Origin of the sequence: uncultured Fretibacterium sp., assembly GCF_963544685.1 — a bacterium.
Taxonomy (GTDB): domain Bacteria; phylum Synergistota; class Synergistia; order Synergistales; family Aminobacteriaceae; genus CAJPSE01.
The window spans coordinates 1-46514 of the sequence record NZ_CAUUGJ010000004.1 but is presented as its reverse complement, the minus strand read 5'-3'; the positions used below and the strand labels follow the sequence as shown (position 1 = coordinate 46514).

The 46514-nt window shown below is 62.0% G+C and carries 41 protein-coding genes, 2 pseudogenes and 1 riboswitch; of the genes and pseudogenes, 12 read left to right on the top strand and 31 right to left on the bottom strand.

Annotation, left to right across the window (positions count from 1 at the left end; translation table 11 throughout):
• From ABLA28_RS01060 to ABLA28_RS00935, 26 genes and pseudogenes are all read right to left on the bottom strand, one after another.
• Window positions 1-207: pseudogene (locus ABLA28_RS01060) on the bottom strand (hypothetical protein); the annotation flags it as partial.
• Window positions 204-1001: an ABC transporter permease gene (locus tag ABLA28_RS01055; protein ID WP_347712158.1), complete on the bottom strand. Its 798-nt coding sequence runs from the start codon at window positions 999-1001 to the stop codon at window positions 204-206. The pseudogene ABLA28_RS01060 and the gene ABLA28_RS01055, both read right to left, overlap by 4 nt.
• A complete protein-coding gene (locus tag ABLA28_RS01050; RefSeq protein WP_347712157.1) occupies window positions 998-1750 on the bottom strand; it encodes an ABC transporter ATP-binding protein in 753 nt (250 codons plus the stop codon). The genes ABLA28_RS01055 and ABLA28_RS01050 overlap by 4 nt, the downstream gene beginning before the upstream one ends.
• A 181-nt stretch (window positions 1751-1931) precedes the next feature.
• Window positions 1932-3407, bottom strand: a complete 1476-nt coding sequence (locus ABLA28_RS01045; RefSeq protein ID WP_347712156.1) for a chlorohydrolase family protein — start codon at window positions 3405-3407, stop codon at window positions 1932-1934.
• Between the two features lie 27 nt (window positions 3408-3434).
• Complete coding sequence (locus tag ABLA28_RS01040; RefSeq protein ID WP_347712155.1) at window positions 3435-4952, bottom strand: amidohydrolase family protein; 1518 nt, start codon at window positions 4950-4952, stop codon at window positions 3435-3437.
• A 106-nt stretch (window positions 4953-5058) separates the two neighbouring features.
• Window positions 5059-6426 carry an allantoinase AllB gene (gene allB, locus ABLA28_RS01035; RefSeq protein ID WP_347712154.1) on the bottom strand — a complete coding sequence of 456 codons (1368 nt, stop codon included), beginning with the start codon at window positions 6424-6426 and terminating at the stop codon, window positions 5059-5061.
• A gap of 60 nt (window positions 6427-6486) precedes the next feature.
• Window positions 6487-7788: a TRAP transporter large permease gene (locus ABLA28_RS01030; RefSeq protein ID WP_314716159.1), complete on the bottom strand. Its 1302-nt coding sequence runs from the start codon at window positions 7786-7788 to the stop codon at window positions 6487-6489.
• Window positions 7785-8381 (bottom strand): TRAP transporter small permease, encoded by a 597-nt coding sequence (locus ABLA28_RS01025; protein ID WP_347712153.1) that lies wholly within the window; start codon window positions 8379-8381, stop codon window positions 7785-7787. Before ABLA28_RS01025 ends, ABLA28_RS01030 begins: the two co-directional genes overlap by 4 nt.
• A complete protein-coding gene (locus ABLA28_RS01020) occupies window positions 8378-9439 on the bottom strand; it encodes a TRAP transporter substrate-binding protein (protein ID WP_347712152.1) in 1062 nt (353 codons plus the stop codon). Before ABLA28_RS01020 ends, ABLA28_RS01025 begins: the two co-directional genes overlap by 4 nt.
• A gap of 80 nt (window positions 9440-9519) precedes the next feature.
• A complete protein-coding gene (locus ABLA28_RS01015) occupies window positions 9520-10800 on the bottom strand; it encodes a TRAP transporter large permease (protein ID WP_347712151.1) in 1281 nt (426 codons plus the stop codon).
• Window positions 10797-11339, bottom strand: coding sequence for a TRAP transporter small permease (locus tag ABLA28_RS01010; RefSeq protein ID WP_347712150.1), 543 nt, complete (start codon window positions 11337-11339; stop codon window positions 10797-10799). The genes ABLA28_RS01015 and ABLA28_RS01010 overlap by 4 nt, the downstream gene beginning before the upstream one ends.
• Window positions 11336-12319, bottom strand: a complete 984-nt coding sequence (locus ABLA28_RS01005) for a TRAP transporter substrate-binding protein (protein WP_299299724.1) — start codon at window positions 12317-12319, stop codon at window positions 11336-11338. The genes ABLA28_RS01010 and ABLA28_RS01005 overlap by 4 nt, the downstream gene beginning before the upstream one ends.
• A gap of 308 nt (window positions 12320-12627) precedes the next feature.
• Entirely contained in the window at window positions 12628-13164 is a 537-nt protein-coding gene (gene uraD / locus ABLA28_RS01000) for a 2-oxo-4-hydroxy-4-carboxy-5-ureidoimidazoline decarboxylase (protein WP_347712149.1), read from the bottom strand.
• 205 nt (window positions 13165-13369) lie between these two features.
• On the bottom strand, window positions 13370-14098 hold the full coding sequence (locus tag ABLA28_RS00995; RefSeq protein WP_347712148.1) for an ABC transporter ATP-binding protein: 729 nt from the start codon (window positions 14096-14098) through the stop codon (window positions 13370-13372).
• Window positions 14098-14880, bottom strand: a complete 783-nt coding sequence (locus ABLA28_RS00990; RefSeq protein WP_347712147.1) for an ABC transporter ATP-binding protein — start codon at window positions 14878-14880, stop codon at window positions 14098-14100. Before ABLA28_RS00990 ends, ABLA28_RS00995 begins: the two co-directional genes overlap by 1 nt.
• Entirely contained in the window at window positions 14877-15887 is a 1011-nt protein-coding gene (locus ABLA28_RS00985; protein WP_347712146.1) for a branched-chain amino acid ABC transporter permease, read from the bottom strand. The genes ABLA28_RS00990 and ABLA28_RS00985 overlap by 4 nt, the downstream gene beginning before the upstream one ends.
• A 13-nt stretch (window positions 15888-15900) precedes the next feature.
• Window positions 15901-16761, bottom strand: coding sequence for a branched-chain amino acid ABC transporter permease (locus ABLA28_RS00980; RefSeq protein WP_299299732.1), 861 nt, complete (start codon window positions 16759-16761; stop codon window positions 15901-15903).
• Between the two features lie 253 nt (window positions 16762-17014).
• The gene (locus ABLA28_RS00975) at window positions 17015-18220 is read right to left on the bottom strand and encodes an ABC transporter substrate-binding protein (protein ID WP_347712145.1); all 1206 of its coding nucleotides are present in this window, start codon (window positions 18218-18220) and stop codon (window positions 17015-17017) included.
• Window positions 18221-18342: 122 nt separating this feature from the next.
• A complete protein-coding gene (gene allB / locus ABLA28_RS00970) occupies window positions 18343-19710 on the bottom strand; it encodes an allantoinase AllB (protein ID WP_347712144.1) in 1368 nt (455 codons plus the stop codon).
• A gap of 63 nt (window positions 19711-19773) precedes the next feature.
• On the bottom strand, window positions 19774-20502 hold the full coding sequence (locus tag ABLA28_RS00965; RefSeq protein ID WP_347712143.1) for an aspartate/glutamate racemase family protein: 729 nt from the start codon (window positions 20500-20502) through the stop codon (window positions 19774-19776).
• 88 nt (window positions 20503-20590) lie between these two features.
• On the bottom strand, window positions 20591-21319 hold the full coding sequence (locus tag ABLA28_RS00960; RefSeq protein ID WP_314718210.1) for an aspartate/glutamate racemase family protein: 729 nt from the start codon (window positions 21317-21319) through the stop codon (window positions 20591-20593).
• Window positions 21320-21354: 35 nt separating this feature from the next.
• Window positions 21355-22614, bottom strand: coding sequence for a dicarboxylate/amino acid:cation symporter (locus ABLA28_RS00955; protein WP_347712142.1), 1260 nt, complete (start codon window positions 22612-22614; stop codon window positions 21355-21357).
• Between the two features lie 62 nt (window positions 22615-22676).
• Window positions 22677-24113, bottom strand: a complete 1437-nt coding sequence (locus tag ABLA28_RS00950) for an AbgT family transporter (protein ID WP_347712141.1) — start codon at window positions 24111-24113, stop codon at window positions 22677-22679.
• Window positions 24114-24515: 402 nt separating this feature from the next.
• Window positions 24516-25532, bottom strand: a complete 1017-nt coding sequence (locus ABLA28_RS00945; protein WP_314718215.1) for an aspartate carbamoyltransferase — start codon at window positions 25530-25532, stop codon at window positions 24516-24518.
• A 67-nt stretch (window positions 25533-25599) separates the two neighbouring features.
• Complete coding sequence (allE, locus tag ABLA28_RS00940) at window positions 25600-26370, bottom strand: (S)-ureidoglycine aminohydrolase (RefSeq protein WP_347712140.1); 771 nt, start codon at window positions 26368-26370, stop codon at window positions 25600-25602.
• 232 nt (window positions 26371-26602) lie between these two features.
• On the bottom strand, window positions 26603-27085 hold the full coding sequence (locus ABLA28_RS00935; protein WP_347712139.1) for a YhcH/YjgK/YiaL family protein: 483 nt from the start codon (window positions 27083-27085) through the stop codon (window positions 26603-26605).
• A 409-nt stretch (window positions 27086-27494) separates the two neighbouring features.
• Here ABLA28_RS00935 and ABLA28_RS00930 point away from each other — a divergent pair, with 409 nt between their 5' ends.
• From ABLA28_RS00930 to ABLA28_RS00915, 4 genes are all read left to right on the top strand, one after another.
• The gene (locus tag ABLA28_RS00930) at window positions 27495-29018 is read left to right on the top strand and encodes a glutamate synthase-related protein (protein ID WP_347712138.1); all 1524 of its coding nucleotides are present in this window, start codon (window positions 27495-27497) and stop codon (window positions 29016-29018) included.
• Window positions 29019-29161: 143 nt separating this feature from the next.
• Window positions 29162-29941, top strand: a complete 780-nt coding sequence (locus ABLA28_RS00925) for an IclR family transcriptional regulator (RefSeq protein WP_347712137.1) — start codon at window positions 29162-29164, stop codon at window positions 29939-29941.
• 126 nt (window positions 29942-30067) lie between these two features.
• Window positions 30068-31225, top strand: a complete 1158-nt coding sequence (locus ABLA28_RS00920) for an alanine--glyoxylate aminotransferase family protein (protein WP_347712136.1) — start codon at window positions 30068-30070, stop codon at window positions 31223-31225.
• Between the two features lie 116 nt (window positions 31226-31341).
• Window positions 31342-32949, top strand: coding sequence for a PucR family transcriptional regulator ligand-binding domain-containing protein (locus tag ABLA28_RS00915; protein WP_347712135.1), 1608 nt, complete (start codon window positions 31342-31344; stop codon window positions 32947-32949).
• Between the two features lie 44 nt (window positions 32950-32993).
• Here ABLA28_RS00915 and ABLA28_RS00910 read toward each other — a convergent pair whose 3' ends face one another.
• Complete coding sequence (locus ABLA28_RS00910; RefSeq protein ID WP_347712134.1) at window positions 32994-33668, bottom strand: Crp/Fnr family transcriptional regulator; 675 nt, start codon at window positions 33666-33668, stop codon at window positions 32994-32996.
• Between the two features lie 142 nt (window positions 33669-33810).
• Here ABLA28_RS00910 and ABLA28_RS00905 point away from each other — a divergent pair, with 142 nt between their 5' ends.
• From ABLA28_RS00905 to ABLA28_RS00890, 4 genes are all read left to right on the top strand, one after another.
• Window positions 33811-34440, top strand: coding sequence for a cupin domain-containing protein (locus ABLA28_RS00905; RefSeq protein ID WP_347712133.1), 630 nt, complete (start codon window positions 33811-33813; stop codon window positions 34438-34440).
• A 217-nt stretch (window positions 34441-34657) separates the two neighbouring features.
• Window positions 34658-35845 carry a flavodoxin domain-containing protein gene (locus tag ABLA28_RS00900; protein ID WP_347712132.1) on the top strand — a complete coding sequence of 396 codons (1188 nt, stop codon included), beginning with the start codon at window positions 34658-34660 and terminating at the stop codon, window positions 35843-35845.
• Window positions 35846-35906: 61 nt separating this feature from the next.
• The gene (locus tag ABLA28_RS00895) at window positions 35907-36644 is read left to right on the top strand and encodes an ATP-binding cassette domain-containing protein (protein ID WP_347712131.1); all 738 of its coding nucleotides are present in this window, start codon (window positions 35907-35909) and stop codon (window positions 36642-36644) included.
• Window positions 36644-37570, top strand: a complete 927-nt coding sequence (locus tag ABLA28_RS00890; protein WP_347712130.1) for a SufD family Fe-S cluster assembly protein — start codon at window positions 36644-36646, stop codon at window positions 37568-37570. The genes ABLA28_RS00895 and ABLA28_RS00890 overlap by 1 nt, the downstream gene beginning before the upstream one ends.
• 212 nt (window positions 37571-37782) lie before the next feature.
• Here ABLA28_RS00890 and ABLA28_RS00885 read toward each other — a convergent pair whose 3' ends face one another.
• The 4 genes from ABLA28_RS00885 to ABLA28_RS00870 all read right to left on the bottom strand — a co-directional run bounded on the left by ABLA28_RS00885 (window position 37783) and on the right by ABLA28_RS00870 (window position 43772).
• Window positions 37783-39543, bottom strand: a complete 1761-nt coding sequence (locus ABLA28_RS00885) for a hypothetical protein (protein WP_347712129.1) — start codon at window positions 39541-39543, stop codon at window positions 37783-37785.
• Window positions 39544-39784: 241 nt separating this feature from the next.
• Entirely contained in the window at window positions 39785-40966 is a 1182-nt protein-coding gene (locus ABLA28_RS00880; protein ID WP_347712128.1) for a hypothetical protein, read from the bottom strand.
• 283 nt (window positions 40967-41249) lie between these two features.
• Complete coding sequence (locus ABLA28_RS00875) at window positions 41250-42113, bottom strand: carbon-nitrogen hydrolase family protein (protein WP_347712127.1); 864 nt, start codon at window positions 42111-42113, stop codon at window positions 41250-41252.
• Window positions 42114-42350: 237 nt separating this feature from the next.
• Window positions 42351-43772 (bottom strand): hypothetical protein, encoded by a 1422-nt coding sequence (locus tag ABLA28_RS00870; RefSeq protein ID WP_347712126.1) that lies wholly within the window; start codon window positions 43770-43772, stop codon window positions 42351-42353.
• 253 nt (window positions 43773-44025) lie between these two features.
• A riboswitch (glycine riboswitch) is annotated at window positions 44026-44133 on the top strand.
• Between the two features lie 81 nt (window positions 44134-44214).
• On the opposite strand from ABLA28_RS00870, the gene ABLA28_RS00865 reads away from it, so the two are divergent.
• From ABLA28_RS00865 to ABLA28_RS00850, 4 genes and pseudogenes are all read left to right on the top strand, one after another.
• Window positions 44215-44664 (top strand): GrdX family protein, encoded by a 450-nt coding sequence (locus ABLA28_RS00865; protein WP_347712125.1) that lies wholly within the window; start codon window positions 44215-44217, stop codon window positions 44662-44664.
• A gap of 16 nt (window positions 44665-44680) precedes the next feature.
• Window positions 44681-45004 (top strand): thioredoxin domain-containing protein, encoded by a 324-nt coding sequence (locus ABLA28_RS00860; protein ID WP_314717946.1) that lies wholly within the window; start codon window positions 44681-44683, stop codon window positions 45002-45004.
• A 34-nt stretch (window positions 45005-45038) separates the two neighbouring features.
• Complete coding sequence (locus ABLA28_RS00855; protein ID WP_314717948.1) at window positions 45039-46331, top strand: glycine/sarcosine/betaine reductase component B subunit; 1293 nt, start codon at window positions 45039-45041, stop codon at window positions 46329-46331.
• A gap of 52 nt (window positions 46332-46383) precedes the next feature.
• Window positions 46384-46514 (top strand): annotated as a pseudogene (locus tag ABLA28_RS00850) (glycine/sarcosine/betaine reductase complex selenoprotein A); the annotation flags it as partial.

Genomic DNA, 46514 nt, shown 5'->3' with positions numbered 1-46514 from the left:
GATGTAGCTCCGTCTCGTGGGCTCGGAGATGTGTATAAGAGACAGGTCCGAGACGATGCGGAAATCCCGCAGCCCCTCCCCTATCCGCCCCACCCTGGCGGGGTCCCCCGGCAGCAGGACGATCGGCGCCACCTCGGAGGGCAGACAGCGCAGGTGAGGGAGGCGTCCGTCGTAGCGGGGATCGGACGCGCTGGTGTAGCGGCTCACGGCGCGGCCTCCCTCAGGACGGCATGGGCGTCGCGCTGCGACTCGTGCCAGCCGAGAAGCCGTCCCTCCACGACGTCCAGCACCTCGTAGAGGAGGACTCCCAGGGAGGAGGTCACGATGATGGCGGCGACGAGGAGCGGCGTGTCGCTCAGCGCCGAGGCATAGGTCAGCAGGTAGCCCAGCCCCGATTTGCTCGAGATCCACTCGGCCACGATCGCCCCGATCACGGCCTGGACGATCCCCACCTTCAGCCCCGCGAAGATCGGCGGCAGGGACGAGGGCAGCTCCACCTCCCAGAACGTCTGCAGCCGCGAGGCCCGGAGGACGCGCATCAAGTCGCGCATCCCGCGGTCCACGGACTGCATCCCCAGGATCACGGACGCCATGACCGGGAAGAAGACCATGGACACGATCAGGATCAGCTTGGAGGCCCAGCCCAGCCCGAACCACAACACGAAGAGCGGTATGAGCGCTATTTTGGGTGCCGTCTGGGCGAAGAGGACGTAGGGCATCAGGGCCTTGCGGAGCAGCGCGCTCCTGGCCAGGGGATAGCCGAACAGGAAGCCCAGAACGCTCCCGAGAAGGAACCCCGAGACGATTTCCCCCGTTGTGACGGCCAGGTGAAAGTATATCTCCCCCTTGAAGAGCCGGACGAGGCAGAGAAACGTCTCCTCCGGGGAGGGCAGGATGAAGGCCGGGACGTCGTATGCCGCAACATACCCCTTCCAGATCCCCAGGAACAGGGCGAACGACAGCCCGTACTCGGCCGCGCGCCTCCAGCGGGTCGGGGTCATCCTATGGCCTCCCGCAGGGCGCGGCAGTACTCGTTGAAGATGGGAAGCAGGCGCATCTCCTGGGTCCGGGGACGCGGGAGGTCCACGGTCAGGACCTTCCGGACCGTGCCGGGGCGCGGGGAAAGGACAAGAACCCGATCGGACAGGAACACGGCCTCGTCGATGCCGTGCGTGACGAAAAGGACCGTCTTTTGGGTGTCGCTCCAGATGCGGAGCAGCTCCATGTTCATGGTGTCCCGCGTGATGGCGTCCAGAGCCCCGAAGGGCTCGTCCATCAACAGGAGGGGCGGGCTGCAGGAGAGCGCGCGGGCGATGGAGACCCGCTGCTTCATCCCCCCGGAGAGCTCGTGAGGCAGGGCGTTTCTGAAGTCCGAGAGCCCGACCAGTTCGATCAGGGCATCGAGGTGCTCCCGATTCTCCTCCAGGGGGATTTTTTTGATCTTGAGGGGAAAGGCGATGTTCTCGAAGACGGTCTTCCAGGGAAGGAGCACCGCATTCTGGAAGACGAAGCCGATGTCCCCGCGTCCGTACCCCGGGCCGAACCGCACCTCCCCCGACGTCGGCCGCTCCAGGCCGGAGATCAGGCGAAGCAGCGTGGACTTGCCGCATCCGGACGGGCCGATGATGGAGACGAACTCCCCCCTGGGGACCTCGATGTCGATGTCCCGGAGCGCCTCCGTCTCCTTCCTGAGAAAGTTTCTGTAAACCTTCGACAACCCCGCAACCCCGAGAGACAGCTCCCGTGTCATCGTGTTTCCCCTTTCCGAGGTGAAGCTGAGGTGAACCCGAAAGCTCATTCTAGCACAGCGTTCCGTCCGCGGGGAGCGGCACGCCGCCGGTACGCGAGGCCGAATCCCCCGAAAAGGAGGAGGACGGCGCGGACCCCGTGCCGTCCTCCACAGCTTTCGCCTCTCGAAGATGCGGTGCGCCTCAGAGGTCCCGGCCGGCCTCCGGGAACGACCCCGGGAACAGCTCCGCCGGGGACAGGGAGCCGTCGCTCCGCTCCCAGTAGCCCATGCGCATCTTCTCGTAGTAGGCCTGCGCCTGGTCGCGGAGGGCCGCCTCGTCGATCCCCGGGATGACGCGGTCGCGCATCACGAATCGGCCGTCGATGATCGAATGGCGCACCTCCCGAGACGTCCCGGAGTTGACGATGGTCCGCAGCGGATCGTCGATCGTGCCCACGTCCAGTCCATCGAGGTCGAGGACGATCATATCCGCGCGGGCCCCTGCCGCGATGCGCCCCAGGTCCTCGCGGCCCAGCGCACGCGCGCCTCCCAGCGTCGCCGCCTCGAAGAAGTCCGCGTAGGTATTGCCCTCCAGGGATCGGTCCACCCGCCGGGCCATGAAGCTTCCGATGCGGATGTTCGCCAGCATGTCCGGGGGAAAGGTGTCCGTGCCCATCGCCATGTTGACCCCGGCCTTCCGGTAGCGCCCGAACGACTCGAGCGCGACGCCGGAACGAGCGTAGACCAGCGGGCAGTGGATGACGGTCGTGCCCGTACGGGCCAGAAGCTCGACGTCGTTGCCCGTGGGCGCATCGTGAATAGCGCTGTACCCCGGCACGTACATAGCGTGGGGGATCAGGGTCGTCTGCCCCAGGAAGCCGATTTTATCCAGGTACTGAAGCGGCGTGATCCCCTGGTGCTTTCGGACCCACGTGTACTCGAACGAGCCCTGAGCCGCATGCAGGCGCACGCGGCACCCGAGCTTATCGGCGGCCGTCTTCGTCGCCAGCAGGTTCTCCTCCGTCTGGGTCTCGATGCGCTCCGGCACCAGGACGCCGCGGACCAGCCCGCCGTAGGCTCCATCGAACTCTTTGATGAAACGGATGGCCCGCTCCAGCCCCAGGCGCCCCTCGTCCTCCTTGAAGAGCACCTCTCCGGAGCCGTCGGGGTTGACGACCCTCGCGCCGGACTGGTAACTGGGCCCGAGGTAGACCCTCAACCCCAGGCGCCCCGCGTGATGGGCCGCGGCCTCGATCTCCTCCAGAGTCTCCGCCCAGCGCTTGTAGTACACCGAGGTGATGGGCATGGACGTCGTGATCCCGTGCCGGATCAGCTGGACGTAAGCGTAAAGGGACTTGAACGCCTCCTCCTCCGCAGACATGATCTCGCGGCTGCCCCTCTCGTAATACGCACGGCTCCAGAGCAGGTGGCTCTGGATCGCGGCCGGAGCCTCGCAGTGGATCAGGCCGTGGTCGATGTCGCCCAGGGAGTCCAGGTCCACGAAGCCGGGGCTGAGGATAGCGTTGCCGCAATCCAGCTCCTCGTCGCAGCGCCCCGGGTATTCACGGCCGACGAAGACGATCGTGTTTCCCTCGAACACCACCTGCCCGTCCCGCAGCAGGACGTGCCGCGATCCGTCGAACGCCACGACATACTTTGCGCTCAGTTTCGTCCTCAATTTCGAAAACCGCGCTTTTCCGTTCTTCTAGGGACGGCACGGCAGCGAATCGTAATCCACCCGCCGCTCGTCCAGCCATCCCTGCGTGTATCCCCAGAAGGTGCCCGGCAGCGCCATGTGCCGCTCCAGCCCGGCGCGCTCGATCAGGCGGCGGGCCTCCGCCTCGCCCTCCCTCAGCACCTCGTCCTCGTCCACGGACAGGACGCGGCGCCCCTCCATCAGTACGCGCCCGGCGACGACGACGGTCTCGAAATCGTGCCCCACCGCCTCGCAGATTACGCGGTGCACCGGCATGATATTAGGGACCAGGTGCGGCTGCCAGAGGTTCATCACGGCGATATCCGCCTGCTTGCCCGGCTCGAGGGAACCGATCTCGTCCTCCCAGCCCAGTGCCTTCGCGGCGTCGATCGTGATCATCTCGAGCGTCTTGCCGTTCGGCAGCAGGAAGGGATCGTGGCAGAGCATGCGCTGGATCAGCTGGGTCTGCCGTGCGGACCGAAGGAGGTCGAACGGCGTGGAAGGAGAGTTCCCGTCCGTCGTGATCGCGACGTTGGCGCCCAGACCGAGCAGTTCGGGGATCGGGCAGCGCCCGTTGACCTGACCGTAACCGGGCGCGCTGGCCACGTGCGTCCCCGTCTCCGCCAGGATCATGGCCTCCTCAAAGGAGATGCCCGTGCAGTGCTGGATATGCACGTCCGGCCCCAGGAGCGCATACTCGCACCGATGGGCGAGCCGGATCATCCCGCCGAACGCCTCCGTGTGGATGCGCACCTTGTGCTTGGCCGCGACCTCCCGGACCCGGCGCATCATCAGCCGGTCATGGTCCGACAACGCCACGGCGACATCCGGCGCCGAAGGGCCGGAACCGAAGATCGACGTCAGCAGGACGAAGGGCGCGATAAACACCCGGATGCGCCCGTCGGCCCCTCCGTTCCACGTCTCGATGACGGCCTCGGCCCCCTCCATCATGCCCTCGAAGGACACCTCCACCTCGTGGCGGACGCCGTTCTTCCAGCGGCTGAACTTGCGCGGAAACGGCGGATTGCAGGGCCCGACGGCCACGACCCCTCGGATCCCCACGTCGGCATAGCCCCGCGCGTTGTTGTTCCCGAATACCGGGTCGTCGCTGCGCTGGGCCGAGCTGATGACGCTGAGCCCGCAGGTCACCCCCATCTTCAGGCGCTCCAAAGCCGCCAGACGCGCCTCGACGTACCAGAACTCATCCGTCGTGTAATGGTGGTACGTGGGTGTGGCGATGTGCATCCAGTGACTACGCGTATCCGAACCGATCGTCTTGAGCAGGGCGTGCCCCGCGTGTCCGTGCGCATCGATCAGGCCCGGCAGGATCGCCTTGTGGAGGCAGTCGATCTCCCGATCGGCGCTGTAGGCCGCCTCGATATCCTCCGCTGGGGCCACTGCCGCAATCCGCGTCCCCTCCACGGCCACGGAGGCGTTCTCCAGAATGCGCCGCTCCGGGTCCATCGTGATCACGGTGCCCCTCTTCAGGATGAGATCCGCGTGTTTCCTGTTTCCATCCAAAGTCATCAGCTCCCAATCTCACAGCCTGCCGCCGCACCGCCCCAAAGGCTCCTCAATTCAATATTGGGACCTTCCAGTTCGAAGATTCCCGACTCGGAGACATTCGCCCGGTTCAGAAACTGCCTCTCAGAAGCCTTCCGCTTCCGGGATCCGCCGTTATCCTTCGGCCATCGAAGACGACCGCGCCGCGCACCAGCGTCGCGGTCACGCGCCCCTCGAACTTCATCCCCATATAGGGGCTGTGCTTGTTTTTATGAAGCAGCATCTCGGGAGCGAGCGTCCAGCGCGCGGAGGGGTCCAGGATCGTCAGGTCGGCATCGCTCCCGATCCTGATGACCCCCTTGCGGGGGTAGAGCCCCATTAGGCGGGCCGGGTTCTCGGAGACCAGCCGCACCAGCATCTCCACGCTCAGGCCCCGCCGCCGCACCCCATGGGTGAAGAGCGCGGGCAACATGGTCTGTACGCCCTGGGCCCCGCCCCACATGTCCCAGAAGCTCCCGCTTGCCGGATTCTTCTGTGCGACGGTCGAGGGCGAGTGGTCCGAGGAGATCACGTCCACCGCGCCATTCAGGACGCGATCCCAAAGGGCCTCGACGGTCTCCCGCGTCCGCACGGGGGGCGTGCACTTCAGGACGCCCCCCAGCCGCTCCAGGTCGTCCTCGGAGAAGATCAGGTAGTGCGGGCAGGTCTCCACCGTCACCCGCGCCTCCCTCCGGGCCCGCGATACCCGATCGATCACCTCGGGCAGCGTGGCGTGGCAGATATGAACGCGCGCCCCCGTGGAACGGGCCATCTCCAACACCATGTCGACGGCCAGGAGCTCCGTGACGGGGGCGTGGGCCCCCAGGAAATCCCGCACCCCCGTGCGCCCGGCGGACCGGGCCGCCCGCTCGAGGGACGACGTCAGCGCCTCGTCCTCGCAGTGAACCCCCACCAGGAGGTCGTGTTTCTCCGCCTCGGCCAGCCCGCGGAAGAGCACGTCCGGGCGGGCATAGGGGAAGTCGCTGCCCGCAAAGCAGGTGAACGCCTTGAAGGCAATGGCGCCCCTTTCGCGCATCGCTTGCAGCTCCGCGACATTGTCGTCCACGAGGCCGCCCCACAGGGCATAGTCCACCACCGCGCGCTCCGCGGCGGCGCGTTTCTTGAGCTCCAGGCTCTCCACCGAGGTCACGGCCGGGGCCCCGGAGAGCGGCATGTCCACGACCGTACCGACCCCGCCGGCCGCGGCCGCGGCGGTGCCATGGGCAAAGTCCTCGCGGTCGGGGAACCCCGGGTCGTTGAAGTGAACGTGCATATCGACGACGGCGGGCAGGACCAGCATCCCGGCCGCGTCGATGACGCGCTCTCCCGCGCCGAGCGTCCCTCCGGCGGCCAGGGCCGCGATTTTGCCGTCCGCGATGCCGATGTCGGCCTCGACGAGCCCCGACGGGGCCGCGACGAGGCCATTGACGACCGTACAGGAAAATTGTCTCGTACTCATGCTTCTCTACCTGCCTTGGGCATAATGGATGAAGCCTTCCCGAATCTCAGCGGAGAGGGCTCAGAACGCGACCTCGGGGAGCCACGTTACCAGGAGAGGAAATGCGAAGACCAGGACGATAAAGAGCAGCATCACCACAAGGAAGGGCAGGGTCCCGACGATAACGGTGGAGATGGACCCCTCCTTTCGCACTCCCTGTACGACATACAGATTCATGCCCATGGGGGGCGTGATCAGGGCCAGTTCGGCCATCAATACGAGAAAGATGCCGAACCAGATGGGGTCTATCCCGACAGCCATCGTCATGGGATAGACGATGGGTATGGTCCCGACGATCATCGCCAGGGCATCGAAGAAGCATCCCAGGATGAGATAAAAAATGGTCAACGCCAAAATCAGCGAGGAGGGCGAAGCGTTCAGGCGCGTGACAAAATCCGCCATGATCTCGGGGACCCCCATCAGCCCCAGGACAAACGTCAGGTAGAACGCGGCCGAGGTGATGAGAAGGATCATGGCCGTTATCAGGATCGTTCTCTCGAAACACTCGTGCAGCATCTTGAAACTCAATCTCCCGGCCAGAGCGGTCAAGGCGAAGGCCCCGACGACCGCCAAAGCGGCCGACTCTGTGGGAGTGGCCCAACCGAGATAAATGCTGCCCATGACCAGCGTAAAGATCACCACAGGCGGAAGGAGGTCCTTCAGGCGCCGGAGTCGAACCCCCAGCGGGTCGACCGTCTCGGCCTCACTGCCCATACCGGGGCTGCGCAGTCCCCAGACCACGATGACCCCCATAAAGAGCAGGGCGAGCAGGATTCCCGGGATGATTCCCGCCAGATAGAGCTTGCCCACCGAGTTGCCCGTCATGGCCCCGTACAGGATCAGGTTGATCGATGGGGGAATGAGGATGCCCAGGGTCGCCCCGGCCGCGATGCTGCCTAGGACCATCCTCTGGTCGTATTTTCGATGTTCCAGGGCGGGAATGGCGATGGTGCCGATGGTTGCGGCGGTGGCGACGGAGGAGCCGGAGACGGCGGCCAGCATTCCGGAGGCGACGATGTTCGTGTGCAGCAACCCGCCGGGAAGCCAGTAGAGCCAGTCGGCCAGGGAGCGGTACATCTTGTCGGTGAAGCCCCCCCGAACCAGGATCTCTCCCAACAGGACAAAAAGCGGGATGGCCGTGAGGACAAAGTTGTTTCCCGCCCCCCAAAGCTGCGTCCCATACTCCAACGCAGCCGGTACCCCCAGATAGCCCACGGCTCCCGCGATGCTGATGGCGAACATGGCGACGGCCACATGGAACCCCAGAGCCATCATCAGGATGAGCAGGCAGAACCCCGCCGCCGCGATCGAGACGTCTATCACAGTTCCATCCCCTCCTCCCTGCGCTCCTCGAGGGCCTGAAGCTCCTCCTCGAGGTCCTTGTTGACGGATACGGGGCCGTAGAAATCATTCAGTGCGTTGGACCCCGAAAAGAACAGTTTGACCGCGTGGACGGCATAGGCGCAGGAGACCGCGGAGAAAAAGCCCAGGCCCAAAAGCCATATCGCCTGGGGAATCCACAGGGGAGTCTGGAGGGGGTTGACCGCACGGCTGCCGAACTCGACCGATTCCTCCAGGACGCGCGCCCCTCGCCAGGTCGAAAAGCAGGCGAAGCCCGCCATGGCGATCATCGCGAGCATGTTCAGGAAACGCTGCAGCCCTTTGGGAAGTCGGACGAGAAAGATATCGATACGGACATGGGTCTTGGCAATGACACCGCAGCCGGCCCCCGCGACGGCGATGATGGCGAGGACGTATCCGCCGATATCATCGATGCCCTGGAAGGAGAAGGCGAACAGCTTGCGCCCCACGATCTCGACCGACATGGCAAAGGCCAATCCCAGGAGAACGTAGCCGGAAACGACGGCGATCAGACGTCCCAGAGGCTCGAGCGCCTTTGAAATCGGATTGTTCATTGGATACGAAACCCTCGCACCTTACCGACCGTCTCGTTCCAGATCTCCACGCCCTCGGGATAGACCTTGCGGCAGGACTCCGCCCACAGGGGGAGCACCGTCTCCGTCACCGCGGCGTTCAGCAGCTCCTTATCCCTGTCGGAGACCGGAACCAGGGTCATATTGAACTTCGTGTTGTCCTGGCACGGCTCCTGACCGACATTGCAGTTGACCGCAAAACTGTTGGCCCTCTCGGTGAACTCCCACATCAGGGTCTCCAGGCGCTGGAACTCCTTCATCAATTTCTCCTGAGACTCCGGAGAAAACTTGTTCCAGTAGTCGAGGTTGATGAAATGCCCCTGTACCGAGCCGGAGACGGCCAGAGGGAACAGGTGCGTGGTCACCTCGGGCCACTTGCCCGTATTGCCCGAGGCCGCCGAGGTCACGCCGCAATCCACGACCCCTCTTTGAAGCGCGGGGTACACCTCGGAGAAGGAGAGCGTCACCGGGATGGCCCCGAAGTACTCGATGAGCTTCGCCATCGACGGCGTGAAGCTCCGAATCTTCAGCCCCTTGAAGTCCTCCACGCCCTTGATGGGCTTGTTGCTGAAAAAGACCTGAGGGCCAAAGGGCCAGAGCGTGAGGATCTTGACGTTGAAGCGCTTCTGAAGCCGAGCATCGAGGGCCTCCCGATAGGCGTCGACAGCCGTACGGAGGTCCTTCAGGTTGGTCGATACCCCGACGAGGTCGATTCCCTCGAGGAAGGGGTCGTCTCTGGCCGCCATCCCTATCTGGACACTCATGACGTCGAAAGTCCCGGACCGCAGCAGACGCAGGGCATCCTCGGCCTTGACGTTCACGGCATCCATCGTGTTGTAGCTCGTCCGGAACTCGAGTCCGGCGGACTGAGGCAGGTCCACGAAGAAAGGTTTCTCCAGCTCCACATGCTTGTAGTTCGTGGAGAAGTTGCCCACCACGCGCATCGCCTTCGGATCGGCCGCCTCCGCACTGCCGGCAGCCGCCGGCAGAAAGACCGAACACAGGACCGCAGCCGCAAAGACCGTCACAAAACGTTTCATTTTCATTTCCCTCCTTATTCGATTTACCGTCACTCGGACGTTAAAAACGTTTCAGCCTTTTTTGTAAGAGTTTTCTCTTTTCAATACCCAAGGGCTCTGGGCAGCCAAAGACACAGCGAGGGGAAAAATATACAAAGGACAAGCATCCCGTATTGCAGAAAAATATAAGGCCACGAGTTGCGTATCATGTCACCGATGGAAACACGCGTGATGCCGCACATGGCAAAAAGCAGCACCCCAACCGGCGGAGTCATCATACCGATAACGAGATTCAGTACGAAGAGGAACCCGAACCACAAGGGGTCTATGCCGTATGCGGCCGCTATGGGGGCAAAAATGGGAACCAGCATGATGTAGGCAGCGATCGACTCGATGAACATACCTGCTACAACCAGGATAAGCATCATCAGGAACAAAAATACCGAGGGGCTGTTTGTAAGACCCTGCAGAAAGTTTGCCAAACGAACGGGGACGAGATCTATCGTAAAAACGAACGTCGTCGTTGCAGCAAAGGCCATAAGGGCTCCCACGACCGACGAGCCCACCGCGGCACGGAACATCACCGCAGGGATGGCGGAGAGCTTGAGCTTCCTGGTGACAAAAAATCCGACGAGTGCCGCATATGCGACCGCAATCCCCGCCCCTTCGGTCGGGGTGAACATACCGCCAACAATACCTCCGACAACCAAAATGGGCATCATAAAGATAAGAAAAGCCTTGCGGGTTTGAATCAAGACATTTCTCAGCTTAAAAGGCTGCCCCGTCAAAGGCACTCCCCGTCTGTACGAAATATAGCTTGCCGTTCCCATAAGTCCCAGGACCAGGAGGAGTCCCGGAACGACCCCGGCCATGAACATCCCGCCGACGGAAACTCTTCCCCCCGACATCAGGGCATACATGATCATAGCTCCACTGGGAGGAATAATGGGCCCCAAATTCGCGGCTGCAGCGATAACGGCGCTGGAATAGCCGTCATCATAATATTTTCTCAAAGAGGGGACCATGGAGCTTCCTATCGCACTGGCGCTGGCAACCGCCGAGCCGCTGACCGAGGCGAGAAGAGCGCCCGTGAGAACCGCAACGTGCGCAAGTCCTCCATGCACCCGTCCCACCACACTATTGGCGAAGTCGACAAGCCGGTCCATGATCCCGCCCTCAACCATCAGTTCCCCAGCCACCATAAAAAGCGGTATGGAAATCAGGGGAAAAGAGTCGATTGCGTGCATCATACGCTGCGGCATCACGACGAAATCGATAGACCCCATAAAGAGCCCTGCCAAAGAGGCAAAGCCCAATGTGAAAGCCAAAGGCATGCCCAAACAAGCCAATACTGCAAAGACAAGGACGATCACGATACTCATGGGCTTCTGCCCTCCCAGATTTTTGTTCCGAAAATCACCTGAAGGATAAGGTGAAAAAAACTGTGTATCATGGAAATCAGGATGGGTATGTAGTAGACGGCCGCCGTAAAATTGAGAATGGGCATGAGCTCCTGCATTTTTTCGCGGGTCGCCCCAATACCATAGTAGAAAACGACCAGACAGAGCAAGGCGCAAAACATCATCATGCCTCTGGAGACTCCCTCGAACCAGGTCGTGGGAAGTTTTCTGACCAGAATATCGATCCCCACATGCACCCCGGTCTTGAGACCATGAGGGATAGCCAAGAACATGGCCCACACAAAGGTAAGCCGGGATACCTCATCGGCCCAGGCAATGGAATAGGAAAAAAGATAACGGGTCAGAACCTGAAAAACGACCAACAGGGTCATCAGGAGCATATTGACGATAAGTACCCATCGGGAAATTTTGTCAATAAACTCGAGCAATTTGAGACAAATAAGGAGGACCGCGGATTCGGCCTTAGTCGAATCCGCGGGCTGATGGCATTCCCCCTTCATTTCGCAATCTCTGCCAAAACGGCATTGACAAGCTCGTCGCCGACCTTTGCTTTTACCTGATCGATTACGGCTTTCGTCTTTTCACGCAGAACAGCGCGAACTTCGGGAGAAATGGGGTCGAACTGCATTCCCGAATCCACAAGGAACTTGAGGCTCTCGGCATCCTCTGTAACCGCCGTCTGGCGCTGCCAGGCCACTGCCTCGGCCATCGCTTTTTCTATTGCCGTTCTTTCCTCTTCACTGAAGCTATCGTACTGTTTCTTGCTGGCGGCCACGATCACAAAATCGAAGAAATGAGCGGTATCGGAAAGGTATTTCTGTACCTCGTTGTACCGACTGGCCCGGATCAGGGCAAAAGGATTCTCCTGTCCATCGATGACTCCCTGCTGCAGTGCCTGATAGACCTCCTTCACATCCATCGCGATAGGACTCGCTCCTAAAGCCTCGAAGGTCGCGATATGCGTCTGATTGGGCTGGAGACGTATCTTCAGTCCCTTGAAATCCTCGACGGACTTCAGAGGACGGATATTGTTGGTGACATTCCGAGCGCCGACTTCCATATATCCCAGTGCCTGGAATCCTTTTTCTCCAAGCCGTTCGTTCAGAAGATCGCCTACCTTGCCGTCCATGACTCGAAATGCCGCGTCCCTGTCCGGGAAGATGAAAGGTATGCTCACAGCTTCCAATTCGGGAACGGTACGAGAGAGATAACCGATCGTCAACCATGTTGCAAAAATGGTTCCGTTCCGGACCTGATCGACATTCTCCGCCGCTCCGCCCAGCTGCAGCCCGGGAAAGACCTCTGCCGTGAGCTCGCCCTTCGAATATTCCGCCAGTTTCGTCTTGAAAATCTCCATTGCACGGCTGCTTGAATGCTCGGGCTGTATGTTGCCCGCCAATCGCAGAACCTTGGCAGCCGAGGCCGGAGAAACAAGGAGGGAAAACACCAGTGCGCCCAAAAACAATGCCTTGACCTTCATCAAAAGACCTCCTTCAAAATAGATCCTTCATGAAATATATCCCGATACTCCTCTCACTTAACCGATAACATTCCATTTTTTCATACCGGAAATTCTCCCTATCGGCTCCACATCCTTTAGATTTTGGAAAGATCGCTCATCAAGTACGTCGTCTGTCGCTTTGAGGGTTGAACGCCTCCTTTTTCCGAGGGAAGAAAGGCTGAACTCAAAACAGCTATAAAACAAAACGTTTCGTTTTAGCCTGCCCCTTTCTCGATTTAGAACGATCAAAAAGAAATCAGTTACGTTCCCTTTGCTCTGCTCTGCTCCTACTCATCCCGCACCAATGCTTCAAGACGTATGCGGGATATGGCTGCTATCTGTTCCAACGCGGTACGCCGCTCCTCCGCCGTCGACCTGTCCAGACGGCGCGACAGCTCATAAAAAATACCCTCCTTGGTGTAGTGTCTGACACAGGCGATGAAGGGGAAACCATGCCTTGCCCTGTATTCGGCGTTCAGCGAATTCAGGCACCGAAACTCCTCGGGCGCGAGAGCGTCGAGGCCGGCACGGGCCTGCTCCAGCGAGGAGTTCTCCGTCAGCTTCCCCTCCTGCATCTCCCTGCCCGCCAACTCGGGGTGAGCGCACAGAAATTGAAGGACCGTATCGTCGGAACTGGACAGGACAGCCCCCATCATGGCCTCGTGAAGCTCGGCCAGGTTTTCGAAAGGACGCCGTGCGAAAGCCGCGGAGGCCACCCATGGGGAGTGCTCGAACACCGCACCAAGCAGGCGGACAAAACGCTCTTCCTCCATTCCGTTCAGCTCGTTCAAGGCAATTCGCGAATCGGACATTGTCGTCTTCATCCCTTTTTCCTCCGTTCCAAGCCCCTCCGGCCATGTCCCCATCCGGAAATTTCGAGGGGGAGCGCCGCCAACGAAACCGGAGCGACGAAACACGCCCACCTCGGGTTCGGCAGCAAGCCCACCAGCCCGCCCACGACGACATGGACGAAAAAGTTTCTCCCCCTATCGCTCGATCGCCAAGCGCAGTCGAGGGGATATATAAAAACTACTTATGGCCTTCCCCGACCTCTCCGCCCAGGTAGGCCCTCTGCACCCGCTCGTCATCGCGAAGCTCCGCCGAACTCCCCTCCAGGGCGACCCTGCCCGTCACCATCACGTAGGCGCGATGGGAGATCTTCAGGGCCATCCGGGAGTTCTGCTCCACCAGGATGATGCCGACCTCGTCCTCCCGGTTGATCTGGACGATGGCCCGGGCTATCTCCTGTACGAAGATCGGCGCCACGCCGAGCGACGGCTCGTCCAGCAGCAGGAGCTTGGGACGTGCCATCAAGCCGCGGCCTATGACGAGCATCTGTTGTTCGCCCCCGCTCATCGTCCCGGCGGTCTGCCCGATACGTTCCTTCAAGCGGGGGAACCGGGTGAACACCCGTTCCAGCGACTCCTCGACCTCCGCACGCCGACGGTTCAGAAACGCCCCCATCAGCAGGTTGTCCTTCACCGTCATGAGCGGGAACACGTGCCGCCCCTCCGGGACCATCGTGATTCCCCGCTTGACGATCTCCTCCACCGCAAGGTGATCGATCCGCTCTCCCTCGAAGACGATCTCCCCGGCATCCGGGCGGCGGAGCCCTGTGATCGCACGGAGCACCGAGGTTTTACCCGCGCCGTTGGCCCCGATCAACGTCACGATCTCCCCGCGGTTCAGCGAGATGGAGACACCGCGGAGCGCCCGGACGCAATCGTAGGTGATGTTCATGTTCTTTGCCTCGAGCATCAGAACCCCACCTCCTCGTCCTCGCGCCCGAGATAGGCCTCGATGACGGCCTCGTCCGCCTGGATAGCGGCGGGCACGCCCTCCGCTATCTTCTTTCCGAAGTTCAGCACCACGATTCGGTCGCTGATGCTCATGACGGCGGGCATGTCGTGCTCCACCAGCAGGACCGTTACGCCGCGGCCCCGGATGCCGCGAACCATCCGCATGGCGTGCTGCGTCTCGTCGGAGTTCATGCCGGCGAAGGGCTCATCCAGCAAGAGCAGTTTCGGCCGCGCCGCCATCCCGATGGCGATGCCCAGTGCGCGGAGGTAGCCATGCGGCAGCGTGGAGGCCTGCATCTCCTTCACATCCCCCAATCCCAGGTAGTCCAGGATCTCCGCGGCACTCTCCCGAAACCGGGCCTCGTCCCGCCGCGCCGCGGGGGTCCCGAAAAAAAAGCCGGTCAGCGACGCCGTGCTCTGGAGATGGTGCGCGACAACCACGTTGTCGATCGCCGTCATATTCCGGAAGATCGTCGTCTCCTGGAAGGTGCGGACGATCCCCTTGCGAGCGACGTGGTGGGGCGACATCGAGGTGATGTCCTCGCCCCGATAGACGACCTTTCCGGACGAAGCGTGGAGGAAGGACGATATCAGCTTGAAGAGCGTGCTCTTCCCCGCGCCGTTGGGGCCGATAAGGCTCAGGATCTCCCCTTCCTCCACGGAGAAGGAGACGTCGTTCACGGCCGCCAGGCCGCCAAATCGTTTGGTCAGGTTCCTGACCTCCAGCAGGGGCATGGTCATCGTCCCTCCTCCCCCTCGTCCTGGGGATCGGGCGCGCAGAGGAAGCGCCTGCGTCCCCAGGGCAGTTTGAGGCTCAGCAGTCCGTTGGGCAGCCAGAGCATCATGCCGATCATGATCAAGGAGTAGATGAGGGGCTGATACTGGTTGAGTCCCTGGAGCATTTCGAAGCTGATGAAGAGGACGAACGTGCCGACAAGCGCACCCCAGACGCTCCCCAGCCCTCCCAGAAAACAGTAGAGCAGAAAATAGGTGGAATCCTGGACCGTAAAGGATGCGGGATAAACGGACTGGTGCATCGTCACGAAGAACGCCCCGCCGGCCCCGGCGAACGCGGCACAGATGGCCAGCGCGATCACGCGCAGCCTGGGGACGTCGACCCCGAAGGAGGACGCCAGGTCCTCGTTCTGCTGGAGCGAACGGAACAGCCAGCCCAAGCGGCTGTTGACGATCCGGTAGAGCACGGCGAACCCGATGATGAGGAAACAGGCGCCGAGGTAGTAGAACGCCAGGTGCTTGTCGACGGCCGAGAAGTCGGGGATCAGGGTCAGCCCGCCGACGCTCAGAGCTCCGGGCAGGGGCAGGTTCAGAATCCCCTTGGCCCCGTTGGTGATCGACGGAAAGCTCTGGGCCGCCAGGCGCGCCGTCTCCGTCAGGCTCAGGGTGATCATCGAGAAATAGACGCCCTTGAGGCGCAGCAGGGGCATCCCGATCAGCACGCTGAGCAATACGGTCACGAGGATGGCCCCCACGAGCGACGTCCAAAAGGAGCAGCCCAGCCGGGAGACGAGGATCGCGGAGGTGTAGCCCCCCACCAGGGCGAAGGCCCCCTGCCCGATGTTGATGCGGCCGATATAGAAGATCAGCCACACCCCCGCACTGATCACGCTCAGGACGGACGCGGTGGTGAGGACCCTCAGAAAATAGGGCCTGTCCCGAAACACAAGGGGAATGGCCACGAGATAAATCAGCAGGAATACCGCTAAAAGCGCGATTTTCTTCATTTTCATGAGACCGCCCTCCTCAGCTTACGGCCTTGCCCATCAAGCCGTTGGGGCGCACGGCAAGGAAGACGATCAGGGCCACGAAGATGATCAGGTACGTCTCTCCGCCGGGGAAGAAATAGTAGCCCCAGGACTCGAGCATGCCCAGGGCCAGTCCGCCCAGGATGGCGCCGGAGATGGCGCCGGCCCCGCCGATCATGACCATGATGAAGGTCTTGACGGAGATCCATTGGCCCAGTCCCGCGTTGACGCCCGAGATGGGCACCAGCATCGCCCCCGCCAGGCCGGCCAGCATCGCCGCCAGGGCCCAGCCGAGTATGGCGTAGCGCCCCACGTTGACGCCCATGAGCCGCGCGGTCTCCGCATCCTGGGCCATGGCCCTCAGGGCCCGGCCCGGTCGGGTGTAGCGCATGAAAATGATGAACGCCGCGATGAACAGACAGGAGAGTCCGATCACCAGAAGCCTGCCCTTGGGGATGAAGACCCCTCCGACGTTGAAGACCCCGCTCACGACGGCCGGAACCCCCCGGTGTTTTTCCCCGAAGAAGATGAGCACGAGGCTCTCCACCATCATGGCCGTCCCGGCGGAGAGGAGCATCGTGCTCTCCTCCCGAACGCTGCGCCTCAATACCGGCCGGAAGAAGAGGAGCTCGAAGAGACAGCCGACGACGGCCAGCGTCAGAGCGGACGCCAGGAGCGCGACGACGAACGGCAGCTTCATGCCTCCGTAGACGTAGTAGGTGACGAATCCGCCCAGGACGTAAAGTTGGCCGTGGGCAAAGTTCAAAACGTTCATCAGGGCGAAGATCAGTGTCAGTCCCAAGGCTATGAGCGCGTACTGAGCCCCCGTGTACAATCCGTTGAAGAGTACCTGTCCCAAAAACGATCCCTCCTATCGGGACGGCGAGGCCCCGAAGCATGACTCGGGGTCCTGCCCCGAACCCCGCCATAAGCGGACGGCGCGGTTTGTCGTTTTTCACCGGCCGTCCGCTTATGGGCTTCCCTGGAGGACGAGCCCCTTGCCCCCTCGCCCGTCCCGCCACGGGGACACGCCCCCGGTGGGACGGGCCCGTAGGGGCGCCGGGGAGCTGGCTCCCCGGCCGGGGGATTGGGGGGCGGCGCCCCCCGTCCCGTCACTCCGCGCTGCCGACGAAGAGGGTCTTGAAGTCCCCGCCTTCGAAAACGGTGACGACCATGGGGATGGAGATCTGGCGCTTCTGGCCGAAGTAGGGCGTGCCGATGTAGTGCAGCGGCCGGTTGTCCTTCAGATACGGGTTGGGCATGGAGAAGGTCTCCATGGCGGCCTTGAACTTCTCCACGTCGTCAATGGCCTCCGGCCCGGCCTGCTTCAGCGTGTTCAGTATGATCTCGAGAGCATAGACCTTCGTCCCGGCCTCGTCGTTCCACTCCCCGGCGACCTTCTCGTATTCCTTGATGAAATCCTCCATGTACGCGCTGCGGATCTCCGGGGTGCTCGCTCCCCCCACGGAGATGAAGCCGTTGGCCGCGTCGCCGGCCAGTTCCGCGATCACCTTCGCGTCCTGGGCGGTCTCCGTGCTGAGGATGCCCTCGAAGCCCAGCTCGCGTGCCGTCTTGATCAGCAGGGGCGTGTCCGCGGGCGCGGCTCCGGAGAGCACCAGCAGGTCGGGCTTCTTGCCCACGACGCCGGACATGACGGGGAAGAAGTCCGTGGTGCCGGGCTCGTAGGTGTCCTTCTCGGCGAGGATCTCGAGGCCCAGTTTCCTGGCGGCCTCCACGCCCTCATCCCTCTGGTTCAGGGACTCCGAGTCGTTGCGCGCGACGAACGCGATGCTCTTGATCCCCTTCTCCTTCATCAGGTAGGAGTAGATGACGGGGCCCGCCTGATAGGACGCGATCATGCCCAGAATCGAGTTGCTGGCCGGGGCGGTGTAGAGCTTCTTGGAGAAGGCATAGGGGATGCTGATGGCCTTGCCCTTCTCGATGACGGGGACGATGGCCATGGAGGTCGGGTCGATGTTGGGCCCGATGATGTAGTGGATGCCCTCCTCGTAGATCAGGCGCTCCGCTCCGGACACGGAGACCTTGGGGTCGTTGCGGTCGTCGACCGCGACAATCTTGATTTTGTAGGTGTCCTCTCCGATCTGGAAGCCGCCCTTGTCGTTGATCATCTTGGCGGACGCCTCGGCGCAATAGCGGTTCACCAGCCCCCAGGAGGCCGCCGGCCCGCTCATGACGCCCAACACGCCGATCTTCAGCTCCTTCTCCGCCGCCAGTGCCGCGCCGCAGAGCGACAGGGAAAGCAGGACGACCAACACCGACGCCAATGCCTTACGAGACGAAAAACAGAACCTGCCCATCAAAAACACGCTCCTCTTCCGGGGCCTTTGCCCCAAAGACGATGATGAACGGCGAGAGGAAAGAACTCCCTCGCCCGGCGAGGGGGGATGCCCCCACCCCCTACGCATGCCGCTCTCTTTTTTCAAGGGGTCCGGCGCCTGACCAGCTCCCCGTAGCCCGGCGAAACCCGCACGGCCCCGCCGCTCCAAACAACCTGCCCACGCACCAGAACCGTCTCGGGAACCCCGCGCCCCTCCAGGCCGACGAAGGCCGAGATGCGGTTGAGGTATTGAAGGGAATCCTCCGTGATCCGCCATTCCCGGTCGGGATCCAGGATCACCAGGTCCGCGTCCGCCCCCGGCCGGACGGCGCCCTTCCGCTCCCACAATCCGAAGATCCGAGCCGGCCCCTCCGAGAGCCGGGCGGCGACGAGGGAGGGGGAAAGCCCGCGGCGGTGCACGGCGCGATCGAAGAAGACCGACATCAGGCTTTGAATGCCGCTGATCCCGCCCCAGGCCTTGAAGGCCCCTTCCCCCTCGTCCTTCTCCCGGGGGGCGCATGGCGAGTGGTCGGAGGCCACGCAGGCCAGGGTTCCGTCGACAACATAATCCCAAAGCGCCTCGCGGGCCGCCGCATCCCGCAGCGGAGGCGCGCACTTGAAGAGCATCCCCCGCTCCAGGACGTCCGTCTCGTCGAAGACGAGATAGTGCGTACAGGTCTCGGCCGTCACGGGCAGCCCCTCGGCCTGAGCCCCACGAATCAGCTCCGCCACCCCGGGGTGGCTGACATGGCAGATGTGCACCCGCGCACCGGTCGCACGCGCCAGTTCGATCACCCCGGCGACCGCGATCCGCTCCGCCTCCACCGGACGCGAGCGCAGGAAGTCGATGCGGCCGGTCCGGCCCTCCCGCACGGCGCGCTCCTCCTCGTGCCGGATGATGGAATAGTCCTCGGCATGGAAGCCGACCAGGCCGCCGAAAGAGGAGGCGACCTCCAGGGCCTCCCGCACGACCCCCAGGGTGAGCGTGCGATAGTCCGGAGAGACGGGCCCCAGAAAAACCTTGAACGCGGTGACGCCCGCGTCGTGAAGGGCGCGCATTTTGTCGAGGTTGTCCCCCGTCAGCCCGCCCCAAAAGGCATAATCCACGAGGGCCTCGTCCCGAACGGCCTCGAACTTGCGTGCGAAAATCGCGGCATCCGTCAGGGCCGGCTCGTTCTGCAGGGGCATATCCACCACCGTGGTCACGCCGCCCGCCGCCGCCGCCGCGGTCCCATGGGCAAAATCCTCGCGCCAGGTGAAGCCGGGATCGTTGAGGTGTGCGTGGACGTCGATCGCTCCGGGCATCACGAGCCTGCCCTCCGCATCGAGGACCTGAGCCGCCCGGACGCCGTCCCGTACATGGGGCGCAAGCAGCGCGGCCACCCGCCCGTCCTTCACGGCCACATCGGCCGCGTCGATCCCCTCGGCCGAAACGACCCGGCCGTTCTTCACCAGAAGATCACAGTCCATTTTCAAACCTCCGTCCAGGAGGACAAGCCTCCGACCTCCGAGGCTTTTCGAATGAAACCCCTATCAAACCTCTCTGCCATCCGGCAGGACCCGGGTCTTCGCGCGCGGAGCTTCAAAAAGCCCCACCTTGCTGCTCGTATACCCAAGGCAGTGATAGGCCTCCGCCTGTTTGATGGCCACGGACAGGCCGTCGATGCAAACCACCCCGCCCGCCTCCTCGCCGATCGCGTGGTCCCGCCCGGAGAAAGAGGCCCCGCCCAGACAGATCACCTCGGCTCCATCCTCCTCCAGAGCCCGCCTCGCCTCGCGGGCAAAGGCCGTGTTGGCCGCTTTCAGGTTGTCGAAAGATTGCTTTACGTCCATGTCGACCGTTCGAACCGAAGCGCACAGGGCCTCCAGGCCGTAATAGCGGACCAGACTCTCAATCACCGGTTTGAAGCGGCTCAAGGGGGACAGGATGCTGAATCGATGTCCAAAGGAACACGCCGCCAGCATCGAGGCCTGAGCGATGCCATAGACCGGCTTGTTCGTCAGTTCTCGGGCGGCATAGAGCCCCGGATCGCAGTAACAGGCGATAACGAAGGCGTCGTAGTTTTTCTCGTGACGTCTGACCAGATCGACTGTAGCCAGGGCGGCAAAGGCTGCATCATAGTTCCCCTCGATCACGGGCACGCCCCATTCCGCACAGATCACGTCCACCGTCGTACCGGGGTTCGCCAGCCTGCGCGAAACCTCACGGATCTTGTCCGTGATCTCGCGGTTCATGTTGGAATTGATGACCAACAGCTTCATTTCGATACCACCTCTTTATTCCAAAAATGACGGACATGCCGCGAACTCCACGGGAGCGGCCCGGCATAAACCCTCCGGCGGCCGCCGATTACGCCTCCACACCGCCCGGCAGGGTCCGGACCTTCGTACGTGGAGTCTCGAAAAGCCCCACCTTACTGCTCGTGTAACCAAGGCGGTGGTAGGCCTCCGCCTGTTTGAGGGCTGCGGACAGGCCGTCGATGCAAACCACCCCGCCCGCCTCCTCGCCGATCGCTCGGTCCCGGCCGGCGAAAACTGCTCCGCCCAGGCAGATCACCTCGGCTCCGTCCTCCTCCACGGCCCGCCTCGCCTCGCGGGCAAAGGCCGTATTGGCCGCCTTCAGGTCGTCGAAAGATTGCTTTACGTCCATGTCGACCGTTCGAACCGAAGCGCACAGGGCCTCCAGGCCATAGTAGCGGACGAGGCTTTCAAGCACGGGCTTGAAGCGGGCCAAGGGGGACAGGATGCTGAATCGGTGTCCAAAGGAACACGCCGCCAGCATCGAAGCCTGAGCGATGCCATAGACCGGCTTGTTCGTCAGTTCGCGCGCGGCATAAAGGCCCGGATCGGAGTAGCAGGCGATGATAAAGGCATCGTAGTTTTTCTCGTGGCGTTTGATCGACTCGACTGTAGCCAGAGCGGCAAACGCCGCATCGTAACCGCCCTCGATCGCCGGAACGCCCCACTCCGCACAGATCGCATCCACCGTCGTATCGGGGTTCGCCAGGCCATGGGCGATGTTTTGGATCTTGTCCGTAATCTCACGGTTCATGTTGGAGTTGATGACCAACAGCCTCATTCCGAATCACCTCACTCGTCCCTGAAACCGTGAAGCTACGCGTCGCACTTCGTGGGGTCTACCTTACCGTCGAAGATGTCCCGGTTGAACTCGCCCTCGCCCTTAGCGATAATCAAGGCGATCAGCGCGTCGCAGTCGACATTGGGAATCGTCGTAATCATGCCCCGAAACCAATCCACGCTGGCCAGAATGGCGATGCCCTCCGCGGGGAGCCCCAGGGTCGGCATGAGGCTCGCAAGGATGATCAGGGCCCCGCCCGGAACGGCAAGGGTTCCCATGCAGGCCAGGGTGGATATCGCAACGACCTGGATGGTCCTGCCGAGGGTCATATCGATGTGGAAGAACTGGGCGATCATGATGCTGCCCATGGACAGGAAAATCGCTTGCCCCGCACTGTTGAGCACCATCCCCAGAGGGTTGACGAGATTCGAGATCTTCTTGCTGACGCCCAGCTTGTTCTCCGAATCCTCCATTTTGACCGGAAGGGAGATAGCGGAGGATGTGGTCGTGGCGGCAACAAGAGTCATGTTCCCAAGCTTCGCCGCTAACTTAAAGGGGTTGACCCTCACATAGGCCGCAGTGATCGCGATCATGAGTACCATAACAATGACGACGCCCAAGGAGATTCCGCCGAGGTATTTGATCAGAGGAATGATGATGTTGAACCCCAGAGATCCTGAGACCCAGGCCATGAGCGAAAAAACCCCCAACGGCGCGGTTTTCATGATCACTTTGATCATGGTCAGGAGGGACTTGTTGAAGACGCGCAGGCCATTCAACAGGGACCGATCTCCGTCGTCCCTCATGTTCACGCTGACCGCAATACCAAGTACGATTGCGAAGACAATCACCTGGATCATGGACCCTTTGGCCATGGAGTCGACGATATTGACAGGGAAGAAGTTCAGTATGACCTGCGCGATCGTTTGCGTTGGCGGCTGAACCGGATTGACCGTCTCCATGGGGGGGAGCCCGACGCCGGGCTGAATGGTGAAGGCCAGGGCAAGACCAATCACGGCGGCGATAACGGTAGAAACCGAGAACCACACGAACATCTTAAATCCCAGTTTACCGAGCTCTTTGGGATTGATCTGCCCCACAGCCTCCAAGACGGCCCCCAGTATGATCAGGGGAACGGACATCTGAATCAAACGCAGGAAGATATCGCCGAAGATCTTGATCGGAGCTATTGCAGGGCCCACGAGATACCCCACGATCATCCCCAGGACGGTAGCTATCAGGATGCTGTGGGTCAGGGAAAGTTTGAATTTCCGGTTGCTTTTGTCCTGTTCCATAGATTTATTCTCCTCACAATCGACTCACGAGCAAGGAAGGCCCACGGGAGCCGCCGTCACGTTCACTGCCAGCCGATCAGCTGAGCGATCACCAGAAACACACTGCCCAAAAGGCTTTCGATCAAAAAGAGCGGCAACATGAAGCGTAGCCATCGGTCCCACGGAATGCGGGCCAGGGCCAGGACGGCCATAAAATAGCCGGAGGTGGGGAAGATGATGTTCGACAATCCGTCCCCAAGCTGAAAGGCCAGGATCGAGACCTGACGGGTAACCCCCACGAGATCGGCCAGGGGCGCCATGATCGGCATCGTGATGACGGCCTGCCCGCTTCCCGACGAGACCAGGAAGTTGAATCCGCTCTGCGCGACGAACATTCCCACGGCATTCACGGCCGGCGGAATGTGCTGGATCATCCGGGCCATGTAGAAGATGACCGTATCGATGATCTGTCCCTGGGTCATCACGACGGCCACACCACGCGCCACCCCCATGATCATGGCCCCCAGCAGGACCTCTCCGAACCCCTCCTCGAAGGCGCGGCAGATGGCGTTGGGATTCAGCCCTCCAAGGAGGCCGGAGACCAGACCGATGGCGAGGAGCATCCCGCCCATGTGGACCATCTCCCACTTCCAGGCGAGGACTCCCCAGATCATCCAGGCGAACATCAGGACGGCGGAGACTCCCGCCAGGATCTCCCGCGTCGTCGCCCTGGTATGGGCCGCCTCATCCTCCTCGGCGAACTCCTCCCGCCAGCGCGCATCGGTCTCGCGCACCAGGCTCTTCGAAGGGTCCCTGCGCACCCGGCTCGCGTAGCGCATGACGTAAAGTATCGTGACGGAGGTCAGGACGACGAGCACCACGAAGCGGTAGCCTGCCCCGGAGTAGAGCGGCACGTCGGAGATCTTCTGCGCCAGCCCGACCGTGAACGGATTGGTGATCGCCCCCGTGAACCCCGCCGTCGTGGCGCAGAGGGCCGTGGCGGCGGCGGTCATGGAATCGAACCCCAGGGCCAGCATCAGAGGCAGGATGATCGGCACGTAAATCAGCGAGAGCTCCTGAGTCCCTATGAATGCCGCTATGGCGGCAAAGGCCACCATCAGGACGGGGATGACCATGATGCCCCGCCTCGACATCCGGCGCGCCAGCGCCGCGACCCCTATGGAGATGGCGCCGGTACGCTTGACGACCCCGAATGCCCCACCCACGCAGAACGTCACGGCGATGACGGCCGCGGCCTCCGCAAAGCCCTGGGGGATGGACATGAAGACGCCCAACAGGCTCACCGGGGTCCTCTCGACACGATGATAGGACGTCGGATCCACCATCATTCGCGCAGCCCCCTCCACCTCGATGGGGATGCGCTTGTAGACGCCGGCGGGGATGACCCGGGTACACAGGGCCATCAGGACGATGAAGAAGAAGAGGATGGCGAAGATGTGGGGTTCGACGAAACGCAGCTTTCCGTTACGGGTTGTCTCTTCCGCATTCGCATTGCTCATGCTCGTATCTCTCCTTACTGTTTTCAGGATAGGGGGCGATACATTCGGAGCGGGATGGACATAAAAACCAACGTGCCCCACGCCGCTATCTTGAGGCCGAGCGGCCCGCAAGCGAAGCGAGGACTCCCCTGCCGGGGGCAGCGGCGACCCCGGCAGGCTTCCGCCTCAAAACAGGCAAGCTGGGGTACCACCTAAGCAAACCGCCACAAGCGGACCACCAACGAGCGTAACGATAAACAGGCGACCAACGAGCAACGCGAGTTTGTCGCTCACTCAGTTTATCCACCAACCGAGTTGGTCGCTTAGATTCTTCACCAGGGAGGCTTCATGGTCGAATCGGCGTTTCCCTGAGGAAGGCGGGGCAGCTTTCCCGGGCCGCCCCGCTTTTTGTCGGCCGTCGCGTCAGTCCACGCCGACCATACCGGCGATCAGCGCCATGCGGATGGGAATGCTGAACCCGATCTGACGGAAGTAAAGCTGGAACTCGCTGTCGTCGATGGCGTAGTCGAACTCCACGTCGTTGCGGGGCAGGGAGTGCATGATTCCGACGACCTTTCCGGTCTTCTTCTTGATCTTCTCGAGGCCCTCGAGCGTGATGTAGAAGGGTTTGATCAGGTCCATGAAGGCCGCGCGCGCCTCGGGGTCGTTCTTGGGCACGCTGCATCCCGGAAGGTAGCAGGCGTCGACCTCGGCCATGCAGTCCATGTACTCCTCGCTCGTCAGGTCGTTGTGCACCGTCACCTTGGCGCCCGTCGCCTTGATCTTGTCCATCACGAGCTGCGGGATGGGGTTGACGCTGGTGCCGACGTAAACCAGTTCCGCCCCCATCGTGGCCAGGCCCAGGGCGAAGGAGTGCCCGCTGCGCGCACGGGAGAGGTCCGAGGAGGCGATCATGACCTTGACGCCCTCGAAGCGCCCCAGCGCCCGGTAGATGGTGTAGACGTCCAGCAGGCCCTGCGTGGGATGGGTGACGTTGCCCCACCCGCCGCTGATGACGGGGACGCGCGCGCCGGGAAGCGCGGGGAAGACCTCATTCTCGTTGGGGTGCCTCAGGGCGATGATGTCGGCGTAGTAGGACACCGTGCGGAGGTAGTCCGACAGCGACTCGCCCTTGGCCGTGGAGGAGCTGGTGGTGGGGTTCGACTCGGAGAGCACGGAACCGCCGAGGCGCAGCATGGCGACCTCCGTGCTGAAGCGCGTTCGGGTGCTGGGCTGGAAGAAGAGAGTCGCCAGCACCTTGCCCTCCATCAAGTTCAGCTTGGACCGCCAATAGGGCTCCAGCATCTCCCCGGCCTCGAAAAGGCTCTGGAGCTGCTCGCGCGTGTAGTCGGTCAGGAACTCGAAATTTTTTCCCCTCAGTCCCGTCTCGGCCAGTTTGTCCTTGATCTGGAACGGGGTGAAGCTCTTCGGCAGGGCCATGAAACGTTGTCTCCTTTCAGACTCGGATATTCGTGATTTCTTTCAGATGCCCGTGATTTTTCGAAAATCAGATCTCGGCGTCCCGGTTGAAGTCCTTGGAGTAGATGTAGGACAGACGCTCGCGTCCCGTGGCGTAGACGGCCTGCTGCACGAAGGGCCCGAACCAGACGAAGTCCTCCTTCTGCACCTGGACGTAATCGTCGCCCAGAATGTAGACGCCCTGGCCCGAGAGCATGTAGGCCCCGTGCTCCTGAACGTGCGTCTCGATAAAGGGATGGCAGCCGGCAGGCTCGAAACTCAGGATATGGAAGTTCATGTCGAAGCCCAGGTCGGTGGGCAGAAGGTCCTGGATGAAGACGTTGGCCATATCGTCGTAGATGCGTTCCTGGATGTCGTTGACGTTGCCCCAGAACGTCCGCGCGGCGTGCCCCTCGATGGGCGTATAGCGCTGCTTGTAGAAGAGGATCCGCATGGTTCCCTTGGATTTGTTGGCGAAGTCCATCCCCACGCCCGCCGGGGAATAGGCGTAGCCGCCCTGCTTCAGGACCTTCTCCTCCCCGCCGATCTTCACCGACAGCTCGCCCTCTCCGTCCATGAAATAGACGAAGGTCTCGATCCCCTCCTCCGCGCTCCAGGTCCGCGTGGTCCTGGCGCCCGGTTCGACGGTCGAGATATAGAACACGAAGCTGGCACCGTACTTGGGAGAGGCCAGGATCGTGGTCGAGAACCCCTCGAAGAAGGGAAGGACGTTCTTGACGCGCCCCTCCGGAGGAATCACCGTGTAGCTCCAGGGCTTCACAACCGCACGCGTCGTCAGATTGCCTTTCGGATAACCCATAGCGAAACACCGCCTTCATCAGTTTTTCGGCGAGGCCGTGCCCGGCCCTTGCCGCAAAACGGCTCCGTCCCACGAATAACGGCCCGACAGGGCCGCCGCTTCGGGGAACGTACCGTTTCCGTTTGTGAAAAGTATAGAAAAGCGAGGGAAGGAAATCATTGTGAATGAAACATAAAAAAGCGTCCTGGAATTTATATGCTTACAACAACCGACTCACGCGAACCCGGAGATATCAGGACGCACGTCCTCCGGCCAGCATATCCGTTCGTATCCGCACGACGACCTTTTTGATCGGCGCAGGGTCGCCCAGCGTGACGTAGGGCTGGTGCCCGTCCTCGGGATAGAACAGGGCGAAACTCTTCCCGGCGTCGTTGCGCATCAACAGGTCCCCCTCCCCGCTGTAGAGCTGGACGTCCGTCTCCGCGTTGTAATCCCCCTCCGGAGTCAGCTTCCCGATGGGGCAGTACCCCACATACTCCACCCCCCTCAGGGTCGCCTGAAGATCGGCGTGACGCTTGTGGTTCTCGAACGGCGCACGGTCCCTGGATTGGGTGGTCGGTTCCTGGATCAGGGCGAACACACGGTCCCCATCGATCGGATACCGCCCCGGAGCCAGGGAGAGCAGGTCGTTCCCCCGAATGTACTCGAGCGCCATCCTCACGCCCTCCCCAAGGACATAGTAACGTTCCGCATGTTCCAGCAAGGCTCGGATCATCTCGAAAATCTCCTTTCGTAATGGACTCTTCCTCCCCACGATTTTAGCGGGAAACCGTTTTCCGGCCTCCCATTATTTCCTATTACGAAATAATGTTTTTGATTGTGAAAATATCGATGCTATACTTCGGCCAACCTGCACGATACCGTGGGCGGGGTCCGAAAACGCCGTCCTCTCGTCTCCCACGAAGGCGCGTCTTTATTCGTTCCGCCCGCCGCAACGGGCTTTTACGTTCATCTCTTTACCCGGGGACCCCGTCGTCTCACTCATGGATTCATCCACCGGTTTTCCGAGCGGCGGCCATCCCACCGTCCCATGAGACATGACAGGAAAACGCGACGTTTTGTAAGGGGCATTGGGGGGCCTTACAAAAAACGGGCGAGGATCAAGCCGAAAGAGGGGGTGCGCAATGTCTTTCAGTCCAAGGAACGAGTCCGCTTTCAACGACACAAAAATGCGCAGCGGGAAGGTCACTCCGTGTTCGGGAATGTGTTCGTTCTGCACCGCGGAGTGCGTGGGGACCTGTGAGGTCGGATTGGCGGCCATACTGGGGAAGGCCGCGGTCTACCCGACGAATACCGGGAACAACCAGATCGCCAGCGAGAAGGACAACCCCATCGACTACTCCATCTTCAACATCAACGGGCGCTGCTTCGGGGCCCGGGGCACCGAGGAGGACGGGGACCGGGCGACCATCTTCAACGTGAAGCTGGACCGCGTCATCGAGGGGAAAAACCCGGTGCGGCTGAACGTGCCCCTCGTGCTCCCCGCGATCATCAAGCTGAACTGGAGGGACTATTTTTCCGCCGCGGCGATGGCCGGCACCGTGTGCGTCATCGGCGAGGGATCCCCGAGCAAGGACCCCCACGTCGAGTACAGGAACGGCAAGATCGTGCGGTTCGAGATGCTGAAGGAGATGCTGGACGCGTTCAACCGTTACGACCGCGGCTATGGGCAGATCGTCCTGCAGTGCAACGTGGAGGACGACGCACAGGGCCTTGCGGAGTACGCCATTACGCAGTGCGGCGCCGGGGCCGTCGAGATCAAATTCGGGCAGAGCGCCAAGGGGACGCAGCCCGCGGTTCGCCTGCCCTCATTGGAGAAGGCGATGGCCCAGAAGAAAAACGGTCTCCTGGTCCATCCGGACCCGGAGGACCCCGCGGTCGCCGAGGCCGCCAAGAGGGGAGCGTGCCCCGTCTTCTGGTCCTACAACCGCCTGCCCATGTGGACGGAGGAGTCCCTAACACGGCGCGTCCGCGAACTTCGGGAGCTGGGCGCGCGCAACGTCTATTTCAAGATGGCGGGGTACGACCGCCGGGACATCGAGCGCGTGCTCCGCATCGCCTCGTCCGCGGAGGCCGACATGGTCACCTTCGACGGCGCCGGCGGCGGCTCGGGATACAGCCCGAATAGGATGATGAACGAATGGGGCCTGCCCGCGGTGTGCATCGAAAACGCCGTCGTCGGCGTGTGCCGGCAGCTGGAGTCGGAGGGGAAATACATACCCTTCGTGACGATCACGGGCGGTTTTTCCGGGGAGGACCAAGTTTTCAAGGCCCTGGCCATCGGAGCGCCCTACGTGAAGGCCGTCGGGCTGTGCCGCGCGGCGATGGCCGCAGCCATGGTCGGCGACCAGGTGGGGAGATCCCTGGAGGAGGGCTCCGTGCCGAAGCATCTGCAGAGGTTCGGAGGGACCCGGGAGGAGCTTTTTCTGGAGCTTGGGGAGCTGCGCGGCCTCTACGGCGAGGCGGCGGACCGAATTCCGCCGGGGGCCGTCGGGGCCTATTCCTACCTGAAGAAGATCGCCTTCGGCCTGCAGCATTTTGCGGCCCTGAATCGGAAGTTCGACATCGGCCTGCTCGGCCCCGAGGACCTGATCCCCCTCACGGAGGAGGCCCGCCGGCTGCTCCGCGGCACGTGGTTCGAGCCCTGAGTCCGGGGAAAGGCCAAGGGAAAACGGAGGGATTTCCCGAGCGATATCCCTCATTTTCGTTTCTTATCGTGAAATATCGTTTTTTATTGTGAAAATATCGATGCTATACTTGGGACAATCGGCGGAGAAGGAGGCGTATCAGGTTGGCGGAGGAGCGCGAGGGGGTCAAGTCCCTTGGCAAGGCGCTGAATATACTCGAATGTGTGGCCGACGGTCCCGACGGGGCCGGCGTCAGCGAGGTATCCGCGCGGCTGGGCATCAACAAGGCCTCGGTCTCGAAGATGCTCTCGACTCTGGCCACCCATCGTTTCGTCCGTAAGGACCCCCAGACCCGGCGGTATCGGCTGGGCTATCGTCTGGTGGAGCTCAGCGCGCACCTCATCGAGTCCATCGACCTCCGCGCGGAGGCCCGTCCGCACCTCAAGGCCCTGGAACGCACCATCAACGAGGTCATCAATCTGGCCGTCTACCACAACGGAGAGGTCATCTACGTGGACAAGTTCGAGGGAACGAAGTCGCTCCGTCTGCACTCCCGCATCGGAGGGCGCGCCAGCCTCACCTGTACGTCGGTCGGGAAGGTTCTCCTGGCCTTCCTGCCCGAGCCCGAACGGCGCTACCTCATGGACGCCGCGGTCCCGGAGCGGCGGACTCGCCTCAGCGTCGCGACCTGGGAGGAGCTCGCCGGGCAGTTCGCCGAAATTCGGAAGCAGGGCTACGCCCTGGACCTCGAGGAGAACATGGAGGGCGTCGTCTGCGTCGGAGCGCCGATCTTCGACTACTCCGGCAAGGTCGTCGGGGCGGTGAGCGTGTCGTGCCCGACGGTGCGCGGGGATATGACGCGCCTGCTGGAGCTCAAGGACCGTCTGCTGGAGGCCTGCACGCGGATATCCGCGGACTGCGGCTACTACGCCGCGGAACGGTGAATATCCTGCGGGATTTCTCGTAATTGCTGTGGTTTTCTGTACTTGTGCTTGGTTTTATCTCAATTCGTTTTCGCGCCTCGTTTTCACGCCTCGTGATTTTTACCATTCAAAGGGAGGAATGCAGTGATGATCAAGACACCGAAGCTTGTAATGATCCCCGGCCCCACGCCGGTGGTCCGTTCGATCCAGGATCAGATGGCCCGGGAGACCGTGGCCTTTGGGGACGCGGGGTTCGTCGCGGACTTCAAAGGGGTGGTCGCCGACCTCAAGTCGATGTGGCGCTGCGACGGCGAGGCCTTCGTCATCGCGGGCAGCGGTACGCTGGCCATGGAGATGGCGGTCTCGAACGTCACCAAACGCGGGGACTCCATCCTGATCTGCTCCCACGGGTTCTTCGGGGACCGGTTCATCGACATGTGTGCGAACAAGGGCCTTGCCGTCGACACCCTGAAGGCGGAGTGGGGCTCGGTCTACACGCCCGAGCAGATGGACGCCGCGCTCTCCGCCAAGAAGTACGCCGCCGTCACCGTGACCCACGTGGACACCTCCACGGGCGTCGTCGTCCCCCTCAAGGCGATCTGCGACATGATGAAGAAGAAGCACCCCGACGTGATGCTGATCGTCGACGCGGTCGCGGCGGCGGCCGGCGCGGAGGCCTGGATGGACTGGGGCATCGACGTCCTGCTGACGTGCAGCCAGAAGGCCTTCGGCGTCGCGCCGGGGCTGGCGATCCTCTGGGCGAGCGGGAAGGCGGTCGAGAAGCGCCGCTCCCTGGGGACCATCCCCGAGTCCTACATCGATTTCGAGCGCTGGATCCCCATCATGAACGATCCCTCCAAGTACTGGGGCACGCCGCCCGTCAACATGATCTGGGCCCTCAAGGAGAGCGTCCGCATCATCAAGGAGGAGGGGCTGGAGGAGCGCTATGCGCGCCACATCCGTCAGGCCGGCTACTTCGTGGCGGGCATGGAGGCCCTGGGGTTCCGTCCCGCAGCGCCGAAGGAGATGCGCGCGCCGACGCTGACGGTCTTCTTCTATCCCGAGGGCTCGGGGCTGGAGGACGCGGCCTTCCGCGCGAAGCTGGGGGAGGAGGGCATCTACTCCGCGGGGAGCCTGGCCGGCTTCGCCGGCAAGAGCTTCCGGCTCGGGCACATGGGCAACATCGACAAGCACATCCTGGTTGGGACCATGGCCGCCGTCGAGCGAGCCTGCCTGAAGTGCGGCTACAAGATCGAGCCGGGCAAGGGGTTGGGAGCGCTCCAGGCCGGCCTGGCGAAGGAATAGCGGCCGACACGAGCCGGACAGGGCGGCCCTTCGGGGTCGCCTTTTTCGTGCGTCCAGAAAATTTTGTATAATGACTCGATCATGAAGTCCCCGCATCGTGATTTCACAAGGAGGTGATGGCTATTTCCCTGACTGTCCGAGAACTCTTGACCTCCCAGGAACTCGCCGAGACCGAGCTGATCGCCGGAGCGGGCGGGCTGGATCGACCGGTCAGGAGCGTCAACGTCATGGAGGCTCCGGACATCGCCCGGTGGCTCAGGGGCGGGGAGCTGCTGCTCTCCACGGGCTACCAGTTCCGCGACCAGCCGGACGATTTCGACGACCTCGTCATGGCCCTGCACAAGGCGGGGGCGGCGGCGCTGGGGTTCAAGGGCCGTTTTCTCAGCGAGTTTCCCCCTCACGCCAAGGACCTGGCCGAGTGGCTGGGGCTGCCGATCCTCGGCCTTCCCCTGGAGCTGCCCTACTCGGACATCATCCGCATCGTCATCCTGAGGACGGACGAGGTGGAGAGCATCCGCTTCTCCGAGTCGGTGCTGCGGTCCTTCACCCAGGTCGTGGCGGAGGGGGGCGGAGCCGACGGGATCGTCCGCAACCTGATGTCCTTTCTGAATACCGAGGTCTGCTTTCTGGATGCCATCTCCGGCCGCTGCTTCTGCGCCGCCAGGGGCGGCTTCAGCCCCGTGTCGAGCGCACGGGAGAAAAAGGCGCTTCTGAGCCGGCACTACCACGAGCGTCTCGGGCTGGGCAACACAACCTACGGCCATTTCATCTTCAAACGCTGGCCGGAGGGCAGTGCCTGGCGCGTCGTCCTGGAACACGCCAAAACCGCGATGCTCTTCAGCTTCCAGCGGGACATCGCCGCCCGACAGGTGGAGGCCCGCTATCGGGACGAGTTCGTACAGGACCTGATCACCCGGAACATCCGATACCGCGAGGAGCTCCTGAACCGGGGACGCCAATTCGGATGGGATCTGTCCGGCTCCGTCCGCTGCGTCATCTTCGACATCGACGAGTACAAGCGACGCTTCGGACAGCCGATGTCGAAGCGTGAGACGCGGGAGCTCGAGGAATCCCGCCAGCGCATCTACGCCCTCTGCAAACAGGAGATGAGGGCCGTGTTCCGGGAGTGTCCCTATTCCACGATGAGCGACTCCATCATCTTCCTTGTAACACCGGAACGGAACATGGACTTTCTGTCGCGGCTCCGCGTCGTGGCCGAGGTTGTCCGGAAGAAGGTGCGCTCCTGGACGGACTTCACCCTCACGGTGGGCTGCGGCGACGAAAAAACCGATTTCATGGGCTGCGAGGAGAGCTACGAGGAGGCCCGCAGGGCCATCGAGATCATGCGCCCCTTCTGCGGGGGCAACGCCCTGTACTTCTGGGAGGAGCTCGGCGTCCTCACCATCCTGTCGCCCATCGCCGACGGCATGGAGGCCCGGAAGTTCTGCATGCGCCGCCTGGGCGGCCTGAAGGAGGACGAGCAGCTTTTCGAAACGCTCCAGGCACTGGTACGGTGCGGCTGGAACCAGAGGGAGACGGCACGGGAACTGCAGGTTCATTACAACACCGTCCGCTATCGATACGAGCGGATCTGCGAGCTGACCGGCGACCTCTCCGCCCCCGAGAAACAGGTGGAGATCTCCGTAGCCCTCCACCTGTGCCGCCTCAACCCGGATCTGTGCCGCCCGGAGGCCCCCACACCGCCTTTACGGAGCAGCCATTGACCGGAGAGGCCTTCGCCAGCGCCGTGCCGCCCTGTCGGCCGGGGTCACTGCATCAACGTGCTCCTGAGCCCCTCCGCATCCAGAATCTCGATATCGGGAGGCCGGTATCGGACGAACCCCATGGCCTCCAGCTTCCTCAGCTCCCGATGCAGGGACGGGCGGGACACGTTCAGGGTCAGCGCCCACTTCGTCATGGACCCCGGAACGCGAACCCTGTCCGCACCGGCTTGCGGGGAGCCCATCAGGAGATAAAACGCGATCTTCTGACGGATGGCGCTGTAGGTCATGAGCTCCAGCCGCTGCTGAAGGAGGAAGTTCGCGGACGCCAGCTCCGAGATGAAGTTCTCCATCACACGGATGTCGCCGTGGAGCAGACGGAGGATCCCGGTTCTTTCGAACGTCAATACCTCCGTCGGCTCCAACGCCCTCACTTCCAAGGGGTACCGCTGCATGCGGGAGAACACGGCCGCAGGGCCGATGATGTCCCCCGCCTGGCGGACGGTAAAGTTGATCTGGTCTCCATTGGGATGCAGCTGGTGCGACTGCGCGCTTCCCCTCAGGATGATGCCCACCTGGTCGGCCTTCGCCATGAGGGGGCAGATGGTCTCCCCCTCCTCGTAGCGTTTCACATGGCACGGGATGTCCCCAATGCCCCTCTCGATCTCCTCCGCGGAGAGTCCGCGAAAGAGCCGGCACTTCTCGAGCGCAGAATAATCCATCACGTCCCCCGTTCCCGGACGCCCCTGTCCTGTCCGACAGTTCTCCGCCTTTTTTCATACAGGTTCGTATCCTGAGATACAGACTTCTTATTGATTTCATATTATACTTCCCTTGTCATAAATCACAAGCGGGAGGTGTATTATGAAGGCTGGCACTTTCACCCTTGCGGCGGAGAACCCGGCTTTTCCCGGCTGCACCATATCCGGCGAGATTATCCGGGACACTCTTGTCTTTTCCATGGCGGAGGGGACGGATATCAGCCCCGAGAGCTATCCGGTCCACAAGATTTGGCTGGCCGCCCACGGCGCCCTGCGAATCCTGGCCGGAAAGGAGATTCCGCTCGACGCGGGGCAGTGTTACGTGACCCCCGTCGGAACGCCCGTGGGCATCAAGGCCGATACGGAGGGCGTGTACGTCGAGGTATTGTTGAGAAAGGAGACCGTCATGAACCCCATTCTGAAGGACAAGGAAGTTTTTGTACTGAAGGACCTGATCCCGTATCAGGAGGGCAAGATCGTCAACATGGACATCCTGAGCAATCCCAAGCTGAAGTTCGTGGTGATGAGCTTCGACGAGGGCACGGGGTTGTCCGAGCATTCCGCGCCGGGCGAGGCGCTGGTTTTCGCCCTGGACGGCAAGGCGATCATCGGATACGAGGGGAAGGAGTACCCCATCCGTGCGGGGGAGAACTTCAGGTTCGAGAAGAACGGGCTGCACTACGTCAAGGCGGACGGCAAATTCAAGATGGCGCTGCTCCTGGTCCTCGAGTAAACGGAGGGCGATGCCGGGGGCGTTGCCCTGGATGCGAACGGACGCCGGGAGCTCCGTATCGGCCGCGGAACGTGCGCCGCTTCAGGATCTCCCGGCCCCTCGGCCAAACGGGGATGAAAGGGCAGAGGCCGGGGCGGGGTATCGCCGGCGGCGGCCGTATCGGCATGGCGAAAGCCATCGTCGGTCGTTCCGCCGGAGCAATTCAGAGGGGGAAACAATGAGAAAGCATGTCAAAGGCAACGTGAGCTGGGTCGGGTATATCGATTGGGAGCTGGAGAAGTTTCATGGGGACGACTACTCCATCAAAAACGGCTCCAGCCAGAACGCCTATCTTATCGAGGAGGAGAAGACCGTCCTCATCGATACGGTATGGGTGCCGCACAGCGACGAGTTCGTGGAGAATCTGGAGCGGGAGATCGACCTGAAGAAGATCGACTTCATCGTGGCGAATCACGGGGAGTGCGACCATTCCGGCTCCCTCGTCACGTTGATGGAAAAAATCCCGGAGACGCCCATCTTCTGTACCGCAAATGCCGTCAAAAGCCTGGAGGGGCAGTTTGGAAAGCGCGGCTGGAACTTCCGGGTCGTGAAGACCAAGGACACCCTGGAGATCGGCAACGGCAAGAGCCTGGTGTTCGTGGAGATGCCGATGCTCCATTGGCCCGATTCCATGGCCACCTTTCTGACCGGCGACAACATCCTCTTCTCCAACGACGCCTTCGGTCAGCACTACGCGGTGGAGGAGCTCTTCGACGGCAAGGCCGATCCATGCCTGCTCTGGAAGGAAGCCATGAAGTACTACGCCAACATCCTGACCCCCTTCTCCCCCATGGTGACGAAGAAGCTGGCGGAGATCGGCGGGTTCAACCTTCCCATCGAGATGATCGCTCCCTCCCACGGAGCCATCTGGGCCGAGGCGCCGGCGCGGATCGTGGAAAAGTATGCGGCCTGGGCCGACGCCTACCAGGAGGATCAGGTCACGGTCGCCTACGACACCATGTGGGAGGGGACGGCGAAGCTGGCGCACGCCATCGCCCAGGAGCTCCACGCCCAAAGCCCCGAGACGGTGGTCAAGGTGTTCAACATCTCGAAGGCCGACAAGAACGAGGTGATGACCGAGGTGTTCAAGTCCAGGGCCATCGCCGTGGGCTCCCCCACCGTCAGCAACAGCTATCTGTCCTCCATGGCGGGGTGGCTGGAGTTCCTGAAACAGCTCAAGTTCAGGAACAAGAAGGCCGCGGCGTTCGGGTGCCACGGCTGGAGCGGGGAGGGCGTCAAGCTCCTGCAGCAGAAATTGAAGGAGGCCGGCTTTACGGTCGTCGAGGAGAACGTGCGGTCCCTGTGGAATCCCGGCGAGGCCGACTATGCCGAGATTCCGGGCCTGGCAAGGGCCCTGCTTTCATAAACGGGTGCCATGGCACATCACGGGGGAACGGCGCAAAGCCAGCGCGCAGGGGGGTGCGGTCATGCTGGAGTTGAGGAACCTATCTTTCTCGGTCGAAAATGACGGCGTCAAAAAGGAGATCATCCACGACCTGAATCTTGTGGTGAACGACAACACCTTCGTCGTCGTCACCGGCCCGAACGGCAGCGGGAAGTCCACGCTCGCCAAGCTGATCGTCGGAATCGAGAGGCCGACCGAGGGCCGGATCCTTCTGGACGGGTCCGACATCACGGACCTGGGGATAACGGAGCGCGCCAGGAAGGGGATGGGCTTCGCCTTCCAGCAGCCGGTGCGGTTCAAGGGGATCAGGGTCGTCACGCTGCTGAGGCTCGCGGCCGGAAGGGACCTGTCCGTCTCGGAGGCCTGCGACTACCTCTCGGAGGTCGGGCTCTGCGCCCAGGACTATATCCGGAGGGAGGTCAACGCGTCCCTGTCCGGCGGGGAACTCAAGCGCATCGAGATCGCCACCGTCCTCGCCAGGCACTCCCGCCTGACGGTATTCGACGAGCCGGAGGCGGGGATCGACCTCTGGAGCTTCCAAAATCTCATCCGCATCTTCGAGTCCATGAGAAGGAATATCCGGGACAGCTCCATGATCATCATATCCCATCAGGAACGCATCCTGAACATCGCGGACGAGATCGCGGTCCTTGCCGACGGAGCGATAGTCCGGCACGGTGCGAGAGCGGATATCTTTCCGGACCTCATCGGTACGGAGTCGGCGCAGGGCACGTGCAACAGATTGAGGAGGGACGTCTGATGGCGAATCTGACCGAGGTGCAGAAGCGCCTGATCCACGAGGTGGCGGACCTTTTCGGCATCCCTGCGGGAGCCTATAATTTCCGCGCCGATGGAGGGCTTGCGGGAAGAAACAGCACGGAGAACATCGACATCGTCTCGAAGGAGGACGGCAGCGGGATCGACATCCGCATCAAGCCCGGCACCACGCGCGAAAGCGTCTACATCCCGGTGGCCCTCTCCGAAAGCGGGCTGAAGGATACGGTGCACAACGACTTTTTCATCGGCGAAAACAGCGACGTGACCATCGTCGCCGGATGCGGCATCGATAATTGCGGCAATCGGGACTCGGAACACGACGGCATCCACCGGTTTTACGTCGGCAGAAACGCGAAGGTGAAGTACGTCGAGAAGCATTACGGCTCGGGGGAGGGCACGGGCAGGCGCATCCTGAACCCGGTGACGGAGGCGTACCTGGAGGACGGAAGCTCCATGGAGATGGAGATGGTGCAGATAAAGGGCGTCGACTCCACGGACCGCACGACCATCGCCGAGCTGAAGAAAAATGCGCGCCTCGTGGTGCGCGAACGCCTGATGACCCATGGAGAGCAACATGCGATCAGCACCTACAAGGTCGTCCTCCAGGAGGAGGGCGGCAGCGCCGACATCGTCTCGCGTTCCATCGCCAGGGACAGGTCCTACCAGAAATTTGACGCCTGCATCGTGGGGAACGCCCCATGCAGCGGCCATACGGAATGCGACTCCATCATCATGGACGAGGGGACGATCCTCGCCGTGCCCTCCCTCGAGGCGCACCACGTGGATGCGTCGCTGCTCCACGAGGCGGCGATCGGGAAGATCGCCGGCGAACAGCTGATCAAGCTGATGACGCTCGGGCTGACTGAACAGCAGGCGGAGGAGGAGATCATCAACGGTTTCCTGGCGTGACGGCCTCCTCCCTCCCGCGCCAACCTGGCGCCCTCGAAGCCCGGGAGACGTCGGGACGCCAAGGGGCACGCCCGGCGTCTCCCGGGCCTGCGCGTTCACCGTCCCGCGGGGATCGCCCATCATGCCGCCGCCGGCGAATCTCTCCGGATACAGCTTTTTCCACGCGCTTGCAGCGACAGGCGTAAATCCGCGGCCTCGATTCATGGGCCCCCTTATCTAACCCTGACGGCTCCATTCAAGGGCCAGTCAGGAAAGAGAAAATCATTGGGGAAATGCCTGTCGAAGATATCCACGATGCTCGACAACGGTTCCAGCGATATCACGGCGCCACCGTTCATCGAGGATAATTCTCTATCCAGTTTTGAATCGGAATAGCCCTTCCTTACTATCCAAAGCATCTTATTACATGACTTGTCCAGGATTTCGATGACTTCAAGACCGCGGTTCCAGCCGATAAAAGCACCATTTCCCTCCTGGCCTCTCAACGACTTTGCAAGCAACACCGCCAGCCTCAGGCGGCGCAGGATCATCAGGTAGTAATATTCCGTCGCCTCCTTCGTCACGTCTTTCAAAACATCCTTTTGCCCCTCTTTCTCGAGCTCGGAAAAGTAAAACGCCAGCCACTCGCGGCGCCTTTGGGCCAAAGGGGGAAGGTAAGGACGATCCCTCTCGAAGATTGGAGCATATAGCGACGCAAGGCCGCGCCTTGGATACGGCGCCCGAAAAAATTCGTATGGCTCCCGGTATTGCCCCGACGCGATCAGCCTCCTCGTCCTCTCGTAGGCGCGAAGCTCCCCCAACACCCCGGGGTCCTGGACAACACGGGCATCCATGACGGAGGAAGAAGCGTCGGATCTTCGAGCGCAGTCGAGGTCGGAATAGCCCTCGAAGATATCCGGCCCCACATGTTGCCCCTTCAGGATGTCCATGCTGAGCGGCTCCAGCACCTCTTCCGCCAGAAGCGTCAGCAGCGGCCGGGGCGTCACCGCCCGCAGCGTTCCCAGCGTGCGCGATACCCACAGCGACAGGGTGTCGTAGGTTACGGGAAGGCGTTCCAGCAGGTCCCTTTGCAGGACCTCCATCTCGGCTCGTTCCTCCTCGAAGCCTTTCAGCCGATGCTCCCGCTCCTCCTTGGTCAGGGCGCGGAACTCCGCCTCGAACTTCCTCTGATCCGCCTCGAGCGTATCGATATCCAGACTGGCGTAGAAGGAGAGCAGGCCCCTCAGGGGCGGAAAGTCCACGGGGAGGAGGAGGGCCTTCTCCTCCTTCTCCCCCACCGGGCGCCGGGCGTTGGCCAATTCCCCGTACTCTCCGCCGAAGACGATCCTCTTCGTCAGAAGACTGGGGTCGGCCCCCTGATCCAGGTCCGAAAAATCCGCAACCGTCTCCGGCAGGACTCCATAGGCCCGATAGAAGTCCGCACTGACGGGCCCCATGACGTCCTCGGCGAAGAGCTTCAGCAACGGGCGCGGGGTCACGACTCGAAGCTCGTCAAGATGCATCTTGATGAAGAAGCACAGGACCTCTCCATCCAGGAATCCCTGTGCTATCGTCTTGTCCCTGAGGTCGAGCATCCTGACGCGCTCTTCCTCGAAAATCCTTCGCCGTTTTCTCCGCACCACGTCCGGGAGTTCCCCGTGCACGCTCTCGAAGGCCTTTTGATCGTCCTCGAAGGCCTTCAGATTCAGCCGGTCGTAAAAGGACAGGAGCGCCCTTATGGCATGGGCTTCTTTGATCGACCCCGTCCTCATTCCCGTATCCTCGTAAAGGGCTTCCAATACAGCCCTTTTATCTTGTGTGGGTTGAGGCGGGGCTTGCGGCCGTTCCTCCCGAGGCGCCTCCTTCGGGCTGTCGCCGGGGACGGCCCCGACGGCGGATACGCCCCCCAGAACGTAGCCCAGAACAAACCCCATCGCCATACCCAGGACCAAAAATTCTCCGCGTCCCCACCGCGATTCCCGCGCTTTTTCCATGACGGAACCTCCGATTTCAAGTCCGGCTGAGGCTCAAAATTCCACCTGCATCTGGGGGTGAAACGGGCGAAACCTGTTTTCGCCGAATACCTCATTAAAGACTTCGTGTGGATTGACAAAAGTACCGAGACGGGTTGCTGGGGAAGAATCCCCCTTCTTCCATCTCCGAACGGACCGTGCATAGTCTTGGATTTACAATCCGAATGCAACAGCAGGAGGTGAGAGGAGGTCGAGTCGCCACTTAAAAATCAACTTGAGACCGAAATTTATACGTTTCATTGAAGAGCTCTTCAAAGACTTCGCCTGGGTTGATAAAAACACCGAGACGGGTTGCAGGGAAGGGGGTGTGAAGAAGTCCCCTTCCCCCCCATTTTCTGACGGCCCGCGCGTAGTTTTCTCGGAGGCCGGAACGGCGCAGAATCTCCACGATGCGGGCGGAGAGCTCCCGGTGCGCCTGGCACTGGCGCACCCAGGCCAAGCTCATGCAGCGATACGCCTCCTCCGGCACGAAGGGCCAGAGGAGCGCCCCGGTCTCGACGAGAAACAGCAGGTGCGTCGGGCTGCTCAAGGCCTCCCCCTCCATGGACCGCATTTTCCGCTCCTTCTCCCAGACGTACTGCGGCCAAACGTCCCTGGACGCGCCCTCGGGGATTTCCCAGTAGTTGAGAATCATTTGGGTAAAGGCACGATCGATATTCCGCCACCGACTGGAATCATCGATATTTTTGCGTAAACCTGAGTTATTCCTCTTATGCTTAAGTTCCCTCAACTTCCGCCCATCGGGATCATAATAACCGTTTTGATCACCGTTATAAGCGTAAAGGGGGGCTCGATCCAGAATTTCTTCCGTCTCCACCCCCAACTCCGCCATGAGGCGGCGCTCCTCCATACGGCGCAGAAATTCCAAGCGCAACGCATCATGTCGGCGTGCGCACAGAAAATATTCAAATACCCTCGGAAGAATTTTCCAGATCCGGGACTTCATCTTTTTGTCAGGGATGCCATCGCTCATACCGGTTTTTCCGTCGGCGCGGCCAGCATAAAGGGATATGAGCCCCTTCGGAGTGAAGAGCGTTCTTTCCGACCTTGAATCCTCCTCGTCTCGGAAGTACTCCTTGAGCGCGGCGGCCTCGAATTCGTCCTTCTCAATCGGGCTATCGAGCACATAACGAGGGATATCCCGTGATGCCCCGTCAAAAAGGACAGTCTGTATTTTGTCCGCCTCAACGGTTCGCTCAAGATAAAAAGCAGGGACATCGAGGGAAAATCCGTCAAACAGAACCTCACATTTTTTATTTCTTTTTTTGATTCCATCGAGGACGTAGGCGGGAATGTCCCGGGACACGCCCTCGAACAGGACGACCCGCGTCTCGTCCGTCTCCTGCGCCTCGTCCTCCACGTAGGGGTTGAAGACCGGCGGCATCGCTCCGTCGTTCCAGCCCGTCCCGCTCGTCGCCTCCCCGCCCCCGGCGCCGCAGGGCAGAAAGGCCGACCACGTCAACAGCCCCGCGATCAAGACGCAACGCACTCTCCCCATCATCGGTGCACCTCCTTGTAAACAAAACGGTCCAGGCCTCCGCTCCGATCCCCGCACCCTGTCCACACCAGCCCCCCTCATCGAGGTCATGGGCCCCGCCGCATCGCAAAACGCAGCGGCAGGGCATGAGTTTACCGGGCAGGGGCGGCGGCACGTCCCCTGAAAGGTGCTACGATGCGCCCGCCTGGCGTCTTCGAAGCTCATAGACGTCGGGACGCCGGTTTCGGAGCGAGGGGATCCTGGCCCGGACCTCCTCCTGGAAGTCGAGATCGATCTCCGCAAGGGTCACGCCCGGCGTCTCGCGGGCCCGCGCGATTACCGTCCCCCAGGGATCGATCACCATGCTGCCGCCGTAGGCGACGAAGCGCGGCTTCCGACCGATCTGCGCCGCCGCGACGACGTAACAGCCGTTCTCGATCGCGCGGGCCCGCAACAGGGGCTCCCAATGGTCCTTTCCCGTGGGGAGCGTGAAGTTCGCCGGGGTGAAGAGCACCTGCGCGCCCTCCAGGGCCAGCAGCCGAAAGAGCTCGGGGAAACGAATGTCGTAGCAGACGGCGAACCCCAGCCTCCCCAGCTCCGTCTCGGCCGTCACGATCTCGTTACCCGGGTGCACGCGGGCGGACTCCCGGCACACCGTGCCGTCCGGCAGCGTCACGTCGAAGGTGTGGAGCTTGCGGTAGCGCGCCACGATGGCCCCGTGCGCGTCGATCATCACGGTGGTGTTGAAAGGACGCCCTCCCTCCGGGTTGAGCTCGGCGAAGCTCCCGCCGTGGATGTGGACCCTGTGCCACCTGGCCTTCTCCATCAGGAGCTCCGCGGTCGGCCCCGGTATGGGCTCCGCCTCGGCGCCATCGCCGGGCTCGCCGATGAAGTTCATGACCTCGGGCAGGGAGATCAGACGGGCTCCCCTCTCCGCCGCCTCGTCGATGTACCGGGAAACCCGCTCCAGGTTGCCCGCCTTGTCGCTGCCGGTGTCCAGCTGGACGACCGCGACGCCATACCTCCTCGAGCTCGAAGAAAACTCCTGGCTCAAACGAAACACCTCCCAGAATCGATGCAGACCGTCGATGCGGACCATCGGTCCGCTTCTCGTTTCGGGCCCCGGCCGCTTCGCGGCCTGCCCCATGCTCTCCGTCCATTATCCCTCAAACCGGGACAAACGCCGTCCTCCCTTGGCGAAGAACCGCAGGGACCTCCGGGGCAGGAGAAACGAACGGGCGGCCCTAAAAGGGCCGCCCGTGAGGAAACTCCGGCAAAAACGCTGCCGTCCCTACTTTCTGCGCCTGCTCCGGAGCGGGAGCAGCGCCAAAAGGGCAACGATGCCCGCAAGTCCTGCATCGCATCCGCCGCCGCCGCTGCGCGACTTCCGGTTCGGGTCGGGCAGGAGCGGATCACCGGGGTTCGGTCTGGGGAGGGGGCCAGGCTGCCCCGGCCTCGGGTTCGGGTTCGGGCCGGGAGCCCCCCCGGAGCCCTTCTTCACGATAGTGTAAGTCATGTCGGCACTGGCCGTCGCCGTCGAGGCCCGGAAGCCCAGCGGGATATCCCCGCTGACAGTAGCGTCCGGCGTACCGGAGAGGGTGACCGTCACATCGCTCGAGGCCCCGCCCTTCGGCGTCACAACGTATCCCAGCCATACCGGGAGGGAACTGCCGGGAATGGTCGTCACTGTCAAAGCCTGCCCTGCGGAAGACGTGACGTCGAAGGAGGCGGCAAAGGGGACCCCCGGCTCATACTCCCTGCTGGCCAGGGTGTCCGTGGGCGGGGTGAAGACGACAACGTCGGCCGAGGCGACAGCCCGCGTCCCAATCATCACGCTCCGCCGGTCCCCGCTGAGCTGGATTTCGTACTTGGCAGCACTCGCAGGATCCAAACGGACCTGCGCCGCCGCCGGGATGGGCGAATCACAGTCGATCACCCGCAAGACATCCCCCGGGGCCAAGGTCGCCGGGACATTGATCAACTTCAATATCACGTCGCCGGTCAACGCTTTGAGCTTCAGCGCCGGTACGGCCGAAGTGGCATCGGCCACATCCAAGCTGGTAATCGAGCTGCCCGCGGAGAAATCGAAACTGGCCCCGGCATCGGCCCCCTTCTCGAACTGCACCTCTTTGCCGGCCGCGACCTTGACGGTCATGTTGCCGGAAAAGGCATCGTTCTTTTTGACGTAGAGCAAACCGCCGTTCACATGCCAATCGGTTCCCCCTGCAGCTGCGGTGACGGTTCCCGTCAGCTGCACGATCCCGCCGCTTTGATGCACCGCCGCCGGAGCGCTCATCTTGCCCAGCTTCAGCCTAGCACTCGAGGGAACGTTCAGATTCAGGCGATTAACGGCATCAAAAGCCAGCGCCGACGCCCCTACAGTCCGGATTTCGGCATTGCCCTCCAGCTCGATGTTGACCGCGGCATCCCCGCTTCCCAGCGTCAAGTTATGACCGGCTCTGATATCGAGGGAAACGTCCGGGCTCAGCAGGAGCCCCCCCGCGAAGGCTGCATTAGTGATCCCCACTATGGTCTTGGACCTGCCGATCACCACGTGGTCCACCGAAGCCGGCACCCCGGCGGGGACCCAGTTGGCGCCGTCGCTCCACACGCTGTCCGGGACACTATTACTCCACACCTTTTCCGCCGCCCCGGCGCCGGAGGGGAACAGAAAAGCCACAAGCGCAACTGCCAACAAGAAGCCTTTTCTCACATCGACATCCTCCTTTTCTAACGTGCCCTGCGCCGCCGCGGCACGGGGCACGACGCGTTCAACGCGCCTCCGTTTTCATTGCATTGCTCTTGATTATACACCGTGCGGCACGTCAGGCAGCTCCGGAGACAAACGGGGGGCGAGGGAAACGCCAGGAACCGGTCCCCGGCGCTCCGTCTTTTTCCGGCTTGACGGCCCGGACAACTCCTATATAATTTACATTGCGGTAGTTTGAAGAAAGTCGCAACCCTGAAAGAAGGATATGAGAGAGACCCATGCGGGGAGGGACTCCCGGCGGGGCGCCGAAGGGGCAAGTGCTCGAGACACGGAAACTCTCAGGCCAAAGGATCGTATCCGGACAGGACTCTGAAGCTGTACGTTTCCTTGAAATTCATGAAGGGGAGACCGGCGACAGAATGCAGAAGGTCCGGAGGGGTAGTCGATGCAGAACAACACCGTGCTCATCACCAACAACGAAGAGCTCTCGCGGATCGTCCGAAACGGGCGTTTCGTAAAGGGGTCGTCTTTGGATGTTCTCGTGTCCGTCCGAAGCTCCGTACACCTTGGCGGGCGCCTTCTCACCCATCCGCTCTGCGGCAACCTCAGACCCTACCAGCAGCCTTTTCGCTCCGTCCTCATCCAGGAATTCCCGGGAGCGCTCGTGGACCTGGAGTCCCTGTCTCTCATCGAAAATGCCGTAGCCGTATACAAGAGCTGCGAGGATCGCATGCTCCTTCCCGAGAGCTTGGACGAACCGACCCGTGCGGATTACGCCTTCATCGACGGCGAGTTGATGAGGGAAAGTCTGGAGCGGTACGGCATGTTGTCGCGTCATTCGGCACTGCCGCCCGCCGCGTTGCTTACGCATAGTTCAGCGCATAGTTCAGATTGAAGGAGGTGAATGCACAATGCCTGTCGAGTTGACGAAGGAGAACTGCGACGCCGAGGTGAAGCAGGCCAGCGGTGTGGTCGTCATGGACTTCTGGGGTCCTGCATGCGGCCCCTGCATGGCGCTGATGCCCAAGTACCTGGAGATTGCCGAGAAATACGAGGGCAAGGCTAAGTTCTGCAAGGTGGATACGTCTCAGAACAAGCGCGTGGCCATCAACTTCAAGGTCATGAGTCTGCCGACCATCCTGTTCTATAAGGACGGCGCGGAGGTGGCCCGCCTTGGCGGCGCCGACGCCACGGCCGAGAACATCGAGGCCAAGGTCAAGGAGCTGATCGGGTAACACGGCGATTTTTTTGGAAAGGGGGAGTATCATTTTGCGGTTGGAACTCCATAGGCTTTTTGTGAAGCATCTGAAGTTCGGGGAGAAGACCGGTTTTGCGGACGGGACACTGACCGTCAACAAAAAGGAACTGCTCGACCTGATAGCCGAGGATCCTCTCTTGGGTAAGAAGCTGGACGTTGACCTGGCCATGCCCGGAGAGAGCGTCCGCATCATACCGGTGAAGGATGTCGTCGAGCCCCGCTGGAAGATCGAGGGTAAGGGACAGGTGTTCCCGGGGATGCTGAGCGACGTCGAGACCGTCGGAGAGGGCAAGACCCTCGTCCTCTCGGGCGCGGCCGTCGTGACGGCGGGCAAGCTGGTGCGCTTCCAGGAGGGCATCATCGACATGTCCGGTCCCGGCGCGGAGTACACGCCCTATTCCCAGACCTGCAACGTCGTCCTTGTGCTGGAGCCGTCTGACCCCAACATGGACAAGCACGACTACGAGCAGGCCTGCCGCATTGCCGGCGTGAAGGCGGCCGCCTATCTGGCACGCTGCTGCGCCGATGTGAAGGCCGACAAGGTAGAGGTCTACAACCACGCCAACATCAAGGAGGCCATGTGGGCCCACCCCGGTCTGCCCAAGGTGGGTTACATCTACATGCTCCAGACCCAGGGCCTGCTGCACGACACCTACCTCTACGGCGTGGACGTGAAGAAGATCCTGCCGACGCTCATCTCGCCGCTCGAGGTCATGGACGGCGCCATCACGTCGGGCAACTGCGTCTCCGCCTGCGACAAGAACAGCACCTACGTGCACCAGAACAACCCCGTCATCGCGGACATGCTGAAGCGCCACGGGCGTGACTTCAACTTCGTGACCTGCATCGCGACGAACGAGAACGTCACCCTGGCCGACAAGCGCCGCAGCTCCAGCTACGCCACCAAGCTGGCGGCCATGCTGGGCCTCGACGGCGTGGTCATCACGGAGGAGGGCTTCGGCAACCCCGACGCCGACTTGGTGATGAACTGCTGGAAGGCGGAGCGCCTTGGCATCAAGACCGCGCTGCTGACGGATGAGTACGCCGGACAGGACGGCGCGAGCCAGTCCCTGGCCGATTCCTGCCCCGAGGGCGACGCCTGCGTCACGGCGGGCAACGCCAACGAGGTCATCGTCCTGCCGCCCATGAAGAAGGTCATCGGCTACGCCGAGGAGGCCAACGTCATCGCGGGAGGCTGGGACGGCTCCCTGGCCACGGACGGCACCATCACGGTGGAGCTCCAGGCCATCACCGGCGCCACCAGCGAGCTGGGCTACACGAAGCTGGGCGCCTACACGCTTTAATCCGGTTTTTGCTTGAAGCTTCAATAATTTCTATAGAAGGAAGGTGTCAAACATGGGCAAACTGGCAGGCAAGAAGCTGTTGCTTCTCGGCGAGCGCGATGGCGTTCCCGGCCCCGCCATGGAGGCATGTTTGAAGGACAGCGGCGCCGAGATCCTCTTCTCGGCCACCGAGTGTTTCGTCTG

What these genes read in the sequence shown, in the direction of transcription:
- ABLA28_RS00985 (WP_347712146.1), bottom strand. Translation starts at nt 15,887, where the DNA reads ATGAAAATGAAGAAAATCGCGCTTTTAGCGGTATTCCTGCTGATTTAT.
- ABLA28_RS00890 (WP_347712130.1), top strand. Translation starts at nt 36,644, where the DNA reads ATGGCGAATCTGACCGAGGTGCAGAAGCGCCTGATCCACGAGGTGGCG.
- ABLA28_RS00930 (WP_347712138.1), top strand. Translation starts at nt 27,495, where the DNA reads ATGTCTTTCAGTCCAAGGAACGAGTCCGCTTTCAACGACACAAAAATG.
- ABLA28_RS00885 (WP_347712129.1), bottom strand. Translation starts at nt 39,543, where the DNA reads ATGGAAAAAGCGCGGGAATCGCGGTGGGGACGCGGAGAATTTTTGGTC.
- ABLA28_RS01005 (WP_299299724.1), bottom strand. Translation starts at nt 12,319, where the DNA reads ATGAAGGTCAAGGCATTGTTTTTGGGCGCACTGGTGTTTTCCCTCCTT.
- allE (WP_347712140.1), bottom strand. Translation starts at nt 26,370, where the DNA reads ATGGGTTATCCGAAAGGCAATCTGACGACGCGTGCGGTTGTGAAGCCC.
- ABLA28_RS00960 (WP_314718210.1), bottom strand. Translation starts at nt 21,319, where the DNA reads ATGAGGCTGTTGGTCATCAACTCCAACATGAACCGTGAGATTACGGAC.
- ABLA28_RS00990 (WP_347712147.1), bottom strand. Translation starts at nt 14,880, where the DNA reads ATGACCATGCCCCTGCTGGAGGTCAGGAACCTGACCAAACGATTTGGC.
- ABLA28_RS00915 (WP_347712135.1), top strand. Translation starts at nt 31,342, where the DNA reads ATGGCTATTTCCCTGACTGTCCGAGAACTCTTGACCTCCCAGGAACTC.
- ABLA28_RS00895 (WP_347712131.1), top strand. Translation starts at nt 35,907, where the DNA reads ATGCTGGAGTTGAGGAACCTATCTTTCTCGGTCGAAAATGACGGCGTC.
- ABLA28_RS00910 (WP_347712134.1), bottom strand. Translation starts at nt 33,668, where the DNA reads ATGGATTATTCTGCGCTCGAGAAGTGCCGGCTCTTTCGCGGACTCTCC.
- ABLA28_RS00905 (WP_347712133.1), top strand. Translation starts at nt 33,811, where the DNA reads ATGAAGGCTGGCACTTTCACCCTTGCGGCGGAGAACCCGGCTTTTCCC.
- ABLA28_RS00975 (WP_347712145.1), bottom strand. Translation starts at nt 18,220, where the DNA reads ATGGGCAGGTTCTGTTTTTCGTCTCGTAAGGCATTGGCGTCGGTGTTG.
- ABLA28_RS01055 (WP_347712158.1), bottom strand. Translation starts at nt 1,001, where the DNA reads ATGACCCCGACCCGCTGGAGGCGCGCGGCCGAGTACGGGCTGTCGTTC.
- ABLA28_RS00865 (WP_347712125.1), top strand. Translation starts at nt 44,215, where the DNA reads ATGCAGAACAACACCGTGCTCATCACCAACAACGAAGAGCTCTCGCGG.
- ABLA28_RS00945 (WP_314718215.1), bottom strand. Translation starts at nt 25,532, where the DNA reads ATGGCCCTGCCGAAGAGCTTCACCCCGTTCCAGATCAAGGACAAACTG.
- ABLA28_RS01015 (WP_347712151.1), bottom strand. Translation starts at nt 10,800, where the DNA reads ATGAGTATCGTGATCGTCCTTGTCTTTGCAGTATTGGCTTGTTTGGGC.
- ABLA28_RS01025 (WP_347712153.1), bottom strand. Translation starts at nt 8,381, where the DNA reads ATGAACAATCCGATTTCAAAGGCGCTCGAGCCTCTGGGACGTCTGATC.
- ABLA28_RS01040 (WP_347712155.1), bottom strand. Translation starts at nt 4,952, where the DNA reads ATGACTTTGGATGGAAACAGGAAACACGCGGATCTCATCCTGAAGAGG.
- ABLA28_RS01020 (WP_347712152.1), bottom strand. Translation starts at nt 9,439, where the DNA reads ATGAAACGTTTTGTGACGGTCTTTGCGGCTGCGGTCCTGTGTTCGGTC.
- ABLA28_RS00955 (WP_347712142.1), bottom strand. Translation starts at nt 22,614, where the DNA reads ATGGAACAGGACAAAAGCAACCGGAAATTCAAACTTTCCCTGACCCAC.
- allB (WP_347712144.1), bottom strand. Translation starts at nt 19,710, where the DNA reads ATGGACTGTGATCTTCTGGTGAAGAACGGCCGGGTCGTTTCGGCCGAG.
- ABLA28_RS00920 (WP_347712136.1), top strand. Translation starts at nt 30,068, where the DNA reads ATGATCAAGACACCGAAGCTTGTAATGATCCCCGGCCCCACGCCGGTG.
- ABLA28_RS00950 (WP_347712141.1), bottom strand. Translation starts at nt 24,113, where the DNA reads ATGAGCAATGCGAATGCGGAAGAGACAACCCGTAACGGAAAGCTGCGT.
- uraD (WP_347712149.1), bottom strand. Translation starts at nt 13,164, where the DNA reads ATGAAGACGACAATGTCCGATTCGCGAATTGCCTTGAACGAGCTGAAC.
- ABLA28_RS00860 (WP_314717946.1), top strand. Translation starts at nt 44,681, where the DNA reads ATGCCTGTCGAGTTGACGAAGGAGAACTGCGACGCCGAGGTGAAGCAG.
- allB (WP_347712154.1), bottom strand. Translation starts at nt 6,426, where the DNA reads ATGAGTACGAGACAATTTTCCTGTACGGTCGTCAATGGCCTCGTCGCG.
- ABLA28_RS00880 (WP_347712128.1), bottom strand. Translation starts at nt 40,966, where the DNA reads ATGCCGCCGGTCTTCAACCCCTACGTGGAGGACGAGGCGCAGGAGACG.
- ABLA28_RS00900 (WP_347712132.1), top strand. Translation starts at nt 34,658, where the DNA reads ATGAGAAAGCATGTCAAAGGCAACGTGAGCTGGGTCGGGTATATCGAT.
- ABLA28_RS01050 (WP_347712157.1), bottom strand. Translation starts at nt 1,750, where the DNA reads ATGACACGGGAGCTGTCTCTCGGGGTTGCGGGGTTGTCGAAGGTTTAC.
- ABLA28_RS00935 (WP_347712139.1), bottom strand. Translation starts at nt 27,085, where the DNA reads ATGATCCGAGCCTTGCTGGAACATGCGGAACGTTACTATGTCCTTGGG.
- ABLA28_RS01010 (WP_347712150.1), bottom strand. Translation starts at nt 11,339, where the DNA reads ATGAAGGGGGAATGCCATCAGCCCGCGGATTCGACTAAGGCCGAATCC.
- ABLA28_RS00965 (WP_347712143.1), bottom strand. Translation starts at nt 20,502, where the DNA reads ATGAAGCTGTTGGTCATCAATTCCAACATGAACCGCGAGATCACGGAC.
- ABLA28_RS00995 (WP_347712148.1), bottom strand. Translation starts at nt 14,098, where the DNA reads ATGCTCGAGGCAAAGAACATGAACATCACCTACGATTGCGTCCGGGCG.